Genomic DNA, 54990 nt, shown 5'->3' with positions numbered 1-54990 from the left:
AGCAATTTCATTCGACGAGAACGCATACGATATAAGCGGAATGCAGGCAAATCACGCTCACGCAATGTGAACAAACGCCCATCGCGAATGGTAAATGCGACCGTTGAAATATCGGCGTAATCGTCGTCATCTAAGCAGTAAAAGAAGGAATGAAGGTGTAAACCATCTTCATCTTCGAAAAAGCGAGCAGAAGCTTCTAAGTCTTCTAACTCGTGCTCTTCTGCGAGTGTTTGGTCTAAGCCGAGTTTTAATACGCTACGTTCATCATCGCTTGGATCGATTAAATCTATCCAAATCGCATCGTTTAATTGATCGCGAGAGGTTTCGTCAAGGCTGACGAGGCGAGCATGGTCTAATGCAAAAGCACGAATCATTTTTCATTTCTCCGAGTTAGGAGGTGATGAACAAAATGAACAAGGGGAAAGATACTAAACGAAAGTTACCGACCATATCGGCAACCTGAGGTTGGACAAGGCGGGTAATCAATAAAAATCTGAAAAGTATCGACTATGACTGTCCAAAATGTAATCCTCAAGTAAAAATAGCGGTGCGAATACTACCTATCTTGTACGAAAGAGTCAAGTTTTGTGGCGTTTTATTCAACAAAATTTGAGGATTGTCATACTTCCCGTTTATTCATTTTGGGGGAGATTTCTTTTTTATGATTTCAGCGTATAATGAACTCTCACTATTTCAACACTTTATTAACAAAAGAGGATTTTAATATGGGTGGAATTAGCATTTGGCAATTACTGATCGTGGTCGCAATCATTGTGTTACTTTTCGGTACGAAAAAATTACGCACTTTAGGTCAAGACTTGGGCGAATCCGTGAAAGGCTTCAAAAAAGCCATGGCAGATGAAAAGCCTCAAGATGCAGCTTTCGATAAAGTCGAAGCAAAATCAAGCAACGCTGAACAACAAAAAACAACCGAAAAAGAGCAGGCATAACCCGTGTTTGATATTGGTTTTTCCGAACTATTACTCGTGTTAATTGTGGGCTTAGTCGTGCTAGGCCCACAACGTTTGCCAATTGCGATCCGCACCGTGATGGGGTGGGTACGAACTATTCGTGGCTTGGCGGCAAACGTGCAAAACGAATTGGCTCAAGAACTTAAGCTACAAGAACTCAAAGACAGCATAAAAAAAGCAGAGGAATTAAATTTAAGTTCACTTTCACCAGAATTAAGCAAAACCGTTGAAGAACTTAAACAATCTGCCAATAAAATGCAGCAGGATTTGAACACCGCCAAAGGTGAAATTACTAAATTAACCGATGAACAAGTGGCAGAAATTCAGGCGAAAATCGAAACCGAGAGTAAGCTCAAAGACGTAGAACAAGCGGTCGAAAATGTGCAAGAAAACGCAAAAGAGCAAAACGCTGAAGAAAATCCACCGCTTACCGCCGAGGAAAAAACGGTGACAACTGCAGAAGATGCGGAACAAGCAGAGTTAGACGAAGCCCTACTTTCGGAGAAACTCTCGATTTATTATCCACCAGATGATGACGAGCCTGCACCGCAAGCACTTCAAAAAGACAAGGAGAAAGAGAATGCAAGAAGCTGATCAATCTCAACCGCTTATCGCTCATCTGATTGAACTGCGCAACCGCTTACTACGTAGTTTGGTGTTTGTATTAGTAGTTTTCTGTACGTTAGTGTATTGGGCGAATGACATCTACACCTTGTTGGCAACACCGCTGACCAGCAACTTGCCAGCAGGGGCAACGATGATCGCTACTAACGTGGCAACGCCATTCTTTACCCCGATTAAGCTCACAATTGTCACGGCGATTTTCCTTTCAGTACCTTATATTTTGTACCAAATTTGGGCATTCGTTGCCCCCGCATTATATAAACACGAAAAACGCCTGATCTACCCACTCTTAGTCTCAAGCACCTTGCTGTTCTACTGTGGCGTGGCATTTGCTTACTATGTGGTGTTCCCAATCGTGTTCGGTTTCTTAACCAGTACTACGCCTGAAGGCGTACAGATGGCAACCGACATCAGTAGCTACTTAGATTTCGTGCTCACTATTTTCTTAGCATTTGGTCTCTGTTTTGAAGTGCCTGTAGCGATTATTTTGCTCTGTTGGGCAGGCGTTACTACTCCTAAAGATTTGCGGGAAAAACGTCCATATATCATCGTTGCATCATTCATCATCGGGATGTTACTTACCCCGCCCGATATTTTCTCGCAAACACTCTTGGCTGTGCCAATGTGCTTGTTGTTTGAAATTGGCGTGATTTGTGCCAGATTCTACAAACCACGAGAAGAAGAAACCACGAGCGAAGAAAACGCTTAATCTTAGCCCGCGAAAGCGGGTTAATTTTTACTACTTGTTTGAATAATTTAGTTATTTCTTCGGTAATTACTTCTGCCAAATCTCCCCTACCCCTCTTTGCTAAAGAGGGGTTCAGATCACAGAAAATTAAATTACTGAGCCTACACTTCAACATCATTAGATTAGCCATATTATCTTACCTGCTAAAGGATATTCCCCTCTTTAGCAAAGAGGGGTAGGGGAGATTTGGCAGAAGTAATTAGCGAAGAAATTAAGTTACAAGAAAAGGACAAAAAATGACCCAATACCTCAACACCGTATTCCCGCAACGTCGTATGCGTCGCTTACGTAAACACGATTTCAGTCGTCGTTTAGTGGCAGAAAACCAACTTACCGCCAACGATTTAATCTATCCTGTTTTCGTCATTGAAGGCGAAAATCATCGTGAAGCAGTACCTTCAATGCCAGGCGTGGAACGCTTAACCATCGACCAACTTTTAATTGAAGCGGGCTTACTCGTGAAATATGGCGTGCCGATGATCGCACTTTTCCCTGTGGTAGGCGAAGCGAAAAAATCATTAATGACTGAAGAGGCTTACAATCCTGAAGGCTTGGCACAACGTGCGGTGCGTGCATTAAAAGCAACGTATCCAGAATTAGGCGTTATGACCGATGTGGCACTCGATCCATTTACCACTCACGGGCAAGACGGCATTATCGATGAAGAAGGCTATGTGTTAAACGACATCACCACCGAAATCCTCGTTAAGCAAGCCCTTTCACACGCTGAAGCGGGTGCTGATGTGGTTGCACCAAGCGATATGATGGACGGCCGTATTGGTGCTATTCGTGAAGCATTAGAGGCGAATGGCTTTATCAATACCCAAATTATGGCGTACTCCGCAAAATATGCTTCAAACTACTACGGACCGTTCCGCGATGCTGTAGGATCTGCGGGCAATCTTAAAGGCGGTAATAAATTTACTTACCAAGTTGATCCTGCTAATGCCAACGAAGGCTTACACGAAGTGGCGATGGACATTCAAGAAGGCGCAGATATGGTGATGGTCAAACCTGGAATGCCTTACTTGGATATGGTATGGCGCGTGAAAGAGACTTTCGGAGTGCCAACTTTTGCTTACCAAGTTTCGGGCGAATATGCGATGCATATGGCAGCAATTCAAAACGGCTGGTTGAAAGAACGCGAATGTATTATGGAAGGATTGCTCTGCTTTAAACGTGCAGGTGCAGACGGGATTTTGACCTACTTTGCTAAACAGGTAGCGGAGTGGTTATATCACGATAATCATAAATAAAAACAGAGGGCAAATGCCCTCTTTTTTATCTCACCGCCATTTGGAATAACACCACTTCTGCTTGACAGCTAAATTCAATCCACATCTGCATTAAAAAGCCATCTGCAAGCGGTTTGATTTCTGACTTCATTTGACAAGCCTCTGTTTCCACCGATTTTGCTTTTTGCGTGAAAAATTCGACCGCTTGTTTTGCTTGTGCTTCGCTATCATAAACAGCCTCAAAGGCAATTTGGCGATCAGCGTTGTCTAGCATTGAATCGTCTTTTAATTTACACATATTGTGGGCTTCGTCCGCTTTTTGCTGGAGCGTTTTTGACATTTTATATTCCTCATCAATAAAAACAAATACCATTATAGTACGCTCACATAAGAAATGAGGCAAAAGGTTAGAGAACAAATTAAAGAAACAATAACGTAGATAGGAAAATTTTAGACGTAAAAAAAGCACCTTATGGTGCTATCATTTATTTTCTATTGTAAGAAATGGAGCGGGAAACGAGGCTCGAACTCGCGACCCCGACCTTGGCAAGGTCGTGCTCTACCAACTGAGCTATTCCCGCATTTAAATTATTTTAAAATGGTGCCCGAGGCCAGACTTGAACTGGCACGCCCCGAAAGGCGAGGGATTTTAAATCCCTTGCGTCTACCGATTCCGCCACTCGGGCATATTTTAAAATGGAGCGGGAAACGAGGCTCGAACTCGCGACCCCGACCTTGGCAAGGTCGTGCTCTACCAACTGAGCTATTCCCGCATTTAAGTTGCTTTAAAATGGTGCCCGAGGCCAGACTTGAACTGGCACGCCCCGAAAGGCGAGGGATTTTAAATCCCTTGCGTCTACCGATTCCGCCACTCGGGCAACTTTTTATTACATCATTCAGTAAAACTGAATAACGATATGCATTATAGAGAATCTTAAAATTAAGTCAAACATATTTTTAAAAACATCTTTAACATTGCACAAATTAAGTTCAAAATAAGTATTTTTTAGACAAAAACACCCTTTTTACTCTCTAGCACCTCAAAAATTAGATTTCTTTTGTCGCAATTTCTAACACATCTGCAAAATTTGACGTCACAAATGTTGGATTTGCTTGCTCAATCGGCACATTATAGTTGTAGCCGTAAGTTAAACCGACCACATCACAACCTGCTCTTGTTGAGGCAATCACATCATTTTCAGAATCACCCACAAAAAGCAATTCACTTGGCTGAATGCCGAATTTCTTGCAAATAAACCACATCGGGTCTGGATTTGGTTTGATTTTTGGTAATGATTGACCGCCTAAAGTTTCACTAAAGAGTGAATAAATCCCAAATGCACTTAACACAGGCTCAACCAAACGGGTTGGTTTATTGGTAATCACTACCAGCGTAAACCCTTTGGCTTTCAAGGCTTCCAGCGTTTCTTTAACATTAGGATAGAGCGTGCTCTCTTCACATACATAAGTGGCATAAAACTTATCAAAGCTCGCACGCATACTGGTCAATTGCATTGCATCAAACAGTTTACCCGTGTAATTTACCGCATTTTGAAAGAAAATATCTGCACCTTTCCCCACCCAGCTGAGCACTTTTTCCTGCGTTACCGTTGGCAAACCGTGCTCTAAGAACATCGAATTTACCACTAACGTTAAATCTGGCAAGGTGTTAATCAGCGTACCATCCAAGTCAAAACCAATCACTTTATATTTAAAAGCCATTTTTATCCCTTACAAATTAATAATGAATCACGTCCTCTGCCTGCTGAATGCGTTGCACCACTTTCTGCCCTTCCGCACTCAATAAAAATTGGTAGCTGCTCTCAGGCAACATTGCAGAAACTTTCTCAAAATCGCCCGCTTGTATCGCTGCTCGTACGCTAGAAGCACTAATCGCTTGCCCTTCACTCGCCTTACGTGGCACAACCACATACTCAATCCCCGCTTTCGGCAATTCTGTTTGCATAATCTGGTTGTAAAGGTTAGTTACGCGGCTAAACGGCTCTTCACCCACATAACGGCGTTGAATATCCAATGCTTTGGCTATCTGACTGAAAATCTGCAAATCAAGCAATGCATTGCTCTCAATCACCGCATTTTCATTCTCTTGGAAATAGCTTGGAAAGGTTACAGAACTAATCATATAAGACGCAGTTTCGTGGCAATAAACATTTGGTAAATGCACCACACCCGCTTCTACCAACTGCTTACGCACTGAAAATGGTACGAGGCTTTTATCTTCGCTCACCACAAACAGATGCACAACATCATTCTCACGTGAAGCCTTTTCAACCAAATACTGGTGCCCCAGCGTAAACGGATTGGCGTTCATCACAATCGCTGCAACTCGCTGCCTTGCTTGAACTTTAGGCACACAAGCGGTCAGATTTTCTAAATAATTTGCAAAACCCTTACGTTGGTTCTCCATAAACACCAATTTGTCTTCAATACGCACAATTTCATAAAAACCCAAACTCTGGAAAAACTTTGCGGAATTGCATTTAGTGTAAAGAAAAATATGCGAATTACCCCGTTCGTATTGCTTGTTAATCAAATGGGTCACAATCGCATTCATTAGCCCCTCACCTTGATGTGCTGAGGAAACTGCCAAACATCGCAAACTATTAGCAAAACAACTTCCCGTTGCGATAATTTCACCCTCTTCATCATACATCGCACAGGTGTAATCTAAATTCGGGTCGAGTTTAATCCCTTCCTCAGCCAACAATTTATCAATCGCCTGATAAGCCCGCTTATCAAACGCCATCACACGGTCAATTGGATAATCTGCCATCTATTTCTCCTTGTTTGATTATTCTACACGCCAGAAAATAAAATGCCAAAAGGGTTTTACAATGATAAAGCAGACTATCTCATTATAAAAAATCTGCATCCTAAGAAGTTGGATAATGCTTAGGATGCAGATTCTGAGGACTTAGATTATCTTAGAAAGTTTCTGCAATACGATCTAATTCTGCTTTTGCAGATTGTTGTGCTTTTTCAATCGCTTCAGAACCGTAACCAATGCCTTCCGCGTAAACAAATTCAATATCGGTAATACCGATAAAATTTAGTACCGTTTGCATATAAAGTTTTGGTAAATCAGCTAGACCATCTTTATAAATTCCTCCGTACGTTAAAATAACAACCGCTTTCTTACCTGTAATTAAACCTTCAGAACCATTTGCTGTATAACGGAAAGTAACGCCCGCACGGTTTAAATAATCAATATAAGTTTTTAATTGTGCAGGAATACCTAAGTTATACATTGGCACACCAAAAACAAGTACATCACTCTTATTTACTTCACCAATTAATTGATTTGATAATTCAAATGCTTTTTGTTGCTCGGCGGTTTTAGGTTCGCCACGTGTACCTGTTGCTGCATCTAAATCATAATAAGGAAGTGGATTTACACCAAAATCATGCTCAACAATATTCGCAGAAATTTTTGATTTTAAATAATCGATAAGTCGGCTAGATTGAGAACTATTTGCCAAAATACTTGATTTAATAACTAATACATTTTTCATCAGAAACTCCAAATAAATCATTATGAAAAAACACATACAGTTTAGGAAAAATAACGAGGAAGATAAAGATTCGAAAATTGAAAAAACTCTTTATAAAAACTAAAGAATAAGAAAAGATAAAGAAAAGGTTGATTATGGAATACCAAAATCAACCTCTAAAAGCTAACTCAATATGAGTTTAAATTATTCTGCAGCTTCAACTGAAACTTCAGGGCGATCTACAAGCTCAATGTATGCCATTGGAGCGTTGTCACCTGCACGGAAACCACATTTTAAGATACGAGTGTAACCACCCGCACGTTGTGCAAAACGTGGACCTAATTCATTGAATAATTTAGCAACTGTTTCAATGTTGCGTGTACGAGCAAAAGCTAAGCGACGATTTGCAACGCTGTCTTCTTTTGCTAAAGTAATTAATGGTTCAACTACACGACGTAACTCTTTAGCTTTAGGCAATGTTGTCTTGATGATTTCATGTTCAACTAAAGAACTTGCCATATTACGGAACATCGCTTGGCGATGGCTGCTGTTACGGTTTAATTGACGTCCACTCTTACGATGGCGCATAACCTATTCCTTCTTAGAAAATCTATTGACCCGAAATTAGTCTTCAGCAATGCTTGCTGGCGGCCAATTTTCAAGGCGCATACCCAGTGACAAGCCACGAGAAGCGAGAACATCTTTAATCTCTGTAAGAGATTTCTTACCAAGATTAGGGGTTTTTAATAACTCAACTTCTGTACGTTGTACTAAATCACCGATATAGTGAATTGTCTCTGTTTTCAAACAGTTAGCAGAACGAACTGTTAATTCAAGATCATCAACTGGACGGAGTAAAATCGGATCAAACTCTGGTTTTTCTTCTTTCACTTCTGGTTGACGAACATCACGTAAATCAACAAATGCGTCTAACTGCTCAGCTAAAATCGTTGCAGCACGACGAATGGCTTCTTCTGGATCGATAGTGCCATTTGTTTCCATCTCAATAACGAGTTTATCCAAGTCTGTACGTTGTTCAACACGTGCCGCTTCTACATTGTAAGCAATGCGATCAATTGGGCTAAAACGTGCATCTACAAGTAAACGACCGATAGGACGATCATCGTCTTGAGTGTGTACACGAGCTGATGCTGGTACATAACCACGACCACGTTGTACGCGAATACGCATATTAATAGATGCATTTTTATCTGTCAAATGACAGATAACATGGTTAGAATTTACAATTTCAACATCACCATCGTGTGTAATGTCGCCTGCAGTCACAGGGCCAATTCCAGATTTAGTCAGTGTCAAAACAATGTCATCTTTGTTTTGCACTTTTACCGCTAGACCTTTAAGGTTTAACAATACTTCAAGAATATCTTCTTGTACGCCTTCTTTGCTGCTGTATTCATGTAATACACCATCAATTTCAACTTCAGTGACGGCACAACCTGGCATTGACGAAAGTAAAATGCGACGGAGTGCGTTACCTAATGTATGGCCAAAACCACGTTCTAACGGCTCTAGGGTCACTTTTGCGTGAGTTAAACTAATTTGTTCAATATTCACTAAGTGCGGCTTTAAAAATTCTGTCACAGAACCCTGCATTTTATCCTCTCTTTGTTTATAAGCTTACTAATAATTAAATAATATATGTTAAGTAAATTAACTATTATTTAGAGTAAAGCTCAACGATCAGATGTTCATTGATGTCTGCTGATAAATCAGAGCGTTCAGGGGTACGTTTAAATACACCTTCCATTTTAGTTGCATCAACTTCTAACCAAGTTGGTTTTTCACGTTGAGTAGCTAATTCTAATGATGCTTTAATACGTGCTTGTTTTTTAGATTTTTCACGAACAGCAACTACATCATCAACAGAAACTTGGAATGAAGGAATATTTACTACACGACCGTTTACCACGATAGATTTATGGCTTACTAATTGACGTGCTTCAGCACGAGTAGCTGCAAAACCCATACGGTAAACTACGTTGTCTAAACGACCTTCTAATAATACTAATAAGTTCTCACCCGTATTACCTTTTAAGCGGTTAGCTTCTTTGTAATAGTTACGGAATTGACGCTCTAAAATACCATAGATACGGCGAACTTTTTGTTTTTCACGTAACTGACTACCATAGTCAGATAAACGTGGCTTACGAGCACCGTGTTGACCTGGTGCTACATCAAGTCTATTTCTACATTTTGATTCAATCGCACGAACGCCTGATTTTAAGAATAAATCAGTACCTTCACGACGGCTTAGCTTGAGCTTAGGACCCAAATATCTTGCCATTTTCTTTCTCCAATTATTCTAACGTCAATTATACACGACGTTTTTTCGGTGGACGACAACCGTTATGAGGAATCGGAGTCACATCTGTAATGTTCGTGATACGAAAACCTGCTGCATTTAAAGCACGGATTGTTGATTCACGACCTGGACCCGGACCTTTAACCATAACTTCCAAATTCTTTAAACCAAATTCTTTAACCATTTCTGCACAACGCTCTGCAGCAACTTGAGCAGCGAATGGAGTTGATTTACGAGAACCACGGAAACCTGAACCACCTGCAGTAGCCCATGCTAATGCATTACCTTGACGGTCAGTAATGGTTACGATTGTATTATTGAAAGATGCGTGGATATGAGCTACGCCATCTGCAATCTGTTTTTTAACGCGCTTACGTGCGCGAACTGGTGTTTTAGCCATTATTATCTACTCCGATTATTTTTTGATCGGTTTGCGTGGACCCTTACGAGTACGCGCATTAGTCTTAGTACGTTGACCACGTACTGGTAAACTACGACGATGACGTAAACCACGGTAGCAACCTAGGTCTAAAAGACGTTTGATGCTTAAAGTTACTTCACGACGTAAATCACCTTCGACAGTAAATTTACCAACTTCTTCACGCAGTTTTTCAATCTGCTCTTCAGACAATTCTCTGATCTTTACATCTTCAGCAATACCCGCTGCAGCACAAATAGCTTTAGCACGAGTTTTACCGATACCGTAAATTGCAGTTAATGCGATTACAGTGTGTTTTTGATCAGGAATGTTAATGCCTGCAATACGGGCCACTATGCACTCCTATTATTTAAAGTTTATTGATATGCTGATCTTGAAAAGCCCGTTTCAGGATACTCAAACAGCATATCAGGACGAATGAGCTGAGCAGTATACCTACTCAGCGGGTTCTTTGCAAGAAATATACGATTAACCTTGACGTTGTTTGTGTTTAGGATCGCTACAAATTACGCGAACAACACCTTCACGTTTAACAACTTTACAGTTACGGCACATTCTTTTAACTGAAGCACGAACTTTCATTGCTTATCCTTTTTTAAGGGCTATTGCCCTAAGCCTTTCAAATTGGCTTTCTTCAACACAGAATCATATTGTAAAGACATCATATGACTTTGAACCTGTGCGATGAAATCCATAATAACTACCACTACGATTAATAATGAAGTACCGCCTAATTGGAATGGAACTTTCCATAATGATGTAATGATATAAGGAACCAAACAAACAAAGGTAATATACAACGCACCAATTAAGGTTAAACGAGTCATTACTCTATCAATATAACGCGATGTTTGTTCGCCTGGTCTATAACCTGGTACAAACGCACCTGATTTCTTAAGATTATCCGCTGTATCTCGTGGATTATACTGCATTCCTGTATAAAAGAAAGCAAAGAAAATTACAGCCATCGTAAATAATACAATGTATAACGGCTGCCCTGGCTGTAGTAATTGAGATAAATCAAATAACCATTCAAAACCTTCGCTACTTTGACCAAACCACTGCGTAATACTTGCAGGGAATAAAATGATACTAGAGGCAAAGATTGCAGGGATTACACCTGCCATATTTACTTTTAATGGTAAATGAGATGATCTTGCAGGTGCCATCATTCTACCTTGTTGGCGACTTGCATAGTTTACCACAATTCTTCTTTGTCCACGTTCAACAAAGACAACGAAATATGTTACTGCAAATGCGATAATTGCTATTAGTAGTAAGACAAGAAATGAAATCTCGCCTTGTCTTGCTTCTTCAATTGTTTGACCGATTGTTGCTGGAAGACCCGCAACGATACCTGCAAAGATAATTAAAGAAATACCATTACCAATACCACGCTCTGTAATTTGCTCACCTAGCCACATTAAGAACATTGTTCCTGTTACTAAACTAATTACGGCTGTGATATAGAATAACATGTTCGGATTAGGTACTAATCCTGACAACATATTAGGAAGGGCAATTGAGATACCAATAGACTGAATAAATGCTAATAACAAAGTTGCATAGCGTGTATATTTGCTAATTTTACGACGCCCAGCTTCGCCTTCTTTTTTCAATTCAGCTAAAGGTGGGTGAATTGCTGTCAATAATTGGATAATAATTGACGCAGAGATGTAAGGCATAATACCTAATGCAAATATAGAAGCTCTGCTTAATGCACCACCAGAGAACATATTAAACATATCAATGATGGTGCCTTGTTGTTGTCGAACTAACTCAGATAAAACAGAAGCATCAATGCCAGGAACAGGTATAAAAGAACCGATACGGAATACGATTAACGCACCTAAAACAAATAACAATCTTGATTTAAGCTCGCCAGTTCCTTTTTGTGTACTACCTTGGTACCCTGGTTGCTTTGCCATTTATTATTCCTCGATAGAACCACCAGCAGCTTCGATAGCAGCTTTAGCACCTTTAGTTACACCTAAGCCTTTAACTTTAACCGCTTTTTCAATTTTACCTGCTAAGATTACTTTTGCAGATAAGATATCTTTAGTGATTACGTTAGCCGCTTTTAACGCTTCTAAAGTTACAACTTCGCCATCTACTTTCGCTAAGTCGTTTAAACGAATTTCAGCAACGCGGAATGATTTTAATGAAGTAAAACCAAATTTTGGTAAACGACGGTATAAAGGCATTTGACCACCCTCGAAACCACGACGAACACCGCCGCCTGTACGAGATTTTTGACCTTTGTGACCACGACCACCAGTTTTACCTAAACCAGAACCAATACCACGACCTAAACGTTTAGCACTGTGCTTAGCACCTTCAGCTGGAGAAAGAGTATTTAAATGCATTCTATTACTCCTCCACTTTAACCATATAGTAAACTTGATTGATCATACCGCGTACTGCTGGAGTATCTTCAAGTTCTACGGTGTGACGAATATGACGAAGACCTAAGCCTTTTAACGTTGCTTTATGTTTCGGTAAACGAGCGATAGAGCTACGAGTTTGAGTTACTTTAATTTTTGCCATATTCAATTACCCCAAAATTTCTTCAACTGTTTTGCCACGTTTTGCAGCAACCATTTCAGGTGATTTCATGTTCTCAAGTGCATCAATTGTTGCACGAACAACGTTAATTGGGTTAGTTGAACCATACGCTTTAGAAAGAACGTTACGAACACCCGCAACTTCTAACACTGCACGCATTGCACCGCCTGCGATGATACCAGTACCTTCGCTTGCTGGTTGCATGAATACGCGTGAACCTGTGTGTGAACCTTTAACGGGGTGTTGTAATGTACCTTCGTTTAAAGCTACATTGATCATATTGCGACGAGCTTTTTCCATCGCCTTTTGGATCGCTGCTGGAACTTCACGTGCTTTACCGTAACCAAAACCTACACGACCATTACCATCGCCCACTACTGTTAAAGCAGTGAAACTCATGATACGACCACCTTTAACGGTTTTTGATACACGGTTAACCGCGATTAGCTTCTCTTGCAGTTCACCAGCTTGTTTTTCGATGTTTGACATCTCAAATTCCTCTATTAGAACTGTAGACCAGCTTCACGAGCAGCGTCTGCTAATGCTTGCACACGACCGTGGTATTTGAAACCTGAACGATCAAATGCAACCGCTTGAACACCTTTAGCTAAAGCACGTTCTGCAACTAATTTACCAACTACTGCAGCTGCGTCTTTATTACCAGTGTATTTAACTTGCTCTTTAATTTCTTTTTCAACAGTTGAAGCTGCTGCTAAAACTTCTGAGCCATTAGGTGCAATTACCTGCGCATAAATATGGCGAGGTGTGCGATGCACAACTAAACGTGTTGCACCTTGCTCTCTCATTAAATGACGTGCACGGGTTGCACGACGGATACGAGCTACTTTCTTATCCATAGTGTTACCTTACTTTACTTTTTCTTCGCTTCTTTAGTACGTACAACTTCATCAGCGTAACGTACACCTTTGCCTTTATAAGGCTCTGGACGGCGATATGCACGAATATCTGCTGCTACTTGGCCAATTAACTGTTTGTCTGCACTTTTGAGAACGATCTCAGTTTGTGATGGACATTCACCAGTTACACCAGCTGGCAACGCGTGTTCAATTGGGTGTGAGAAACCTAAACTTAAAGCAACTGAGTTACCTTTCATTTGTGCTCTATAACCAACACCAACTAATTGCAATTTCTTCGTAAAGCCTTCAGTAACACCGATAACCATAGCATTAACTAATGCACGAGCTGTACCTGCCTGTGCATCTGCACCTGCAAGACCTTCGCGTGGTGCGAATGTTAATGTATCAGCTTCGTATTTTACTTCAACTGCATTATGAATTTCGCGAGATAACTCGCCGTTTTTACCTTTAACTGTTAATAGCTGACCGTTCAAAGTAACTTGAACACCGGCAGGAACATTAACAGGTGCTTTTGCAACACGAGACATTTTTCCTACCTCTCTATTATGCTACGTAACAGATGATTTCACCGCCGAGACCTGCTTGACGTGCAGCACGGTCGGTCATAACACCTTTCGATGTAGAAACAACTGCGATACCTAAACCACCCATTACTTTTGGTAATTCGTCTTTACGTTTGTAAATACGAAGACCAGGACGGCTTACGCGTTGGATACTTTCTACTACTGGTTTGTTTTGGAAATATTTTAAAGTGATTTCCAACTCAGGTTTTGAACCTTCAACAACTTTGAAGCTCTCAACATAACCTTCTTCAGCTAAAACGCTTGCAATAGCGACTTTTAACTTAGATGAAGGCATACTGATTGCAACTTTATTCGCAGCTTGACCGTTACGAATACGGGTCAGCATATCTGCGATTGGATCTTGCATGCTCATGTATTTACTCCCATGATTCCAAATTAAAAGAGGTTATTACCAGCTTGCTTTCTTAAGGCCAGGAATTTCACCGCGCATAGCAGCTTCACGAACCTTAATACGGCTTAAACCAAACTTACGAAGTACACCGTGTGGACGACCAGTTTGGCGGCAACGATTACGCTGACGGATTGGGCTTGAATCACGTGGAAGTGTTTGTAACTTCAACACTGCTGCCCAGCGCTCTTCATCTGAAGCAGATTCAGATGAGATAATTTTCTTTAATTCTTCACGTTTTGCGTAGAATTTATCAGCTAATTTCGCACGTTTTACATCACGTGCAATCATTGATTGTTTTGCCACGATAACCTACCTTATTTACGGAATGGGAAATTGAAAGCCGCTAATAAAGCTTGACCTTCTTCGTCATTTTTCGCAGTTGTAGTGATTGTAATATCTAAACCACGTACACGATCTACTTTATCGTAGTCGATTTCTGGGAAAATGATTTGTTCACGAACACCCATACTGTAATTACCACGACCATCGAAAGACTTCGCATTTAAACCACGGAAGTCACGGATACGTGGAACAGCGATAGAAATCAATCTTTCAAAGAACTCCCACATGCGTTCACCGCGAAGAGTTACTTTACATCCGATTGGATATCCCTGACGGATTTTAAAGCCAGCAACTGATTTACGAGCTTTAGTAATTAAAGGTTTTTGACCGCTGATTGCTGTTAGATCTGCTACTGCATTATCTAAAAGTTTTTTGTCGGTCAATGCTTCACCCACACCCATATTCAGGGTAATCTTTTCGATTCGTGGGACTTGCATGACAGATGAGTAGTTGAATTTTGCTTTTAATTCATTCACTACTGTATCTCTGTAGTAATCATGCAGTTTCGCCATCGCATTACTCCAGTTTTAATTAAATAATTTCATTATTAGATTTGAAGAAACGTACTTTTTTACCATCTTCGAATCTAAAACCTACACGGTCAGCTTTGTTTGTTTTCGGGTTGAAGATTGCAACGTTTGAACCATCGATTGCAGCTTCTTTTTTCACTAAACCACCAGCTTTACCTAAAGCAGGAACTGGTTTTTCGTGTTTAGTGATGATGTTGATACCTTCAACAACAACTTTACCATTTGGTAACACTTGAGTTACCTTACCACGTTTGCCCTTATCTTTACCAGCAAGAACAATTACTTCATCATTTTGACGGATTTTAGCAGCCATTACATTCCCCTTACAGTACTTCTGGAGCTAAAGAAATGATCTTCATGAATTTTTCAGAACGAAGTTCACGAGTCACAGGTCCAAAAATACGAGTACCGATTGGTTGCTCAGTGTTATTATTTAAAATTACACAAGCATTGCCATCGAAACGAATAACTGAGCCATCTGGGCGACGAACACCCTTCTTGGTGCGCACAACAACTGCTTTTAACACATCACCTTTTTTCACTTTACCGCGTGGAATTGCTTCTTTTACAGTAACTTTGATGATATCGCCAATAGCAGCGTAACGACGGTGCGATCCACCTAGAACCTTGATACACATTACGCTACGAGCCCCTGAGTTATCAGCAACATCCAGCATAGTCTGTTCTTGGATCATATTAGTGCTCCGTTAAATAAAAAAAACACCCTTTCGGGACGACACTACCATATAAAAAGTGATAGCCCGATAATTATACATACTTAGAATACAAAATACAACTTTATTTATGATGTAAAACAACAAACCTAAGTCACTTTCATCATACTTTTTGCTAAAAAAACCTATTTAAGCTTAAGATTACCATTAAAATTCTTTATAATAAGCGACATTTTTCTATCTCATATATTCAAGGTATTATTTTGGTCTTTTCTAGTCTTATTTTTATCTTTCTTTTTCTACCTATCGTATTAGGCTTGTATTATCTGACCAAATCACTTTATATACGTAACTGGATTCTCGTTTCTTCATCTATTTTATTCTATGCTTGGGGAGAACCTATTTGGGTAATTTTACTACTACTATCCGCAACAGTTGACTATTTTAATGGTAAATTTATTGAAAACCATCGAGGTCAACCTATTGCTAAGCTAGGACTTATTATTACCTTTATAGTTAATCTTGGTCTATTGGGCTTTTTTAAATATAGTGGCTTCGTTATTGAAAATATCAACCAACTTTTTAAGCTTAATATTACAGCACCTACTTTTGCACTCCCTGTAGGAATCTCTTTCTATGTGTTTATGTCTCTTTCTTATACCCTAGACGTTTGGTATAACAAGGTCAAGGCACAACAATCTTATGCTGCATTCTTAGTTTATATTGCTAACTTCCATCATCTTGTAGCAGGCCCAATCATTCGTTATGGACACATCGCGAAAGAAATTACAGAGCGCTATTTTCGCTGGGAGGATTTTCACTACGGCGTTAATCGCTTTAGCAAAGGATTATTCAAAAAAGTTTGCATTGCAAATACCGCTGGAGCATTAGCTATCCCACTATTAAATGGTGAAATCAGCTCACTCAGCATCGTGGGAGCATGGCTTAGCATTATTCTATTTAGCTTACAAATTTATTTCGATTTTTCTGGCTATTCAGACATGGCTATTGGTTTAGGAAAAATGTTTGGTTTCCATTATCATGAAAACTTCAAACATCCTTACACAGCAAAATCTATTTCAGATTTTTGGCGTCGCTGGCATATTTCATTATCAAGTTTTTTTAAAGATTATGTTTATATCCCTTTAGGTGGTAATAAACATAACCAAATTCGTAATATTTTGATTGTTTGGAGCCTAACAGGTTTATGGCATGGAGCTAGCTGGAATTTTATTATCTGGGGGGCATACTTCGGATTATTGCTACTCATTGAAAAGTTTCTTCTTCATAAGATTTTGGATAAACTTCCATCTATCTTTCAACACACCTACGCTCTCTTTTTTATTGTAATTGGCTGGGCGATTTTCTATTTTACCGATTTAACCCAATTAAATGCTCATCTTCAAGTGATGTTCGGCCTCACTTCCGCAGAGCTATATGATTATCGAGATAGCTCACTTGTAATGTCGAATCTTTACTGGTTTGGAATCACATTACTACTTTGTATGCCTGTACGTGCATTTTTCCAAGAAAAATTGACCGCTTGGAACTCAACACTTGCGATATTCAGCGAGTTTATCCAAACACTTCTTTTTATGGGTTGTTCCATCGTGCTACTTGTTGGCAGTACTTATAATCCATTTATCTATTTTAGATTCTAACTGAGGCAATATGAAAAAACTTCTCTGGATTGCAAATAGCTCACTATTTTGTGTAATACTTATTATTGGAGGTATTGCGTTTTGGACATTACCTAAACAAACTATTTCTAGTGATGAAAACCGAAAATTAATGGACTTTCCGCTAGCTAATCAAGAAACCATTTTTTCAGGAAAATTCGAGAAAGCTTTTGAGGAATATTATAACGATCATTTTCCTTTGAGAGAGAATTGGTTAACACTTGCAAATCATTTAAACACATTCAAAGGTAGTCAAGAGCAAGAAATTCGCGTTATTACGCTCAATAATCAACATAATGATGAAATATCTTTAGATCAGGAAATGATAACTGAAGAAACCTCGTCGGCATCCAATATAGATGTTTCAGATTCCGCTTTAGAACGAAACGTTGATACTGAAAAGTCAGAGGAAGCCCATGAACCTTTGACGGCTGATACTACATCAAATACAGAAACAGTCGAGGTAGAATCAGCTAAAAATACAGAGAAACATATTCCATCTGATATAAATGAAGAGTTCAATCGTATTAAAGGGGTGATTGTCGTTAATGGACGGGTTTTACAGATTTTTGCAGGCTCAAAGCAAACTATTACTCCTTACGTCAACATGTTGACGACCTACCGTAAAAAGTTAGCTAATGACATAAAAATGTATACCATGATGATCCCATCTGGTAGCGATTTTTACTTACCTTATCAAGTTAATAAAGGGGTATTAAAAGAGAAAGAGAATATTGAACTATTTAATAGTTTATTGCCTAAAAATATCGTTTCTGTACCAGTGTATGAAGAAATGGAACCGCACAAGAACGAATATATTCAGTTTAGAACAGACCACCATTGGACTGGGCTTGGGGCTTACTATGCTTACGTTGCTTTTGCCAAAAAAGCTGGATTTCAACCGCTTGCATTATCCGACATGCAATATGAAGCCAAAAAAACCTCTTTTTTAGGCAGCCTTTATAACTATACCAAAGATAATGAATTAAAAAAGGACCCTGATCTTTTAGAATATTATAAAGTTCCGACTCAATCTGTCGTAAAAATTTATGGAGATACTCCAACACCAATAACAGGGCAAGTCTATGCTGAAAAAAATAATAACTATGTGCTCTTTATTGGTGGAGATAATCCTTTAGTCCATTTTCATACGGAAACAAGCGAAAGAAAAAGCCTGTTGGTTGTCAAAGATTCATTTGGAAATGCATTAATTCCTTATCTTACCGCCCATTACAAAGATATTTATGTTGTAGATTATCGTTACTTTAAAGGAAACATACTACGCTTAATGAAACGTCACGACATCAAAGAATTACTCTATGCTCATAATACTTTCGCAGCCAATACTAAAACTACAACAAAACTTGGTTTACAAATGTTAAATAAGGAACATAAACAATGAATAAACAATACCTAAAAATATGCCTAACACTAGCGGCATCTCTTATTATAGTAAGCTGTTCTAATAACACACAAAAAAATCAAACATCATCCACGATAACCATGCAAACCAAACAACATTGGCCTCAAAATATTAATTTTGCAGCCAATAAAATTGATTTTGCTAACTCAAAAACACTAGGTTCTCTCGGGCAAAAATGGAAAAGAAACAATAGCACAATCAATATTGTGCATTTTGGAGACTCTCACATCCAACCTGGCTGGCAAGTGGGTCCATTACGCGATACATTTCAATCCATCCGAGGAAACGCAGGTCGAGGGATGATTTTTCCTTATACAATAGCTAAAACTTACTCACAAGAAGACTACTCTAGTCGATTCACTGGCCAATGGAAAACAGCCAATAGTATTCAACAATATCCTAAGATTGCATTAGGTATTTCTGGTTTTGTGGCAAGAACAACAGATCCCTCAACTCAAGTGAGTTTCTATTTCAAAAAGATTATTTCCCACGATACCATTAATGCCACACTCTTATTTAAAACGGATGGCGATTATCGCCTAACACTAAATAGCGGCTCACAAAGCCAAAGCATCAATGTTTCAGCACAAAGCAATACACAAGCAGTCAATTTTAGTTTAAATAATCCAGGGCAGGAGATCACTCTCACTATTCAAGCAATTAACCCAAACTCTACCTTTGAATTCCACGGTTTAAATCTAACCTCTCCTCAAAACTCTGGCGTGATTTATCATAATCTAGGAGTAGGAGGTGCAGCTTATTCTGCACTCATTCAGCAAAGATTATTTGAACAACAATTCCCTTTACTAGATGCAGATCTAGTTATTTTAGACTGGGGAACAAATGATGTGATTTATACTAATCAAATTGACGAAAATTTAGAAACCACTATTCGTCAAACTATTCGTAAAGTAAGAACACTTAAACCTAATGCTGCAATTTTATTAACTAGCGTACAAGAAGCTCGTTATCGAGGAAAAAATGTAACAATATCTGAAAAATACGCTCAAATGGTAAAACGCATTGCAAAAGATGAGGGAACCTTGTTCTATGATTGGTATACCATTTCAGGCGAACACGGATCTGTTGCCAATTGGCATAGTTTAGGCTTTGCATCGAAAGATGGCATTCATTTAAATGGCAAAGGCTATCGTATTAGAGCCAAACTACTAGGCGATGCGATCTTAAAAGCATTAGAAAATAACAAAAACTAATCATAATATTTTTTCTAAAAGCACTTATTCCTGAATAAGTGCTTTTATTTTTACCAAGGGATAACAAACCCTCTCTAGAAAGAATTAAAAAATGAAAAAGCCAACGGCATAACCATTGGCTTTCTCTTGAACCTGAAGATAGGTTAAAAGTTAAAATCAAAATTATTTGATTTCTACTTGTGCACCAGCTTCTTCTAATTCTTTTTTAAGAGCTTCAGCTTCTGCTTTAGAGATGCCTTCTTTTAAGTTAGCTGGAGCAGATTCTACTAAGTCTTTAGCTTCTTTTAAGCCTAAACCAGTTGCACCACGTACTGCTTTGATTACAGCAACTTTGTTTGCACCTGCGTTAGCAAGAACTACGTCGAATTCAGTTTTTTCTTCTGCCGCTGCTGCACCTGCTGCTGGAGCTGCTGCTACTGCTGCCGCTGCTGAAACACCGAATTTTTCTTCCATCGCTGTGATTAATTCAACGATTTCTGATACTGATTTAGAAGCGATAGCTTCAATGATTTGTTCGTTAGTTAATGACATAACAATCAATTCCTAAAGTAAATAAGTTAAACGATTTGAGAAAACGACGAAAAATTAAGCCGCTTCTGCTTGTAATTTGTCGCGTAATGCCGCAAGAGTGCGAGCAAGTTTGCCTGCCGCAGCTTCTTTCATTGTGCCCATTAAACGTGCAATTGCTTCTTCGTAAGTTGGTAATGTTGCTAAGAATTCAACATCTTGTGTTTTACCTTCAAAGGCTGCACCTTTAATTTCGAACTCTTTGTTTGCTTTTGCAAACTCAGTGAACAAACGTGCTGCAGCACCTGGGTGTTCATTTGAGAAAGCAATAAGAGTTGGACCAGTAAACGCATCTTTTAAGCATTCGAATTCAGTGCCTTCTACCGCACGACGTAATAAAGTATTACGTACTACGCGCATAGTTACACCTGCTTCACGTGCATTTTTACGTAACTCAGTCATTTTCTCAACTGTGACGCCACGAGAATCCGCAACAACAGCTGAAAGGGCACCTTTGGCAGCTTCATTTACTTCAGCAACAATTGCTTGTTTGTCTTGAAGATTTAATGCCATTGGTTTTAGCTCCTGATACACTCTACTATTTACATAGCAGAATTACAAAAAACCTCAAAAATTTCACCGCTTACGCGTTTCTTCTTGAGCCTAAGGTGTCCAGAAGCAGAGAAATTCTGTCTGTTCACCATCTATGTAGGATAATTAAGTGCCAAGCACTCCTACAGTCTTCGATGGGGCTTGATGAGGCAAGCACCATCAGTTTTTACATATTACCGTGTAAAATGAGGACAAAATTATAGTCTGAGCTTGTTTATTTGTAAAGCAATAATCTAAAAAATGATCAAAATTTTCAGACAAAAAAAACGCCACGCTGGATTCCATGTGGCGTATAGAAATGCTTATCTATTTATAGGTAACCATAAATACCTGCAAAAAGGTAACCAAATACACAAGCAGTAAATACCCCGATTAACCCTGGCAATATAAAACTATGGTTAATCACAAATTTACCGATATGTGTTGTGCCTGAACGGTCGAATTGAATTGCTGCTAAGTCACTTGGATAAGTAGGTAAAATATAATAGCCGTAACACGCACTCGCAAACGCTAAAATAACACCAGGTTCAACGCCTATATTTAACGCAAGTGGAACAAACGCCACCAACGCCGCTGCTTGCGAGTTTACAAATTTAGAAATCAATAATAACATTACCGCATAAGTCCAAGGATGAGCACGTACGATATCACCTAATGCAGATTTCATCATTGGCGTATGCACCGCAAACATTGTTTCAGCCATCCAAGAGATACCAAACACCGCAACAAGGGCAATCATACCTGAACGGAAAATCTCATTTTTACTGATTTTACTCGCATCCATTTTGGTGAAAATTACAATCAATGCACCTGCAAGCAACATAAAGATCTGAATCACATTCACCATACCAAGTGGTGAAGATTTTTTCATCGTATCTTTTAACACGATAGTCGCATTTTCAATACTTTCCACTTTATCTTTTGCAGTAACAACTACTTTGCCATCTTCAACCACAATAGTTTGTTTCACGTTACCTTTTTCATCTAATACCTGCACGCTATCAAAAGTGGTTTTTGCTTTCGCTTTGTTATCTTTCACATCAAGTAACACTGTGCCATCTTTCGCTTGCGCGACAATTTTACCCTCTTTTACGTTGATGCTTTGAACTGGTTTATTATCAACCACAATCTCTACCACTTGAGCTGGCACGGTTTTATCAAAAGAAGGACGTAATTCTTTGAAATAACCTAATACCGCCACAACCATAATCGCACCGAAGAAAATCCACATCGCATTCCAGCTTGATTGCGGTAATTTTTTATCTAAAAGTGAAGCAGAATCACCATACACATATTTTTTGAACTCTGGATTTTTGATTTTTTCTTGGAACACAGGGTCTTTATCTAAATCTTTACCACGGAACCAACTGAAAATACCTATCGCTAACACACCGCAAAGGGTTGAAGGCACAGTAATTTTCAATAAATCTAAATAACCATCAAAACCTGCGAGAGGTGTTTTTGAATTCACTAAAAACGCTGTCAAAGTCACCACTGCAACCGATACCGGTGAAGCAATAATCCCTAACTGAGACGCAATTGAACTTGCCGCCATCGGACGCTCTGGGCGAATATCGTTTTTAATCGCAATGTCGTAAATAATCGGCAACATCGTATAAACCACGTGCCCTGTACCGCAAAGAATGGTTAACGTACAGGTTACAAAGGGTGCAAGAATACTCACATATTTCGGGTTTTTACGCAGCATTTTTTCCGCAATTTGCAACATTACATCCAAACCACCGCTGGCTTGAAGGGTTGCAGAGGTTACCACCACCGCAAGAATAGTAAGCATTACATCAATCGCAGGTTTACCTGGTTCAATCCCAAACCCAAATACCAACATGATTAAGCCAATCCCACCCAGCATTCCAAGTGCAATGCCTCCCTTTTTCGCTCCATAGAACAAACAGATCAACACAATCACAAGTTGAATTGCAAACTGCGTCCCTTCCCCTAAGTTCATTAGAAAATCCATAGATACCTCTATCTAGTTACAAATAAAAACGGAGCAAGTTTAGCATAAACTTCTCATAAAATTTGTGATCAAACTCAAACTATTTATTTAGGATCAAACTTATTACCAATTTTGAGAATTTTTTAACCGCTTGAAGAAGTCAAAAACAAAAAACCGTACAGGATTTCTCCCATACGGTTTTCTAAAATCAAACTAGTGATTTAAACTAGCAATTATAATGAAGCTTGATCAACAGCAACACCAGCACCCATTGTAGTAGAGATGCTTACTTTCTTGATGAACACACCTTTTGCTGTCGTTGGTTTTGCTTTAGTTAAAGCAGCCAATAATGCTTGAAGGTTTTCTTTTAATTGCTCTTCAGAGAAGTTCGCTTTACCGATTGTGGTATGGATGATACCGTTTTTATCATTGCGGTAACGAATCTGACCAGATTTCGCGTTTTTAACTGCTTCAGCAACGTTTGGCGTTACAGTACCTACTTTCGGGTTTGGCATTAAGCCACGTGGACCTAATACTTGACCTAATTGACCTACAACACGCATTGCATCTGGTGAAGCGATAACAACGTCGAAGTTCATTTCGCCTTTTTTCACTTGCTCTGCAAGGTCTTCCATACCTACTAAATCTGCACCTGCTGCTTTTGCTGCTTCTGCGTTCGCACCTTGTGTGAACACAGCAACGCGCGCTGTACGGCCTGTGCCGTGTGGTAACACAGTTGCACCACGTACGTTTTGATCTGATTTACGAGGATCGATACCTAGATTTACTGCAACGTCAACGCTTTCAACGAATTTTGCTGTCGCGAATTGTTTTAATACTGCGATTGCTTCGTTGATTTCATATGCTTTAGTAGAATCTACGCCAGCTTTGATTGCTTTCATTTTTTTAGTCAATTTAGCCATCGTATTATTCCTCCACCACTAAGCCCATTGAACGAGCAGTACCAGCGATTGATTTCATTTTCGTTTCGATAGTCGCGCCAGTCATATCTGCTGCTTTAGTTTCAGCGATTTGACGGATTTGATCTAAAGTTACTTTACCCACTTTATCTTTGTTCGGCTTACCTGAACCAGATTTGATACCTGCAGCTTTTTTCAATAATACTGCTGCTGGTGGAGTTTTAGTGACGAAAGTAAATGAACGGTCTGCATATACAGTGATAACTACTGGGATTGGTAAACCTTTTTCTAAGCTCTCAGTACGAGCGTTAAATGCTTTACAGAATTCCATGATGTTCACACCTTGTTGACCTAATGCAGGACCAACTGGTGGTGATGGGTTAGCCATACCCGCTGCAACTTGCAACTTAACGTATGCTTGGACTTTTTTTGCCATTTTTAAGTTTCCTCTAAGTGGGTGATAACGCAAGTTTAACTTGCTCCCCTATAATAAAAAGCACGATGTGCTACACAAAAATACGAGCCATATAAAATGGCTCGTAATTGATGGTGAATTTTACTGAAATTGTGATCGTTTTTCAAGCAGTTTTCGCTTTTTACAAATTTCTAATAAATTTCCACCGCTAAATAATCTATTACCCGTGTTGTTTTTCCACTTGGTTGAACTCAAGCTCAACAGGGGTTGCACGTCCGAAGATTGATACAGACACTTTAATACGTCCTTTTTCGTAATCCACTTCTTCCACTGTACCAGTAAAGTCTGCGAATGGACCTTCCGTAACACGCACACTTTCGCCTGGGAAGTATTCATTACGATGACGTGGTTTTTCTGCCGTTTCTTGTACGCGGTTAAGAATGCGGTCTGCTTCTTTTCTTGAAATTGGTGCGGGTTTATCTGCAGTACCGCCAATAAAACCCATCACACGTGGCACGCTACGAACCAACTGCCAAGTGTAATCGTTCATTTCCATTTCCACTAATACATAACCAGGGAAGAATTTACGTTCTGTTTTACGGCGTTTGCCGCCCACATTTTCAATGATTTCTTCAGTTGGCACTAACACTTCACCAAACTGATCTTCCATTTTATGTAATTTGATGTATTCACGTAAGGTTACCGCAACACGATTTTCAAATCCTGAAAATGCTTGGAGTACATACCAACGTTTTTTACTTACTTCTGTTGTTGTTTCTACTTCACTCATTTTGCTTAGCCTTATAGATTAGTAATGAAATTAATTAATGCCACGATAATAGTATCAAAGCCCCATAATACCAGTGAAACTACGATACACATTGCGATCACGATGAACGTAGTTTGCGTTGCTTCTGGGCGAGTTGGCCAAATAATTTTGCGTAATTCGGTGCGAGATTCTTTCATAAAACCAATCGCTTTTTGACCTTGGTTAGTTATTGCTGCAACAGCAACCGCACCAACCACTAAAACCACTAATAATAACACGCGAACAACCAGTGCAAAGTGTGAGGCAAAATAAGTATTACCAATCGCCGCCACCGCTAAAAGCACAATCGCCACAACCCATAATGTCGTATTTAAGCCCTTGCTTTTTACCCCTGCTTTTTCAATCTGTTCAGGAGCTTTTGTTTTTTTCTCAGTAGCCATATGAACCCTAAAATTTGTGTAGAAAATAGACGTCTAATTTTTTAAAGCGAGAGATTGTAGCATTTTTCTTAATTTTTAACACGATCTTTTGTAAAAAATGTATACACTCTCTGAAAAAGGTTAAGCAAGAACATAACCGCCATTTACCGATTTCACCACACCTAACAATTCCAAGTTTAGAAGTTCAACCAACAACATCGACACATCCATCTCTACCGCTTTGGCAATATCATCAATCGCTATCGGCTCAAAGCTAATCTGTTCGAAAATCTGCTGCTGGCAAGCGGTCATTTCTGGCAAAGCCTTTGCAACTGGCACGGCTGCCGATTTTGAAAAACGTGGCACAGAATCCACCGCTTGCGTTTGAGCTTCAAACAGCTCTGCTTGCATAGGCTCTCTTTGCAACTGATATTGTACTGCTTGCAAAATGTCTTCAATGCTTTCCGTCAATAATGCCCCTTCTTTAATGAGCTTATGGCAACCCGCAGAATAAGGATTTTGCACTGCATTTGGTAGAGCAAACACCTCCCGACCTTGTTCCAAAGCATAACGGGCAGTAATGAGCGATCCGCTGTTAATTGTTGCTTCCACCACTAATGTGCCTAACGAAAGTCCACTGATAATGCGATTTCGTCGCGGGAAATTCTCGGCAATCGGTGGCTGGTTAGGGAAAAATTCCGACATCAATGCCCCACCAGTCTCGATTATCTGCTCTGCTAATTTTTTGTGTCGTGCTGGGTAAACCTGTGCCAAGCCAGAGCCAAGTACAGCAATTGTGGTGCCCTTTTCTGCCACCGCTCGCTGATGACAAAAGCCGTCAATACCAATCGCCAAGCCGCTTGTGACCGCAAAGCCATTTTTAACTAATTCCGAGGCAAAATAGCCTGCCCAGTATTCGCCATAATGGGAAAAATCACGGCTTCCCACCATCGCAATTTGCGGTAAGCTCAAACTTTCTACCGAACCTTTCACGAATAATACGGGCGGAGCGGTGCTGATTTGACGCAGCAAAAAGGGATAATCATCATCAAACAAGGTCAGAATGCGGTTGCCTCCCTGCTCTGCCCACGAAAGTGCCGCATTAATCCACGCCTGATCCGGCTGAAACCAACGCTGGATTTGCTTTTCGTTCCAACCAATTTGCCGAAGTTGCTGTTTGTCGAATTGGCAAAATTGGTCGAAATCGATTTCCGCCAACAGGCGAGCGATTTTTTGAGCGCCGATTTGTGGCACTTGCAATAATTTGAGCAGAGAAACTAGATGCATTCTGAAATAAAGCCTAAAAAAAGAAAATTTCCCTAATCATAAGAAAAAGACTAAAATAGCCAAACTAAATCTTTTAAAATTTTCGAGCGAGATCACAAAAATGGCAGTATTAGAGGTCGTTTTATACCCAGATGAGCGACTTGCGACGGTGTGCGAACCCGTGGCAAAAGTCGATGCAGAATTAAACCAATTTATCGACGATATGTTTGAGACGATGTACGAACACGAAGGCATCGGGCTTGCCGCACCGCAAGTAGGCGTATTAAATCGTGTAATTACCATTGACATTGAAGGCGATAAAACCAACCAAGTGGTGTTAATCAACCCAGAAATTTTGGAAAGCGAAGGCGAAACGGGCATTGAGGAAGGCTGTTTGTCTATTCCAGGACACCGTGCGTTAGTGCCACGCAAAGAAAAAGTGAAGGTGAAAGCATTAAACCGCCAAGGTGAAGAGGTGATTTACGATGCCGATGGCTTGTTTGCGATTTGCATTCAACACGAAATCGATCACCTCAACGGCGTGCTGTTCGTGGATCACATTTCCGCCCTCAAACGCCAACGTATTAAAGAAAAAATGCAAAAGCTGAAAAAACAAATTGCGAGAGCGAAGTAAGTTTTTTGAGACAATTCCTAAGCTTGTCGAAGGATAAGTCGAAAATGGAAAGCAAATCAGCAACAAATTTTAACCATTTCTGCTGTTGAAATTTTAGGCGTAAATAAAAACCACCATTTAGGTGGTTTTTTTCGGTGCTTAAAAGTTAAGATTTCTTTTCCTTCTAAAGATAATCTGCATTGCAAATATGCAAACGCTGATTGCTTGGCTCAGGCTGTTCGCCTAATAATAAATTACGTAAGATTTCGAAGGCTTTAATCCATCCACATCTTGTAAAAACCAATTGTGCTCTGCCATGCAACACTCTTCTCTTTTTTTTTTCTGGCATCAACGTGTCGGATATATTCTTAAAAAGGAGCTTTATTCATAAAATAAGAGTAAAAATGAGGGAGCAATAAGTTTTCATTTTACTTTTTTCCATTTCAAGCGGTCAATTTTCGGCAAAAATTTGCAAATCCGCCCTGTTCAACCGATAATATCCCCAATTTTAATCAGCATAAGGAAAACCTATGATTATCGTAACTGGCGGCTTTGGTATGATCGGCAGCAATATCGTCAAAGCCTTAAATGAAATGGGTCGCAAAGATATTTTAGTGGTGGACAACCTAAAAAATGGAGAAAAATTCATCAATTTAGTAGATTTAGACATTGCAGATTATTGCGATAAAGAAGATTTTATTGCCTCAATTATCGCGGGCGACGATTTTGGCGACATTGATGCGGTATTCCACGAAGGAGCTTGTTCAGCTACTACCGAATGGGACGGCAAATACCTAATGCACAACAACTACGAATACTCCAAAGAGTTGTTGCATTTCTGCTTAGATCGCCAAATTCCGTTCTTCTATGCTTCAAGTGCTGCGACCTATGGCGGTCGTTTAGATAACTTTATCGAAAAACGCGAATTTGAAGGTCCGCTCAATGCGTATGGCTACTCAAAGTTCTTATTTGATGAATATGTGCGCAGAATCTTGCCTGAAGCGGATTCTCCTGTATGTGGTTTCAAATACTTCAACGTTTACGGCCCGCGCGAACAGCATAAAGGCTCAATGGCAAGCGTGGCATTCCACCTCAACAACCAAATGTTGAAAGGCGAGAACCCAAAACTTTTTGAAGGTTCAGAAGAATTTTTACGCGACTTCGTGTATGTAGAAGATGTCGCAAAAGTAAACATCTGGGCGTGGCAAAACAGCATTTCAGGCATTTACAACCTTGGCACGGGCAAGGCGGAATCATTCAAAGCAGTGGCGGAAGCGGTGATTAAATTCCACGGTAAAGGCAAAATTGAAACCATCCCGTTCCCAGACCACTTAAAATCACGCTACCAAACCTTCACTCAAGCAGATTTAACTGCCTTGCGTGCAGCGGGCTACACAGGCGAATTTAAGTCTGTAGCTGAAGGCACGGCAGCTTATATGGCGTGGTTAAATAAATAATAAAAAGAGCATGAATATAAAATTTCATGCTCTTTTTTCTCTTTATTTACTTTGTGTAGGTCTATTTCCTGATTTCATATATGAAATATACCATTTTATATTTTTAATATCTTCTTGAGATAATGTTCTTTCTACATATGCCTGTGTTCCAGATACTCTGACAATAACTGAATTTGCATTTTCTAATTTACTAATAAATTCGTCAGAAACACCATATATATTTCTTTCCATAACCATGCTTCCACCCATTATTTCTGTATTTGGCGTTGCTTGACCAGAAAATTTATAAATTTGTCCATCAATATTAAAAGCTATTTGATTGTTAAACAACCATCTACCACTTGCACTAAGCCAATCTGTACTTAAAGACCACGTCATTTTCCCTTCTTCAATTGACGTATTGATATAAAATCGCCCTGCTCCAGGTCCTCCGAACACGTTTTCTTGGTAATAAATTGGACTACTAAAATACCGATCTGTATTAGGTGTAAAGTTATCCTTATCAGCTTTATACGCTTTAAATTCAGATGATGCACACCCGACTAATACTGCTGTAATTAAAATTAAAAATAGCTTTTTCATATAAATTTCCTTAATAAACAATAAGACTAAATGCCTGTACTATGACAGAACCCTATTATTCAAAAAAAAAAGTCCCTTTTGTCAATATATATGCAAAAAAATTGTCGACTATGCATAATTTGTGCATAATCGACTAATTTAGTTGACTTATCTTAGCTTCGATATATCAAAGATTATTTCAAGCTACCGACCATATCTTCTGGGCGAACCCAAGCATCGAATTGTTCAGCGGTTAATAAGCCTAAGTTAATCGCTTCTTCTTTTAATGTTGTACCGTTTTTGTGAGCGGTTTTCGCAATTTTCGCTGCATTTTCGTAACCAATGTGGGTATTTAACGCCGTTACCAACATTAAAGATTGCTCTAATTGTTGTTTAATACGTGGATAGTTCGGTTCAATGCCTACGGCACAATGTTCATCGAATGATACGCACGCATCTGCTAATAATTGTGCAGATTGTAAGAAATTTGCGATCATTACTGGGTTATACACGTTTAATTGGAAGTGACCTTGTGAGCCCACGAATGAAATGGTGGTGTCGTTACCTAACACTTGTGCACAAACCATCGTCATCGCTTCGCATTGGGTTGGATTTACTTTACCCGGCATAATGGATGAGCCTGGTTCGTTTTCTGGAATTAAAATTTCACCGATACCAGAACGCGGACCTGACGCTAATAAGCGAATGTCGTTAGCGATTTTGAATAAACTCACCGCTAACTGTTTTAATGCTCCGTGGGTTTCCACGATTGCATCGTGTGCTGCTAATGCTTCGAATTTATTTTCTGCTGTTTCGAATGGTAAAGCGGTGAATTTTGCGATGTAATCTGCAACTAACACATCATAGCCTTTTGGTGTGTTCAAACCTGTGCCTACCGCTGTGCCACCTAATGCCAATTGACGTAAGTGTGGAAGCGTATTTTTCAGTGCGATTAAACCGAAGTGTAATTGTGCTGCATAAGCCGAGAACTCTTGACCTAATGTTAATGGGGTTGCATCCATTAAGTGAGTACGACCAATTTTCACCACATCTTTGAAGGCTTCAGATTTTGCTGCTAAGGTTTTTTGTAAGCGTTCTACCGCAGGAATGGTGGTTTCTACCACTTTTTTGTATGCTGCAATGTGCATTGCCGTTGGGAAAGTATCATTTGAAGATTGTGATTTGTTCACATCATCATTCGGGTGAATAATAGATTTTTCACCTAATTTACCGCCATGTAAAACGTGTGCGCGGTTTGCTACCACTTCATTCACGTTCATATTCGATTGTGTACCAGAACCTGTTTGCCAGATTACAAGCGGGAATTGATCGTCAAGTTTATTCGCTAGAATTTCATCACAGGCTTGTGCGATCAAATCGCGTTTTTCTGCAGACAACACGCCTAAATCGTGGTTAGCGAATGCTGCAGCTTTTTTCAAATAACCAAATGCTTCAATGATTTCGTGCGGCATTGAAGCTTCAGTCCCGATTTTGAAGTTATTGCGTGAACGTTCAGTTTGCGCCGCCCAGTATTTTTCTGCTGGTACTTGCACTTCGCCCATGGTGTCTTTTTCAATACGAAATTCCATAAAATACTCCGTGAGTTGTGAAAAGGGTTAAATAATACATTTGGGGTACATAGTACCGATTTCGTGCGGATTGAGCTATGGTTTTATGTTGATTTTATGATGTAGATCACATTTTTGACGAGTGATAGAAGGCAACACTCGTGGCATAATAAAAAACCGCCAGTAAAGGCGGTTCTATCAAAATCATCTCGTGCTATCAGCTGAGCAATGTTGTTGCTTGGCCATAGCACATTGCCTGATTACCTTAGTCCTATTATACCCTACTCCATTCAATTTCAAGCCTAACTTACTTCGCTCTCTTCGCACGCAACACGCGGCTAGCAAATAAGAATAAACCGAAGAGGAAGATGGCTAATCCAAGCACTTCCGCCGTGCCTTCCCAGTTTTCAAGATTTAAGGCAAGCGGTGCTTCAGAGCCACCTGAACTCACGGAAGCAGCGATCACAAACGCTAACACCACCCCCATCAAACTTTCGCCTACAATTAAGCCCGCAGAAAAGAGTGTGCCGAAACGTTCTGCTTTAGAAACCACGTCTTTATTACCCGTGCGTTTTGCATAGTTTGCGATATGACGGGTAATGCACCACGCTAAAAATGCCCCAATAATTACAGGCATATTGATTGATGGCGGTAAGTAGATACCGATACCCACGGCGATCACTGGCAAGCCAATTTTCTTGTCGCTGATTTTTTTCAAGAATGCATCAATCACAATCAACACGACACCTAAACCCACACCACTTAAAATGTAAGTCCATCCCAATTTATTCGAGAAAATCCCTTGTGAAATGGTGGTCATAATCGTTGCTTGTGGTGCAGATAACGCTTGTGCAGGATCCATATCAGGGCGAGGCAATGCACCGCTGAAACCGTAAGCGTGGTAGAGAATTTCAAGTACTGGGGCAATCACTAGCGCACCGACGAAACAGCCGATAATCAAGGCAACTTGTTGTCTCCACGGTGTCGCGTGAACGAGCAAGCCTGTTTTCAAATCTTGCAAGTTATCGTTTGAAATAGTCGCGGTCGTCAAAACGATAGATGCGGTGAAGAGCGTTAAAGCGGTCAAAAATTTCTGACCATCTACCGTTTCAAATAAACCTGCAGAGTTGCCGATAGTCACTAACACCAACGAAATCACGATCACTGAAATAATCCCGATACCTGAAATTGGGCTTGAAGATGATCCCACTAAGCCCGCCATATACCCCGAAGCTGCCGCGACGAAGAAGCCTATGAAGACTGCTAAGAAGGTACAAACCACCACCAATAACACCGCTAATTCTGGCGAAATTGGGGCGGCAGCGATGAAGTGATAAAGTGAAATCACAATCAAAGCAACCGTTGCGATTAAGATATAAATCATCGTTTTTGGCGAAAGGTCAATGTCAATGCGTTCCACCGATTCGCCCGCATTGCCTTTTAACATACGGAACGAATGCACCATCCCTTCAATCATCGGTTTCATCAAAATTAACAACGTCCAAATTGCTGCAATCCCAATGGTGCCCACGCCGATAAAACGCACTTTGGTTTTCCAAACCGTCATTGCTACATCCACCATATTCGCATCCGCTGCAATATCTGCGTGTGCGGTAAAATACGGCACGGCAACGCCCCAAGTAAGGACTACACCCAGCAACATCGCCAAACCGCCTACGATACCGATTAAGTAACCCGCACCGACTAACGCCAATGAGAAGCCCATCGGCAGTTGGAACATGGCTTTACCACTGCTTACCCACGCACTTGCACCATCAGCCACTATGCGTAAGCCATTAGTAAAAAAGGCGACCGTTGCTGCAAAAATCCCACCGTAAGCAATATCTTTCACGCCACTATCGCCCTCTCCGTGGTTGCCTGCTTTGAGAATTTCTGCCGCAGCCACGCCTTCAGGATAAGGTAAATCACTATTCACGACCATTGCACGACGAAGCGGAATGGTAAACAGCACGCCTAATGTACCACCAGCAGCACAAATCAACATTGTTTGCCAGAATGGAAAATCTTGCCAATAGCCCATCATCAACAAACCTGGTAACACAAAAATCACGGACGACAGCGTTCCCGCAGAAGACGCCTGTGTTTGTACCATATTGTTTTCAAGAATGCTGGAATCTTTAAAGAATTTCAGCACCGCCATGGAAATCACCGCCGCAGGAATGGAAGACGCAAAGGTCATCCCTACTTTCAGCCCTAGATAGACGTTTGATGCAGTAAACAGCACCGTTATTAACGCCCCCAACACCATCCCCCGCAGGGTTAGCTCTTTCAAATTATCATTATGCATAATGCGTTCCTTTATCAAAAATAAACGGGGTTACCTTCGCAGAAAATGCTAGGTTTTTCAAGCCTTGTTTAAAGAAAATATCCCAAATTTTAGTAATGAACAAATTTTATGCGGAAAAATGGAGGAAAAGCAGAGGAAAGTTTTTTCATTTGGAATATAACTATAAGCAATAAGAGTAACACAAACTTATGCTGATATTGGTATTGCATTTCGAGTTTTCAGCATTGAGCAGTAGCCTGATTTCATACCTGGAATAAAAGAGTAAAAGAATAAAAGAAAAACCCCTGTGTGCTCAGTTCAAGATCACATTGGGGCTTTATACTGAAAATTTTATTTTAGAGAAATTAAATTAATTTTTCCAATCTCCACAAGTCTGCAAAATCAGCCCTAGCTTTAATCAAGTGGGCTTTTGCACCGTCTACCAAAATTTCGACCGCTTGTGGGCGGGAATTATAGGTGGAAGACATAGTTGCCCCATATGCCCCTGCTGAACGCATAGCAATGAGATCGCCTTCGGCAATCGCTAATTCTCTGCCTTTGCCTAAGAAATCAGACGTTTCACAAATAGGGCCTACCACATCATAAACCGCTTTTTCGCGATCAAGCGATTGATTTACTTCGGTAATTTGCATATAGGCTTCGTAAAGGGCTGGGCGGATCATATCATTCATACCCGTATCCACAATCGCAAAATTGCGGTCTTCGTTTGATTTCAGATATTCCACTTTGGTCACTAAAATCCCTGCGTTTGCACTGATCGCACGCCCTGGCTCTAAAATAATTTCCAAGTTTGGGTAATTTTTTAATTTTACAAGCAACGCTTCAGTGTATTCGGTTGGATGTGGTGGTTCTTCACCGTTGTAAGGTACGCCTAAGCCACCACCTAAGTCTAGGTGATGTAGTTCGATGCCATCTTCTTTGAGCTGTTCCATCAACACGATTAAACGGTCGGTCGCATCTAAGAACGGCTGTAATTCGGTCAGTTGTGAGCCAATGTGGCAGTCCATTCCCGTAATTTTCACGTTCGGTAAGGTTTTCGCTAAGCGGTAAACTTCACGTGCTTGTTGTACGCTCACGCCAAATTTATTCTCTTTCAAGCCCGTGGAAATATAAGGGTGAGTTTTGGCATCCACGTCTGGATTAACACGCAGAGAAATTGGGGCGATTTTACCCATTTTGCCTGCCACTTCATTAATGCGGTGCAATTCAGGTATCGACTCCACATTGAAGCAACGAATACCCACGTCCAATGCACGCTCAATTTCACTGTGCGATTTTGCCACACCCGAAAAGACCACTTTTGAGGCTTCGCCGCCCGCAGCCAGTACACGCTCTAATTCACCCTGCGACACGATATCAAAGCCAGACCCGAGTTTTGCCATCACGTTTAACAGGGCAATGTTGGAATTTGATTTTACGGCAAAGCAGATTAAGTGCGGGTGCGAGCCAAAAGCGTTGTCAAAAGCGTGCCAATGGCGTTCAAGTGTTGCACGAGAATAGATATAAGCAGGTGTGCCGTGTTCGCTAATAATGTCAGCAATTGCCACATCTTCGGCAAAAAGTTGTTGATTTTTATATTCAAAATGGTTCATATAGTTTCCGTTGTGTTTGTAAAAATAAATTGGGAATCGACCGCTTATTATTAGTTTTGGCTTTGTTGAACAGGTACATTTTCTGGGAAATACAGTGCACCTTTTACCCCGCAAGCGGTTAAAACGCTAGCTAAAATGGCAAGAAGAAGACATTTTTTCATCATAAGTCCTAAGAAGATAATCCAAAAGATAGGGCGATTGTAAAGGAAATCACCCGAACTAAAAAGCCTATTGCTATAAAGAATCAGTTTTTACGCACTCTCCACACTAAAGGCTATCACATCACGGATATGCTCTGCACCCAATGCAATCATCACTAAGCGATCCACGCCCAATGCCACCCCAGAACAGTCAGGCATTCCCGCTTCCAGTGAGGCGAGGAAACGAGTATCTAACGCTTGCAGTGGCAACCCCATTTTTTCGCGTTCAACATTATCCGCATTAAAACGCCGAATTTGCTCTTTGGTATCATCTAATTCGTGAAAACCGTTGGCAAGCTCTAAGCCTTTATAATAAAACTCAAAACGTTCAGCTACTCGATGATCTTCACTACTCACTTGGGCGAGTGCAGCTTGGGTCGACGGAAAATGATAAACCGCAGTGGGACGTTCTTTGCCGATATTGGCTTCTACAATTTCGCTAAATAAAAATTGTAATAAAGTATCGCGATTCTCATCGTCATCGCATTGAAAACCGTGCTTGCGAGCTTTTTCGACTAATTGGGCTTTGGTTGCAGAAAGGGGATCTAACCCCACATAAGTTTGGAACACAAATTGATAGCTAAAAGACTCTGCAGGCTCGCAGTCCAAAATTTCTTGTAATAAATCATCCACTTCGTTAATTAAACGGTACATATCGAAATAGGGGCGATACCATTCCAACATCGTAAATTCAGGATTATGGCGTTTGCCTGCCTCTTCGTTACGAAAGACTTTACAGAGCTGATAAATCGCCCCAGAGCCTGCGACAAGCAAGCGTTTCATATGATATTCAGGGCTAGTCATTAAATAAAGGGGCTTTGTTTCTCGCTCAAAGGGCGGAAGAAATTGCGTTTGGAAGGTAGAAAGATGCACATCAGTTACCGAAAATTCACTCAGAACAGGCGTTTCTACTTCTAACACGCCACGATCTGCAAAGAACTGGCGGATATTTTTTATTATCTTCGCACGTTTGAGCAAGTTTTCAATCGGTGCGGTCGGTTGCCATTTTATTTGGCTTAAATCGGTTGGATTCATCGTTTCTCAGGTTATTTCTAAAATTGGTATTAGGGTAAAACAGCTCTTTTTATATTTCAAGCAGAAAGACAACCGCTTATAAAAATAAAACCACCCGAAGGTGGTGTGTCTTATTTTGTATTGTTTTGCTTTAATGCTTGCCAAATATAGTAAATATTCGCACCTGCAACCAACGTATTCAAAAATGCTACAGGGTACGTAGGCAACAACAGCCCATAAATCACAAAACCAATTGCGCCAAAAGTGTTGATAGTGCGAAGTTTTACCACGTCTTTCATAAAAAACGAGCTGGCAACTAGAATGGAAGCTACATAGCCCAAAATTTCGATCATATCCATTTTATTTCCTATTTGCTTGAGTAGAAATTCAAAGTGAGCGTATTCTACACGTTCTTTTTTGATTTGTCGGTAAGTATTTGAAAAGCAAAGGTTTGCGTAAAAAAAATTTACAAAAAAGCCCTGTAAATTTTCATTTACAAGGCTCTTCGTATTTTTAACCGCTTGTGCGGTTAGCATTATAGGCTTAATGTTAAGTACGCTACAACGACTGTGTAAACTGCTGATAATCCGTAGAAAATCACGCCACCTGCTGGGAGGTGTACTTTTAAGTCGTGTAAGCCGTGGTGAACACGATGCATACCTGCCCACATTGGGAAGATAGTTAATACTAAGATTGCAAATTTACCAATCCAAGTGTGTGCAAAAGCGATGATTGTTTTTGCTTCCACAATATTAAATGGTAACAATAATGCGAAGATTAAAATTACCACAGGGAAGAAAAACGCACTCACAGAGCCACCTGCACTAAAGAGTAACCATACGGGCGGTTCGTTTGATTTTACCGCTTTGTTAATAACGTCTTGTTTGCTCATATTTCACTCCTATAACGCAAGGGCTAATACGATGATGCTAATTACGGCGGTAATACCCCACATAATTTTCGCACCCGTTGCCACAGGTAATTTTTCACCTTTTACCATAATACCCAAGACTTGTGGGGTCATAATGAAGAGCGTTGCTGCGTGTAATAACATTGCGGCTAAGCTCACAAGGTTTAAGATGATCACAATTGGATTTTTTAAGAAATCTACGAAGCTAGTATCAAATGTACCATTACCTAATGAAATGACACCATAAAGTAACACTAAACAGAACCAAACCGTTGGGATCGCCGTTGCTTCACGCACCATATAGAATTTATAAAAACCAACCTTCGTCCACCAAGTAGGTTTTACTTCACGCACATAGGCTTTACGTTTTGTTGTCATAACTTCCCCTTAACCTTTTGGTTTTAACATTGAGATAACATAGTCTTTCGCACTTTCTAATTTGCTTTGGTTAATCGCAGAAGCAGGGCCTACGTGTTTTGGACAGACTTCTGAGCAGTAACCAACGAAAGTACAGCTCCAAACACCGTTTTGTGAGCTTAATAGCTTCATACGTTGTTCACGGCCGTTATCACGGTTATCAAGGTTATAACGATGTGCCAAAGTTAAGGCTGCAGGGCCGATAAACTCTGGGTTTAAACCAAATTGTGGACACGCTGCATAACACAAACCACAGTTGATACACATTGAGAAGTGACGATATTTCTCAAGCTGTGCAGGGGTTTGTTTGGTACGTTGTCCCTCTGGCGTTTTATTATCAATAATGTAAGGTTGAATTGCTTCAAGGCTATCAATAAAGTGGCTTAAATCCACCACTAAGTCGCGTTCAATCGGGAAGTTTTGAAGTGGTTCAATACGCATATAACCGCTGTAGTCACGTAAGAATGTTTTACACGCTAATTTTGGTTTGCCATTTACCATCATACCGCAAGAACCGCAGATCGCCATACGGCAAGACCAACGGTAAGATAGCTCTGGTTGTAACTCATCTTTGATGAAGTTTAACGCATCTAAAAGTGAAGTTTGACCATCATACGGTACTTCATATTTTTCTAAATGTGGTTCGCTATCCACTTCTGGGTTGTAACGAAGCACTTCAATCGTCATTTTTTCCATAGCTATCCCCTATTTTTGTTCTGCCGCTTTTTTCGCTGCTTCTTGTGCTGCACCTTCTGCACCGTACACTCGTTTTGCAGGTTGAGATTTGGTGATTTTCACATCACTGTATTTGATGGTTGGTTTGCCATCTGCATTGTAGAATGCTTGCGTGTGTTTTAAGTAGTTCACATCATCACGTTCTGTGAAGTCTAAACGTTGGTGTGCACCACGAGATTCTTTACGTTCAACCGCTGAACACGCAATAGATTGTGCTACGTCTAAAATGAAGCCAAGTTCGATTTTGTAGAGTAAGTCAGTGTTGAATACGCTTGATTTATCTTTCACGCTGATGCGTTTATAACGTTCTTTAAGCTCTTCAATTTTGTTTACTGCACCTTCCATACCTTCTTGTGTACGGTAGATACCACAACCTTCTTCCATCGCATCACCCATTTGGTTACGAATGTCTGAGTAAGATTCGTTACCTTCTTGGTTCGCTAATGCGGTTAAGCGTGCAACTACATCTTTCGCTTGTGCATCGATTTGTGCTTGGTTTGCAGGACTTGCTTCTAACGCACGGCGTGCCGCATTTTCACCCGCCACTTTACCGAATACCACAAGTTCAGCTAATGAGTTAGAACCTAAGCGGTTTGCACCATGTAAGCCTGAAGAAGCACATTCACCCACTGCATATAAACCTTTGATTGAGGTTTCAGCGTGCATATCCACTTCAATACCACCCATGGTGTAGTGAACCACTGGGCGCACTGGGATTGGTTGAGTCACTGGATCCACACCTTCATACGCACGTGCTAATTCGCAGATGAACGGTAAACGTTCAGTTAAGTGTTTTTCACCTAAGTGACGTAAGTCTAAGTGAACCACATCCACGCCTTTCGCTGTTTTTAAGGTGTTACCTTTTTTCCATTCTTGCCAGAATGCTTGAGAAACTCGGTCACGAGGGCCTAATTCCATATATTTGTTTTCTGGTTTGCCGATAGGGGTTTCTGGTCCTAGACCGTAATCTTGTAAATAACGGTAGCCATCTTTATTGACCAAGATACCACCTTCACCACGACAACCTTCGGTCATTAAAATACCTGTATTTGGTAAGCCTGTTGGGTGATATTGTACGAATTCCATATCACGTAATGCCACACCGTGACGATATGCCATTGATAAGCCATCACCTGTTACGATACCACCATTAGTGTTGAAGCGATAAGTACGGCAACCACCACCTGTTGCGATAACCACTGCAGATGCATTAATTTGCACTAATGTACCTTCCATCATATTCATCGCCACACAACCGCGTGCTTCACCGTTGTCGGTTAAAATATCTAATACAAAGTGCTCGTCAAAACGCACGATGTTAGGGTATTTCATTGAGGTTTGGAACAGCGTATGTAAGATGTGGAAGCCTGTTTTATCGGCTGCAAACCAAGTACGTTCGATTTTCATCCCACCGAAACGACGCACATTTACTTCACCATCTTCACGACGGCTCCAAGGGCAACCCCAACGCTCTAATTGAGTCATCTCAATTGGAGAATGCTCTACAAAATATTCAACAATATCTTGCTCACATAACCAGTCGCCACCGCCTACAGTGTCGTTAAAGTGGTTATCGAATGAATCGTTATCTTTAATTACTGCTGCTGAGCCACCTTCTGCTGCCACAGTATGGCTACGCATTGGGTAAACTTTTGAGATTAAAGCGATTTTTAAGTTCGGATTTGCTTCTGCTGCTGCAATTGCGGCACGTAAACCACCGCCTCCTGCACCGACAATTGCGACATCAAAATTAACACTTTGCATATGCACTCCAAAAAATAATCATAGGTAAAAAGCGTGTTCATTCTGACACTTTAGAGGTACAAAAAAAAGGAATTTCACATTTTTTTAACAAAAAAATTTTGCTTTTGTGATCTACCTCAAAAAATTAACAATAGTGAGAATTATTCTTAATAACTAAGAGGTTAAATTTATATTATTTTTTCAATTCAACGCCAAACAAATCCATTTTTAAACCATATATTCTCAAAACCAGATAGAAATACATAAGTACAGAGCCATACTCCTATAAAAAAAACCGCTTACAGGTTTCTCTGCAAGCGATTCTTTTTAGGATAATCTCTCTAAATCAATCACTCTATCTCCACTCATAATCGTAGATTGCCGATGTGCAATAATAATTTTTGTCATATTTAATTTAGAAATTGCTTCATTGATTAGTTTTTCATTATTTTCATCTAAATAACTAGTAGCTTCATCCATAAATAAAACTCGTGGCTTTTTATATAATGCCCTTGCAATAAATAATCGCTGTTTTTAACCTCCAGATAAACTATTCCCAAGTTCACCTAAAAGTGTTTCGTAATTCATTAGCATTGCCATAATTTCATCGTGAATATTAGCAATTTTAGAGAACCGATCATATTGATATGATGAATCTTCTATTGCAACTTTCCCTCCATTTATATTCTTTAATGTTGAATGGAAAATTTTTTTCTTCAACCTCATGTATAAGGCAATGTCTACTAAATTTAATATATCTTCTAAAGTCACTTCATCTTTTTCTCTTAAAAGAACTCATAAAAAAACACTTGATAAATCCCTCTATTGACCCTCCTATAAAACCACCTGCTACAGATCTTAGTGAGACTCCTACTCTAATGCAAAATTAAAAATATTCTTTATAAAAAACTATCATTGACACAATTATTAAATAGCATAAGATTTGGATTACTTCGTTGTATTTTCTATCAGAAAATATCTTACTTAAAAATATAATATCAATTAATTTAACCATACATAATGGTACAAAAATAACAAAAAAATAAATAAAAATTTCCATTTAGCTTTAAAATTAAACATAAAATTAACTAAATATTAACAATTCTCATTTTTATAGTCAATTGAATACATTACCATTTTAAGAACTCCGATCACTTAAATGTACCAGATATTTTGTTCAATATACCTATAAAAAAACCGCTTGCAGATTCACTCTACAAGCGGTTATTTTTTCTTTATTTATCGCAATTATTTTTTCAATAAATCGCGAATTTCAGTAAGTAACTTCTCTTCAACCGTTGGCTCTGGTGTTTTTTCTGGCTCTGGCACTGGGGCTTTTTTAAGTGAGTTGATAATTTTCACCATCGCAAATACCGCAATTGCGATAATTAAGAAATCAAACACGTTTTGAATGAACGCACCGTATTTCAACATTACCGCTTCCGTACCTTCTTTTGCAGGTGCAATTTCGATTGCTAAATCTTTGAAATCCACGCCGCCGATGATCCAACCGATAGGTGGCATAATCACATCACTTACTAATGAAGAAACGATTTTACCAAACGCACCACCGATGATCACACCGACTGCCATGTCGACTACGTTGCCTTTTACCGCAAATTCACGAAACTCTTTTAAAATGCTCATTTTGTTTTCCTTAAAATAAAAAATCACCCACGATTGTGGACACGCGGGCGATTATACGCATTATCTCATTTTTAGATAGAAAATTTACATCTCTTTACTTTAGTCCCGAATCTAACAACTTTCCAAACTGTTCCACCTGAGCCCAATCGGTAAATTCATACTCTTTGCTAGCATCTGTTTCGCCTTTAGTCAGCTTCATAATGAACTGAATCATCACGCGATCAAAGAATTTATAACGTGGGTAAAGTAACGCACCAGCAATCACTTCCACATGGTTTGGCTGCCACACAATTTTAGCGAGGAATTTTCGCACGTAAGTGTTACTCTCTGCTGTTCTGCGGTTCGGTTTACGAGCGGTTAAATTTACACTGAAAAATGCAGATTTCTTCTGATTTAACACCACTTGGTGTTCAGCCACAAACTGATACACCAGCGGATTAAAATGACCATAGCGAATCGATGCTCCAATCACAATCTGGTTGGCATTTGCTAATTTTTCAGCAAAATCGACCGCTTGATCTTGCAGGGAAATCACTTCCACTTCGTGGCTGATTTGCTCGGCAAGTTTGTCGGCAATCTTTTTGGTTTGACCATCGGTCGTAAAATATAAAATCAGGGTTTTCATTATTAATCTTTCCAAAAAACAGGGCTTAAAATCACAAGTAAAGTGAACACTTCCAACCGTCCACACACCATCGCAAAGGTCATTACCCATTTTGCACTATCTGGCACTTGAGTGAAGTTGGTACTCACGCTACCCAATGCAGGGCCTAAGTTATTCAGGCTTGCCAGAACAGCGTTAAAGGCATCAAACGATTCCATTCCGCACAAAATTGCCATCAGCCAACAAAGAATAAAGACAAAAATATAAGCAGAGAAAAACGCCCAAATTCCCTCTTCGATACGGTCAGAAAGCACTGATTTGCCAAGCTTAATCGGTTTTACTGCATTCGGGTGCACAAAGCGGTGAATTTCTCGATTCATTTGCAAATAGAGCAATAGCACACGAATAACCTTCAATCCTCCACCTGTTGAGCCTGCACAACCGCCAACAAAAGAGGCTAAAATAAGCAAGGTCGGTAAAAATGACGGCCATTGACTGAAATCTGTTACCCCAAAACCTGCAGTGGTGGAAATCGACACCGCTTCAAACAATACTTGATCAATGGTTGTCCCTGTTGTGTTGAAATATTGGTGGAATACCAGCACTATCACACAAATTAAAAACAGAGCAATTTGGATAAACATAAAGGAGCGAAATTCATAATCTCGCCAATAAAGGCGTTGCAACACTGTACTTTTACGTTTCTCTTTCGGGTCTTTCAACTGGCTAAACAAGGTAAAATGCAAAGCGAAGTTACACGACGAAATCAGTAAGAAAAAGACCGTGATATAGTTAATCGTGGTGCTATTAAAATAACCGATGCTCGCATCATGAGTTGAAAATCCACCAATCGAAATGGTCGCAAAGCTGTGTGAAATCGCATCAAAGGGGGTCATACCCGCCAACCAATACGCCATCCCACATAAAATCGTGAGCGAAAGATAAATTTGCCACAGCATTTTGGCTACTTCTGCAATCCTCGGTTGCATTCGCTCATCTTTGAGTGGGCCTGGCATTTCCGCTCGATAAAGCTTACCCAAACCCATCATTGGAATAATCGCAATTGCCAACACGATGATCCCCATTCCACCTAGCCATTGCAAAAATTGGCGGTAGAACAATATCGCTTTAGGGAGTTCGTCTAATCCCGTAATGACCGTTGCCCCCGTGGTTGTTAGCCCTGAAAAAGACTCAAAAATCGACTCGCTGAAATTCAAATCTGGGTGTTCCAGCAGGATGAACGGCACAGCCCCAAGACTGCCCAATACGATCCAGAATAGCACTACAATCAGGAACCCCTCGCGGGAGCGTAATTGATCTTTGTAATCTCGACAGAACCACCAAAGCGTTGCCCCTACTGCAAACGTAAGCGCAAAGGATTCTAAGAACTCACGTCCACCGCCATCGCCGTAAATCAAGGCGACCACCGCAGGCAACAGCATCGTGAGCGAAAAGCTCATTACTAACACGCCAACAATGCGAATAATCGTTAAAAACTGCACCTTATTACTCTTCTTTCTCTAACACTAACAGCCCCGCAAAACGTTGCGTAAGCGAGTCTTGAATTTGCTCAACTTGAGCAGGATTTACCGCCCAACGAAGTACGATTTTCTCACTAAATTGCTGTTCGAGTATCTCAATATCCCAATCTTGCAACAAGTGACTGATCGTATTAAATTGCTCATATTCACACTGCAAGCAGTAATTTTCTCGCAATACTTTACGAGCTGTTTCAAGCTTCAGCAGTGCCTGTTGCACACCATTACCATAAGCCTTAACTAGCCCACCTGTACCCAGTAAAATACCACCATAATAACGCACTACCACAGCAGTAATTTCACCCAAGCCAGAACCAAGCAAATAACTTAACATTGGCTTTCCTGCTGTGCCAGAAGGCTCGCCATCATCCGAAAAACCGTATTGTTGCGAGTCTGTAGGCATTCCTGCTACCGTTGCCCAACACCAATGACGAGCAGACGGATGCAAGGCTTTTATCTCCGCTAAAAATGCCTTGGATTGCTCCATCCCTTCCGTGTGGCGAAGGTAGGTTATAAATCGGCTTTTTTTGATCTCTTCCTCAAAAATCGCCTCCGATTTTGGGATAAAAAATTCCATTCTGTTCTCTTATTGCAACAAATTGGGCGTATTTTAGCAAAAAAATGAGCGATGAGAAAAAACGAGTTTTCTGCTAAAATTCCCGTATCATTCATTAATTTTATTCAATTATGTCAAAACTAAATATTATTTTCGCTGGCACGCCTGATTTTGCTGCCCAACATCTACAAGTGCTTCTTAATTCAGAACACAACGTCATCGCCGTTTACACCCAACCCGACAAACCTGCGGGCCGAGGCAAAAAACTGCAAGCCAGCCCCGTAAAACAGCTTGCCGAAACGTACAATATCCCTATTTATCAGCCGAAATCGTTGCGTAAAGAAGAGGTGCAAGCAGATCTTAAAGCCTTAAATGCGGATGTGATGGTGGTGGTTGCTTATGGTTTAATTCTGCCTGAAGCGGTGTTAAATGCACCTAAATATGGCTGTTTGAACGTGCACGGTTCGATCCTCCCACGTTGGCGAGGTGCAGCCCCTATTCAACGTGCGATTTGGGCAGGTGATAGCCAAACAGGCGTAACCATTATGCAGATGGACATCGGTTTAGACACAGGCGATATGTTGCACAAAGTGTATACCGATATTTTACCGACTGAAACCTCAGCTTCACTTTATCAAAAGCTTGCCGAGCTTGCCCCGCCAGCGTTGCTCGAAGTGTTAAACGGATTAGAAAACCAACAATTTAAACCTGAAAAACAAGATGACAATTTGGCAAACTATGCGGAAAAGCTCACTAAAGAAGAAGCAAAATTAGACTGGAATTTGCCCGCTTGTCAGTTGGAACGCAATATCCGAGCCTTCAATCCAGCCCCAATTGCATTTTTAACGGTAAACGTAAATGGCAATGAAGAACGAGTAAAAATCTATCAAGCCAATGTGTTACCACACCAAGAAAAAGCACTTGGCACCGTGATTGCTTTTGATAAAACGGGCTTGCAAATTGCCACTCAAGATGGCGTATTAAACATCACCCAACTTCAACCACAGGGCAAAAAACCGATGTCGGTGCAAGATTTCTTAAACGGACGAGCAGATTGGTTTGTGGTGGGTGAACGGTTGGCTTAAGCTATAAACTCACCTGCGGATAAAACCACTCGGTCAATCTCACTGCTTGTTCAAGGGAAATAGTTTCCACGGTTACGGTTAGATTTCTGGCTTGCAGATCTTGGGTGAGAGCAAATACGTTCTTGCGATTTGCAAAAAGTTGCGGATTTTTAACCGCTTGCAACACGCCATCTTGCCATAAAAGTAGGGCGTCGGTCGGTTGTAATTGGGCAAGCAAGGTGGAGAGTTCTTGCTTGTCGTATTGGGCTTTGGATAGTGTATAAAGCATTTATCTCCTCACTGTTAAAACGTCAGCACTTTTTCGGCTTGATGTAACACTTCAAACAGTCTGTTCTTGCTCACTTTCTGAGCTTCTTTAAGCACAATCTCTACATTATCTAATCCTCGTTCGACAAGGCTTTCTTTGCAGATAAAACATTCCGTCAAATCGTAAAACTCAATCAGTTTGAAAGTAGCAATATGGTCTTTTTGAAGCAACAATCCAGGCTGTTGGTGGGCAATCAAATTGAATACACCATCGTTCAGAAAACAGATCGCAAGCTCTTCTTCCTCGCAAAAAGCACTGGCTGCAAGCAAGGCATCCAACCCTTCACGGCTAATGCTTGTGCCAAAAGGTGGTTGGGTAAATAAAATCGCTAATTTATATTTCATTTTAAAAGGTCAGTAATCTATCGGCTTTGAGCACGGCTTGGCTAAATTCGCCCAAACCTGCCAGAATAAAAGGCTTGGCAAGGTTCTCTTTAACAATGCCACGGCGTTGTGCGGCAGAGATGCAGAGATGCAACGACAAGCGGTGGTTTTCTGCCAATTTTTTCCAATGTTCCACTAAGTTCACTTCATCGCTTGCGGGATTGACCAACACATTCGCATTGCTTACACCGTTTTGGAAAAAGAAAATCTGGCGTATTTCGTGTCCACTAGCTAATAATTGCTCTGCAAATTGATAGGCTAAATACGCCGCTTGTGAGCCATACACTTCGCCTTTAACTGCTAAAACATACTGCATTATTCGCCCCCTTTCTCTTCTGCACCTTGCTTAATTTGACGGATGTAAAGGTAAACCGTGTGGCGGGAAATATCCAACCGCTCTGCGACTTGGTTGATTGCCTCTTTAATATCAAAAATCCCTTTTTCAAACAGCGATACCACGATTTGACGATTTTTATTGTTGTTGGCAACCGTGCGATCGCTCATCACCTCTTCAATAGTACGGTCGATGGTTTGAGCAACCAGATCTTCGACTGAGCTAGCGAAATTAACGGAAGTATCGTTTTCCTCGTGCGGTGGGAAGAAGGCGTTTAAGAATTGCGAGGTCGGCACATCCAAGTTCATATTGATGCAAATAAATCCTATCACGTGCTGTTTGCGGTTTCGAATAGCGATAGTGACCGATTTCATCAATACGCCCCCACCTTTACCACGTGTAAAATACGGTTTGGAGACGCTGTCGGTTTGCATATTATGTAACGAGCGTAGCGCTTTGTCGGTTAATGGCGAGCCGATTCTGCGGTCGGTGTTGTGTCCATTTACCACATAAATGGCGGAATGTTCGAGAAATTCGAGCGAATGCAACACGATTTCGCAATGTTCGCCCAAGAGTGCAGCAATGCCGTCAATCACAGGGAAGTAAGAGGCGAGAATAGCGTGATCTTCATCGGTGTAGGGGGTAAAAGTGCTCATTTGATTGTAGGGCGGGGGTATCCCACCGATTAACTGTTGATATGCAAATAAAAATGGTGGGCTAAAGCCCACCCTACACATTACCTAATTATTTAGCTGGTTTAAAATCCAACAATTCAATCTCAAATTTTAAGGTTGAATTCGCTGGGATTTTACCTGCCGAACGATCACCATAACCTAATGCAGGTGGAACGACGATTTCCATTTTGCCACCTTTTTTCAACATTGGGATTGCTTCGATCCAACCTGGAATCAGTTGATTTAATTGGAATTCCACAGGTGCATTACGGTCGTATGAGCTGTCAAATACCGTGCCATCAGGTAATGTGCCTTTATAGTGCACTTTGACCATATCTGTTTTACTTGGGCTTGCCCCTTCGCCTGCTTTTTCAATTTTATATAATAAGCCTGAATCTGTTTTTTTCACACCAGATTGTTTTGCGTATTCCGCACGGAATTTATCACCTGCTTCGATGGTTGCTTTTGATTTTTCCGCTTGAATTTTTTGCTCTTGTGAAGAGAGGTAGCTATCTAATGCTTTCAATTGATTTTGTAAATCTTCATCGGTCAATTTACCTGTTTTTTTCAAGGTATCTTGCACACCTGCTAAGATTTTATCTTGGTTATAAGTGAAAATCGCTTTTTGAGATTCCACAATCCCTTCGATATTTTTACCCATCAACACGCCCACTGCGTATGATGAATCATCCACGAATTTCTTATCCGCTTTTTGTTCTGCCATCACAGAACTAGTCGCCAATGTTGCGATTAATGTTGCAACGAGAGTTAATTTTTTATTTAACATCCTATATTCCTCATAAAAGATTGGTAAGATATAGCTCAATAGAGTAAAGTGTATTTCTTTTTTAGACAACCTTTTTTATTAAAAATGCCCTCAGATCTTGAATTATTTAACAGAATTGAAGAACTTGAAACCAAAGTTGCCTTTCAAGAAGCAACGATCGAAGAATTAAATCAAGCTTTGATCGATCAACAATTCACCCTCGATAAACTCCAGACCCAGGTTCGCCACTTGGCGGAAAAATTCAAAGGCATCTCGGCAAGCAACGTAGCCTCGCGTGAAGAAGAAACGCCACCGCCGCACTACTAATCTCAATTTTATGCTGTATCTACAAAAACTTCTCTTGATTCGCCGATTTTTCTCCACATTTGCATTCTTTTCAATGCAAACGGTCTTTTTTATCTACCTTCAGAAAAAGGGACTAAGCAACAGCGAAATCGCTTTTTCGCTCTCGTTGCTCTTTTTCTGCAACCAAGCACTTGCCATTTTTGCAGGCATTTGGGGCGACCGCTTTGGGCTTGCCAAAATGATGTTGCTTGGTTGCTTTTTAGATGTGCTTGCTTACATCTTTTTCCTCTCGGCTGATCACCATTTTTTATTGCTGCTTGCCACCACCTGTTTTGGCTTGGGGAGTTGCTTGTTCGGCACGAACGCCAAAGCCTGTTTACTCGCGATTGCTGGCAATGAATATGCTGAGAAAACACGTCTGCAAGGCAAATATCTCAAAGTCACATCAATGTCCTCAATGGGTGCCCCGCTTTTGGTGATTCCGTTTATTAAGTACGATCACATCAATGCTCTTATTTGGGCGTGCTTTGCAATTGAAGCGATTTTATTTGTGCTGATGATTAAGCCGTTTTCACAAATACAAGCGGTACAAAAATTGGTGAAATTTCGCTTTTCGCAAATCCGTGACATTATGACCAAAGATTTTCTCTTTGTGCATTTGATGCTCTTTATTCCGCTCTCAATTGCAACTTCGTTTTTCGTGATTTTCCCGTTTTTGTTCGATAATAAACTCGGCTTGCCTGAACATTCACCGATTGCGTTGTTTGTGAATGGTTTATTAACTGTGCTTTTGCAAAGCACTTTTTCACGCAAAATTAACCTCACGCCAAAACAAACCGCTTGGGTTGCCCCCATTTTGGCGGTCGGGATTGTTGCCCCGTGGTTTCTGACTTTACATTATTTATCAATTTACACTGCTTATCTTTACTTAATAATTTTCACCGTCATTGAGGTTTATGCTCTCACAGCAATGGCAAATTTGCTGGTGAAATTCGACAACGGTACGCATCGAGGCTTTATTTTTGGTGCATCCCGCTTATTGCTCTCCATCGCAACCGTAGGCGTGATGAATTTAGTTCCGCATCTGTTTTTGGTGTAACGCAATGATAAATATATTACTGATTTCCGTCGGGGCGGTGGCTGGCGCCATCGCTCGCTGGCTACTCGGCATTTGGCTTAGTCCTATTTTTACTACCTTTGCTTTTGGCACGCTGATTGCCAACTGGGCAGGCTGTTTATTGATTGGCGTTGCGATGGGATTGACGCTGCACGATCAGCACAAATTGCTGATTATCACGGGTTTTCTCGGCAGTTTCACCACTTTTTCTAGCTTTTCTGCGGAATTAAGTGAGAAACTCTTAACAGGAAAATGGCTGGAATTTAGTTTAACGTTAGGATTGCATGTAGTCGGTGGAATTTTATTGACTGTGATGGGAATTATTCTTACTAGAATGGTGGTAAGCGGTTGATTTTATAGAGTAATTTGCAAATCTGAGATAAAACAAAACCGCTTGAAGGCGGTTTTATTGATGTAAATAACATTGGGCATGTTTGCCATGCCCAAACACACTTAGAGTAATACATTAGACAATGCTAAGCCAAATACTAAGCAGAATGCCATACTTAATAAGCCTGGAAGCATAAAGCTATGATTGAAAATGTATTTACCGATTTTGGTTGTACCTGTGGTATCAAAGTCAATTGATGCAATAATCGGGCCATAGTTAGGCACGAAGAAGTAGCCATTTACTGCTACAAACACACCGATTAATACAGGTGCAGGGATGCCTAATGCAATACCAAGTGGGAATAAGGTTGCCACTGTTGCCCCTTGACTGTTGACTAATACGGAAAGGACAAAAAGTGCGAAAGCAAATGCCCAAGGAGCAGTTTCAACTAAACCTTTCACTAAGTCTTTCACCTCAGTTATATGAGCTTGCATTAAGGTGTCACCTAACCACGCAATACCGAAGATCGCAATGACCGCACGCATACCTGCATGGAAAACGGAGCCTTTAGTAATTTCAGTACTATCTGGTTTACAAGTGAAGATAATTAATGCACCAATTGAAAGCATAATGATTTCGATAGTGTGTGCCATTCCCATTGGTTTGCCATCAAAAACTGGGCGAAGTGAAGGCACAGCCCCCATTAACACGACAAGCAATGCACCGAATAAGAAGAGTGAAACTGACACTTTTGCCGTTTTGCTCACTTCAATTTCCGTAGAACTTGCGGTTGAGTTAAAGGTATCTGCATATTTTGGATCTTTCAAACGGCGTTGATATTCTGGATCATCTTTGAGCTCTTTGCCCATTTTGTTCACAAATACGCACGCCAATAAAATACCTGCAAGAGTAGATGGAATCGTCACCATCAACACATCACCTAAGTGAATGCCCTGTGGCTCAAGGAATGCCACAACCGCCACAACGGCTGCTGCAATTGGGCTTGCAACAATGGCAAATTGAGAAGCAATTACCGCCATTGAAAGAGGGCGTTCTGGGCGAATGCCGCTATGACGACTTACTTCAGCAATCACAGGAAGAACCGAATATGCAACATGTCCCGTTCCAGCCAATACAGTAAACGTCCACGTAACCAGCGGTGCAATAAATGTAATATGTTTCGGATTACGTCGTAAAATGTTGGTTGCGATTTTGATCATATAATCCAAACCGCCTGCAGCTTGCATTGCAGCCGCAGCAGAAACTACCGCCATAATCATAAACATCACATCAATCGGCAAACCAGCTGGTTTTAAGCCAAAACCGAAGGAAAGAATGGCAAGCCCCAAGCCACCAAACACACCCAAACCAATCCCGCCCACGCGTGCACCTACTAAGATACAGAGCAACACAATGGCGAATTGCACGAGAAACATTGTAGACATTTGAAAAACTCCGTTGTAATTTAGAGAAAAATCCTCATAATTTGAGGTTATAACTGATTAAAAATCGCTAAATAATATAGCATAAAAAAATTTAATCTTAATGATTAGATTTTAATTAAAATCAAAAAATAGGAAAAAATATGCAGTTTTCAAAAATGCACGGTTTGGGTAACGATTTTATGGTGATCGATGGCGTCACACAAAACGTGTTTCTCACCCCCGACATCATCCGCCAACTTTCCGACCGTCATCGTGGCATCGGCTTCGACCAACTTCTATTAGTTGAACCCCCTTACGACCCTGAATTAGACTTTCACTATCGCATTTTTAACGCCGATGGCAGCGAAGTTTCCCAATGTGGCAACGGTGCACGCTGTTTTGCCCGTTTCGTGACATTAAAAGGCTTAACTAACAAGCCTAATATTCACGTCAGTACTGCTAAAGGCAAAATGGTCTTAAGCCTGAAAGAAGATGGCAAAGTGCGTGTAAATATGGGTGAACCGATTTGGGAACCCGCCCAAGTGCCGTTTACTGCCAACAAATTCGAGAAAAACTACATTCTCCGTACCCATCTACAAACTGTGCTCTGCGGCGTTGTGTCGATGGGCAATCCACACTGTGTATTGCAAGTCGAAAATATTGATACTGCCCCTGTGTTACAACTCGGCCCACTACTTGAAAACCACGAACGCTTCCCAGAACGAGCTAACATTGGCTTTATGCAAGTGCTCAATCGCAATCATATCAAACTCCGTGTTTTCGAACGTGGTGCGGGCGAAACACAAGCCTGTGGCAGCGGTGCGTGTGGTGCGGTTGCCGTCGGCATTATGCAAGGCATATTAGATAGCAAAGTGCAGGTGGATTTACCCGGTGGCTCACTTTGGATTGAATGGGAGGGCGTTGGTCACCCGCTTTATATGACAGGTGATGCAACGCATATTTATGATGGGTTTATCAAACTCTAATTAAGGAAATTCTATGTTTAAAAAATCGTTTATTTTCGCATTACCATTCATAGTAACCGCTTGCTCTTCCAACAATCAAACAGAAGAGGCATTTCCAGGTCAATTTGCTGATGCAGATTATGTCCTTTCTGACCAAGATGCACAAAAATGGGTGGCAGAAAGCGAACAGGCTCGTCAATGTATTTATCCAAATTTGACCCGTATTCAACAAAATCATTTTTCAAAAGAAGATAGCTATATCCATGCCCAATATGTTTTCTTCTACCCGCTTGAAAAAGTCATTGGCGAGCAGTATGTAAATATTTTGCAGGCAGACGAAAAATCCATGGGCTATGCACAATATCAATTCAAAAAATTTAAAGATAAGCCCACCGAGATCCAACCTCTAACAGCCCAGCAATGCGAAACACTGCGAGCACAAGCCCGCGATGATTTAGCGGTCGTTAAAGGGCAATACAAAAGTGGCATGGTGGAAGAAACGAAAACCGCAAGCGACGACAAGAAAAACAGCGATGGCGTTGCCACCAACCAAAATAAATTCTTCTTTGATATTATCAAATGGGGATCGGCGTTGTTGCTCTAATCAGCGAACAGCGAATATCACAAGCGGTGAAATTTGTAAAAGAAATTGCAAATTTCACCGCTTGTTGTTTCAAAAGGGGGCTAAAAATCTTTCTCTACTGACACAAACCACTCGCCACTTTTTCTAGAATAAAATTCTGGAATATTGCTATCAATTTTGCGGTAGCGATAATTTAGCTTCGGTACAAAACCTTGCCATTGTAGTTTGTTATGCCAAATGGTGGCGTTAAAACTGTATTCTTTATCTTGGCGTTTTTTCATTGGGAAATAGAAATTTTCCGCTTGGAAATCACGTTTTACATAACGCACGCTCACGCGGCTCACAAAATCCTTCATTTCCCACACTGAACCGATATTCACCCCACGGCGAAGCGAAGATTCCGCTTTATCTTTGCTACGATCAACACTGTCTTCCATGCCACCAAACAGCAACCAATTCGGCTTGGCTTGGTAGCTTAACGAAAATGAAACACCATTTAAGTAACCATTATGACGGCGAGCCACGCTTTCTTGTGCATAGCGTTTTTGCGTATGCGAAAAAGATCCTGAAATTGCCCAGTAAGCGGTCAATTCTTGACGAAAATCTGCAACTGCACCGTAATTTTTGCTATAACGTGGTGAACCGAGCCAGTTCTGTTCAAAAAATGGGGAAAATCCGACCGCTTGCAATGCCGAACGGTAACGATAACCAAGCGAAGCATAAAGTGATTTTTCGCTATAATCTTGCTTATCCCAATAATGCACGCCACTAAAGCGACCATTTGTGGTAACAAAATGGTTGCCGCCCACATTCAATTCACGGTTCACGCCCACACCATAACGGAAGCCGTGGGCTTTTTGTGGCAGCGATTCCGCATCTTTTTTAAACCGCAAGTCGCCTAACACAATATCTTGCTGAGAAGAAGCATTGTTCACGTTATCGGTTTGGGTATATTGCAGCTCCATATCAGGCTGCCAACTTTGCCGCTCTATCATCGCCTGAATATAATGTTCGGTAAGTTGCTGCATTTGTGGTGAAAGTTCGGGCTTAGCACGTTCCAACTCCGCTTTTGCTTGGCGATATTGTTTATTCTCAAACAGCATCATCCCCAAATCAAACCGCGGATAAGCTAACTCTGGCTTCTCGGCTAAAATCTGCTGATAAAGCGAAATTGCCTGTGGATATTCTTTTTCCGCCCGCAACATCGCCCCCATTGCGTAACGATAAAGCGTTTCATCATAATCCGCCTGCTGTTGATACAACGGCAGAATCTGCTTCAACAAATGCCATTGCTGTTTTAATACACCATAGTTAATCAACTTCTCTAGCTTGGTTTTGGTGCTGTCTGCATCAGAAAGGGCAAACGAAGGGGCAGGCGGATTTTCTGTTTGTAGTTGCGTTTTTATTTGTGGTTCAGTCTGTTTGGGCAAAGTATTGTTTTCAAAGAAAACAGGTTGAGGTGCGTGAAAGGTTTCCGCTTGAACTGCAAGCGGTAGAAAAATAAGAAAGTTTGCGAGTTTTTTCATAGTAAATTTATTCATAAGTAAACATTGTTTTACAATGCAAGACATTCTATCTATAATGATTTGTACTGCATTGTTAGACAACGGAGATAATTATAGCAATGACACAAAATGCATCTTTTAGCTTTCGTTTATCAGAAAATTTAAAACAAGAGGCTTTTAATGTAATTGAAAATTACGGTTTCACCCCTTCGCAAGTGTTTAATTTATTCTTAACAGAAATTGCGAATACAAAAACGATTCCAGTAAACCTTTCTTATTTGAAACCAAATGCTGAAACATTACGCGCTATGCAAGAAGCTGAAAATGGTGATGTTGATATCATTAGTGAAGCAAATTTCGAAGCCAACATTATGGAAAATCTATTAAAATCAGTGAAATAATGGGAATGGAATCAGTTAAAACATTAAAAGTAACTGCAACTAAAACATTTCAACGAGATATTAAAAAGCTCACAGCTAAGCAACAATTCTCAGTAGAAATGACCGAGGTTTTGTATCTTTTACAAAGAAATCGACCGCTTCCAAGAAAATATTTAGACCACGCACTACAAGGCGAAATGCAAGGTTATCGTAACTGCCATATTTTTAGCGATCTTGTGCTGATTTACCAAATTATTGATGACAAAGAATTAAAGCTCATTCGTATCGGTTCACATTCGGAAATTTTCTAATAGTTAAATGCCGTTTAAATCTACTTTAAACAGCATTTTCTTGTAGATACTGTCTCCCA

General features: G+C 40.4%; 71 protein-coding genes and 4 tRNA genes (1 of these 75 only partly in view). 17 read left to right on the top strand and 58 right to left on the bottom strand.

Annotated features, from left to right (window positions below):
• Positions 1-374, bottom strand: the beginning of a protein-coding gene (corA, locus tag B0185_RS05800; protein WP_005706134.1) for a magnesium/cobalt transporter CorA. Its footprint begins 580 nt before the window's first position; the window shows 374 of its 954 coding nt (coding positions 1-374); its start codon is at positions 372-374; its stop codon lies beyond the left edge, outside the window.
• Positions 375-725: 351 nt separating this feature from the next.
• Between corA and tatA the strand changes: the two genes are divergently transcribed.
• From tatA to hemB, 4 genes are all read left to right on the top strand, one after another.
• A complete protein-coding gene (gene tatA, locus B0185_RS05795; RefSeq protein ID WP_005706144.1) occupies positions 726-950 on the top strand; it encodes a Sec-independent protein translocase subunit TatA in 225 nt (74 codons plus the stop codon).
• 3 nt (positions 951-953) lie between these two features.
• Positions 954-1565: a Sec-independent protein translocase protein TatB gene (gene tatB, locus B0185_RS05790; protein WP_005706105.1), complete on the top strand. Its 612-nt coding sequence runs from the start codon at positions 954-956 to the stop codon at positions 1563-1565.
• Positions 1552-2304: a twin-arginine translocase subunit TatC gene (tatC, locus tag B0185_RS05785; RefSeq protein ID WP_005706112.1), complete on the top strand. Its 753-nt coding sequence runs from the start codon at positions 1552-1554 to the stop codon at positions 2302-2304. The genes tatB and tatC overlap by 14 nt, the downstream gene beginning before the upstream one ends.
• A gap of 275 nt (positions 2305-2579) precedes the next feature.
• Complete coding sequence (gene hemB / locus B0185_RS05780) at positions 2580-3599, top strand: porphobilinogen synthase (RefSeq protein WP_005706464.1); 1020 nt, start codon at positions 2580-2582, stop codon at positions 3597-3599.
• 25 nt (positions 3600-3624) lie between these two features.
• Here the strand turns inward: hemB and B0185_RS05775 are convergent, their stop codons facing one another.
• From B0185_RS05775 to rplN, 25 genes are all read right to left on the bottom strand, one after another.
• A complete protein-coding gene (locus tag B0185_RS05775) occupies positions 3625-3918 on the bottom strand; it encodes a YfcZ/YiiS family protein (RefSeq protein WP_005706465.1) in 294 nt (97 codons plus the stop codon).
• Between the two features lie 165 nt (positions 3919-4083).
• Positions 4084-4159 (bottom strand) — tRNA-Gly (locus B0185_RS05770).
• A gap of 18 nt (positions 4160-4177) precedes the next feature.
• Positions 4178-4264, bottom strand: a tRNA-Leu gene (locus B0185_RS05765).
• Positions 4265-4275: 11 nt separating this feature from the next.
• Positions 4276-4351, bottom strand: a tRNA-Gly gene (locus B0185_RS05760).
• Between the two features lie 18 nt (positions 4352-4369).
• Positions 4370-4456 (bottom strand) — tRNA-Leu (locus B0185_RS05755).
• A 169-nt stretch (positions 4457-4625) separates the two neighbouring features.
• On the bottom strand, positions 4626-5300 hold the full coding sequence (locus B0185_RS05750; RefSeq protein ID WP_005705944.1) for a phosphoglycolate phosphatase: 675 nt from the start codon (positions 5298-5300) through the stop codon (positions 4626-4628).
• Between the two features lie 16 nt (positions 5301-5316).
• On the bottom strand, positions 5317-6372 hold the full coding sequence (citC, locus tag B0185_RS05745) for a [citrate (pro-3S)-lyase] ligase (RefSeq protein WP_005705998.1): 1056 nt from the start codon (positions 6370-6372) through the stop codon (positions 5317-5319).
• Positions 6373-6523: 151 nt separating this feature from the next.
• Positions 6524-7111, bottom strand: a complete 588-nt coding sequence (locus B0185_RS05740; protein ID WP_005706004.1) for an FMN-dependent NADH-azoreductase — start codon at positions 7109-7111, stop codon at positions 6524-6526.
• Positions 7112-7294: 183 nt separating this feature from the next.
• Complete coding sequence (gene rplQ, locus B0185_RS05735; protein WP_005705993.1) at positions 7295-7678, bottom strand: 50S ribosomal protein L17; 384 nt, start codon at positions 7676-7678, stop codon at positions 7295-7297.
• A gap of 36 nt (positions 7679-7714) precedes the next feature.
• Positions 7715-8704, bottom strand: coding sequence for a DNA-directed RNA polymerase subunit alpha (locus B0185_RS05730; protein WP_005705977.1), 990 nt, complete (start codon positions 8702-8704; stop codon positions 7715-7717).
• A gap of 64 nt (positions 8705-8768) precedes the next feature.
• Positions 8769-9395: a 30S ribosomal protein S4 gene (gene rpsD, locus B0185_RS05725; RefSeq protein WP_005705947.1), complete on the bottom strand. Its 627-nt coding sequence runs from the start codon at positions 9393-9395 to the stop codon at positions 8769-8771.
• A gap of 28 nt (positions 9396-9423) precedes the next feature.
• Positions 9424-9813 (bottom strand): 30S ribosomal protein S11, encoded by a 390-nt coding sequence (rpsK, locus tag B0185_RS05720; RefSeq protein WP_005705959.1) that lies wholly within the window; start codon positions 9811-9813, stop codon positions 9424-9426.
• Between the two features lie 15 nt (positions 9814-9828).
• A complete protein-coding gene (gene rpsM, locus B0185_RS05715; RefSeq protein WP_005705966.1) occupies positions 9829-10185 on the bottom strand; it encodes a 30S ribosomal protein S13 in 357 nt (118 codons plus the stop codon).
• A 135-nt stretch (positions 10186-10320) separates the two neighbouring features.
• Positions 10321-10434 (bottom strand): 50S ribosomal protein L36, encoded by a 114-nt coding sequence (gene rpmJ, locus B0185_RS05710; RefSeq protein WP_005705974.1) that lies wholly within the window; start codon positions 10432-10434, stop codon positions 10321-10323.
• Positions 10435-10454: 20 nt separating this feature from the next.
• On the bottom strand, positions 10455-11780 hold the full coding sequence (gene secY, locus B0185_RS05705; protein WP_005705999.1) for a preprotein translocase subunit SecY: 1326 nt from the start codon (positions 11778-11780) through the stop codon (positions 10455-10457).
• Positions 11781-11783: 3 nt separating this feature from the next.
• Complete coding sequence (gene rplO, locus B0185_RS05700) at positions 11784-12218, bottom strand: 50S ribosomal protein L15 (protein ID WP_005705964.1); 435 nt, start codon at positions 12216-12218, stop codon at positions 11784-11786.
• A gap of 4 nt (positions 12219-12222) precedes the next feature.
• Entirely contained in the window at positions 12223-12399 is a 177-nt protein-coding gene (gene rpmD / locus B0185_RS05695; RefSeq protein WP_005705941.1) for a 50S ribosomal protein L30, read from the bottom strand.
• Positions 12400-12405: 6 nt separating this feature from the next.
• On the bottom strand, positions 12406-12906 hold the full coding sequence (gene rpsE / locus B0185_RS05690; protein ID WP_005705945.1) for a 30S ribosomal protein S5: 501 nt from the start codon (positions 12904-12906) through the stop codon (positions 12406-12408).
• A gap of 14 nt (positions 12907-12920) precedes the next feature.
• Positions 12921-13274 (bottom strand): 50S ribosomal protein L18, encoded by a 354-nt coding sequence (gene rplR / locus B0185_RS05685; RefSeq protein WP_005706001.1) that lies wholly within the window; start codon positions 13272-13274, stop codon positions 12921-12923.
• 14 nt (positions 13275-13288) lie between these two features.
• A complete protein-coding gene (gene rplF / locus B0185_RS05680) occupies positions 13289-13822 on the bottom strand; it encodes a 50S ribosomal protein L6 (protein WP_005705968.1) in 534 nt (177 codons plus the stop codon).
• A 16-nt stretch (positions 13823-13838) separates the two neighbouring features.
• Positions 13839-14231 carry a 30S ribosomal protein S8 gene (rpsH, locus tag B0185_RS05675; RefSeq protein ID WP_005705955.1) on the bottom strand — a complete coding sequence of 131 codons (393 nt, stop codon included), beginning with the start codon at positions 14229-14231 and terminating at the stop codon, positions 13839-13841.
• 36 nt (positions 14232-14267) lie between these two features.
• Complete coding sequence (gene rpsN, locus B0185_RS05670; protein ID WP_005705950.1) at positions 14268-14573, bottom strand: 30S ribosomal protein S14; 306 nt, start codon at positions 14571-14573, stop codon at positions 14268-14270.
• A gap of 11 nt (positions 14574-14584) precedes the next feature.
• The gene (gene rplE, locus B0185_RS05665; RefSeq protein WP_005705961.1) at positions 14585-15124 is read right to left on the bottom strand and encodes a 50S ribosomal protein L5; all 540 of its coding nucleotides are present in this window, start codon (positions 15122-15124) and stop codon (positions 14585-14587) included.
• A 19-nt stretch (positions 15125-15143) separates the two neighbouring features.
• Positions 15144-15455, bottom strand: coding sequence for a 50S ribosomal protein L24 (gene rplX / locus B0185_RS05660; protein ID WP_005705990.1), 312 nt, complete (start codon positions 15453-15455; stop codon positions 15144-15146).
• A 10-nt stretch (positions 15456-15465) separates the two neighbouring features.
• Positions 15466-15837, bottom strand: coding sequence for a 50S ribosomal protein L14 (gene rplN / locus B0185_RS05655; protein WP_005619403.1), 372 nt, complete (start codon positions 15835-15837; stop codon positions 15466-15468).
• A 242-nt stretch (positions 15838-16079) separates the two neighbouring features.
• Between rplN and B0185_RS05650 the strand changes: the two genes are divergently transcribed.
• From B0185_RS05650 to B0185_RS05640, 3 genes are read left to right on the top strand one after another with little or no spacing between them, the layout of a single operon-like run.
• Positions 16080-17477 (top strand): MBOAT family O-acyltransferase, encoded by a 1398-nt coding sequence (locus B0185_RS05650; protein ID WP_005705969.1) that lies wholly within the window; start codon positions 16080-16082, stop codon positions 17475-17477.
• Positions 17478-17487: 10 nt separating this feature from the next.
• Entirely contained in the window at positions 17488-18897 is a 1410-nt protein-coding gene (locus B0185_RS05645) for a DHHW family protein (RefSeq protein WP_005705962.1), read from the top strand.
• Positions 18894-20132 carry a GDSL-type esterase/lipase family protein gene (locus B0185_RS05640; RefSeq protein ID WP_078208095.1) on the top strand — a complete coding sequence of 413 codons (1239 nt, stop codon included), beginning with the start codon at positions 18894-18896 and terminating at the stop codon, positions 20130-20132. The genes B0185_RS05645 and B0185_RS05640 overlap by 4 nt, the downstream gene beginning before the upstream one ends.
• A gap of 162 nt (positions 20133-20294) precedes the next feature.
• On the opposite strand, the gene rplL is transcribed toward B0185_RS05640, so the two are convergent.
• The 8 genes from rplL to dprA form a co-directional block, all read right to left on the bottom strand.
• Positions 20295-20663: a 50S ribosomal protein L7/L12 gene (gene rplL / locus B0185_RS05635; RefSeq protein ID WP_005705940.1), complete on the bottom strand. Its 369-nt coding sequence runs from the start codon at positions 20661-20663 to the stop codon at positions 20295-20297.
• Between the two features lie 54 nt (positions 20664-20717).
• Complete coding sequence (gene rplJ / locus B0185_RS05630) at positions 20718-21212, bottom strand: 50S ribosomal protein L10 (protein WP_005705978.1); 495 nt, start codon at positions 21210-21212, stop codon at positions 20718-20720.
• A gap of 349 nt (positions 21213-21561) precedes the next feature.
• A complete protein-coding gene (locus tag B0185_RS05625; protein WP_039863082.1) occupies positions 21562-23229 on the bottom strand; it encodes an anaerobic C4-dicarboxylate transporter in 1668 nt (555 codons plus the stop codon).
• 212 nt (positions 23230-23441) lie between these two features.
• Complete coding sequence (gene rplA, locus B0185_RS05620) at positions 23442-24131, bottom strand: 50S ribosomal protein L1 (RefSeq protein WP_005705958.1); 690 nt, start codon at positions 24129-24131, stop codon at positions 23442-23444.
• Between the two features lie 4 nt (positions 24132-24135).
• A complete protein-coding gene (gene rplK, locus B0185_RS05615) occupies positions 24136-24564 on the bottom strand; it encodes a 50S ribosomal protein L11 (protein WP_005542594.1) in 429 nt (142 codons plus the stop codon).
• Positions 24565-24763: 199 nt separating this feature from the next.
• A complete protein-coding gene (gene nusG / locus B0185_RS05610) occupies positions 24764-25333 on the bottom strand; it encodes a transcription termination/antitermination protein NusG (protein ID WP_005705963.1) in 570 nt (189 codons plus the stop codon).
• 11 nt (positions 25334-25344) lie between these two features.
• The gene (secE, locus tag B0185_RS05605; protein WP_005705960.1) at positions 25345-25752 is read right to left on the bottom strand and encodes a preprotein translocase subunit SecE; all 408 of its coding nucleotides are present in this window, start codon (positions 25750-25752) and stop codon (positions 25345-25347) included.
• 120 nt (positions 25753-25872) lie between these two features.
• Positions 25873-27018 carry a DNA-processing protein DprA gene (gene dprA / locus B0185_RS05600; RefSeq protein WP_005705992.1) on the bottom strand — a complete coding sequence of 382 codons (1146 nt, stop codon included), beginning with the start codon at positions 27016-27018 and terminating at the stop codon, positions 25873-25875.
• A 100-nt stretch (positions 27019-27118) separates the two neighbouring features.
• On the opposite strand from dprA, the gene def reads away from it, so the two are divergent.
• Positions 27119-27631 (top strand): peptide deformylase, encoded by a 513-nt coding sequence (gene def, locus B0185_RS05595; protein ID WP_005705982.1) that lies wholly within the window; start codon positions 27119-27121, stop codon positions 27629-27631.
• A gap of 509 nt (positions 27632-28140) precedes the next feature.
• Complete coding sequence (gene rfaD, locus B0185_RS05590; RefSeq protein WP_005705937.1) at positions 28141-29067, top strand: ADP-glyceromanno-heptose 6-epimerase; 927 nt, start codon at positions 28141-28143, stop codon at positions 29065-29067.
• A 42-nt stretch (positions 29068-29109) separates the two neighbouring features.
• Here rfaD and B0185_RS05585 read toward each other — a convergent pair whose 3' ends face one another.
• The 17 genes from B0185_RS05585 to B0185_RS05505 form a co-directional block, all read right to left on the bottom strand.
• Positions 29110-29649, bottom strand: a complete 540-nt coding sequence (locus tag B0185_RS05585; protein WP_005705984.1) for a hypothetical protein — start codon at positions 29647-29649, stop codon at positions 29110-29112.
• 173 nt (positions 29650-29822) lie between these two features.
• Positions 29823-31217, bottom strand: coding sequence for a class II fumarate hydratase (gene fumC, locus B0185_RS05580; protein WP_005705943.1), 1395 nt, complete (start codon positions 31215-31217; stop codon positions 29823-29825).
• Positions 31218-31503: 286 nt separating this feature from the next.
• Entirely contained in the window at positions 31504-33504 is a 2001-nt protein-coding gene (locus B0185_RS05575) for an OPT family oligopeptide transporter (protein ID WP_005705967.1), read from the bottom strand.
• Positions 33505-33848: 344 nt separating this feature from the next.
• Positions 33849-35096, bottom strand: a complete 1248-nt coding sequence (gene lysA / locus B0185_RS05570) for a diaminopimelate decarboxylase (protein WP_005705956.1) — start codon at positions 35094-35096, stop codon at positions 33849-33851.
• A gap of 50 nt (positions 35097-35146) precedes the next feature.
• Positions 35147-35257, bottom strand: coding sequence for an LPS translocon maturation chaperone LptM (gene lptM, locus B0185_RS05565; protein WP_172461629.1), 111 nt, complete (start codon positions 35255-35257; stop codon positions 35147-35149).
• A 90-nt stretch (positions 35258-35347) separates the two neighbouring features.
• The gene (gene epmA, locus B0185_RS05560; RefSeq protein ID WP_005706006.1) at positions 35348-36331 is read right to left on the bottom strand and encodes an elongation factor P--(R)-beta-lysine ligase; all 984 of its coding nucleotides are present in this window, start codon (positions 36329-36331) and stop codon (positions 35348-35350) included.
• 110 nt (positions 36332-36441) lie between these two features.
• Complete coding sequence (locus tag B0185_RS05555) at positions 36442-36669, bottom strand: YgjV family protein (RefSeq protein ID WP_039863086.1); 228 nt, start codon at positions 36667-36669, stop codon at positions 36442-36444.
• A gap of 176 nt (positions 36670-36845) precedes the next feature.
• Entirely contained in the window at positions 36846-37202 is a 357-nt protein-coding gene (frdD, locus tag B0185_RS05550) for a fumarate reductase subunit FrdD (RefSeq protein ID WP_005705995.1), read from the bottom strand.
• Positions 37203-37211: 9 nt separating this feature from the next.
• Positions 37212-37598: a fumarate reductase subunit FrdC gene (frdC, locus tag B0185_RS05545; RefSeq protein WP_005705970.1), complete on the bottom strand. Its 387-nt coding sequence runs from the start codon at positions 37596-37598 to the stop codon at positions 37212-37214.
• A 9-nt stretch (positions 37599-37607) separates the two neighbouring features.
• Positions 37608-38333, bottom strand: a complete 726-nt coding sequence (locus B0185_RS05540) for a succinate dehydrogenase/fumarate reductase iron-sulfur subunit (RefSeq protein ID WP_005705986.1) — start codon at positions 38331-38333, stop codon at positions 37608-37610.
• 9 nt (positions 38334-38342) lie between these two features.
• The gene (gene frdA / locus B0185_RS05535) at positions 38343-40136 is read right to left on the bottom strand and encodes a fumarate reductase (quinol) flavoprotein subunit (RefSeq protein ID WP_005705975.1); all 1794 of its coding nucleotides are present in this window, start codon (positions 40134-40136) and stop codon (positions 38343-38345) included.
• Between the two features lie 306 nt (positions 40137-40442).
• A complete protein-coding gene (locus tag B0185_RS10340; protein WP_005705981.1) occupies positions 40443-40595 on the bottom strand; it encodes a P-loop NTPase family protein in 153 nt (50 codons plus the stop codon).
• A 54-nt stretch (positions 40596-40649) separates the two neighbouring features.
• Positions 40650-40886, bottom strand: coding sequence for a hypothetical protein (locus B0185_RS10335; RefSeq protein WP_078208094.1), 237 nt, complete (start codon positions 40884-40886; stop codon positions 40650-40652).
• 477 nt (positions 40887-41363) lie between these two features.
• A complete protein-coding gene (gene mscL / locus B0185_RS05520) occupies positions 41364-41762 on the bottom strand; it encodes a large-conductance mechanosensitive channel protein MscL (RefSeq protein WP_005705971.1) in 399 nt (132 codons plus the stop codon).
• Between the two features lie 94 nt (positions 41763-41856).
• Positions 41857-42387: a menaquinone-dependent protoporphyrinogen IX dehydrogenase gene (gene hemG, locus B0185_RS05515; protein WP_005706003.1), complete on the bottom strand. Its 531-nt coding sequence runs from the start codon at positions 42385-42387 to the stop codon at positions 41857-41859.
• 2 nt (positions 42388-42389) lie between these two features.
• On the bottom strand, positions 42390-43868 hold the full coding sequence (locus B0185_RS05510) for a TrkH family potassium uptake protein (RefSeq protein ID WP_005705954.1): 1479 nt from the start codon (positions 43866-43868) through the stop codon (positions 42390-42392).
• A gap of 4 nt (positions 43869-43872) precedes the next feature.
• Entirely contained in the window at positions 43873-44481 is a 609-nt protein-coding gene (locus B0185_RS05505) for a YigZ family protein (protein ID WP_005705953.1), read from the bottom strand.
• Positions 44482-44591: 110 nt separating this feature from the next.
• Between B0185_RS05505 and fmt the strand changes: the two genes are divergently transcribed.
• Positions 44592-45545, top strand: coding sequence for a methionyl-tRNA formyltransferase (fmt, locus tag B0185_RS05500; RefSeq protein WP_005705979.1), 954 nt, complete (start codon positions 44592-44594; stop codon positions 45543-45545).
• Between the two features lies 1 nt (position 45546).
• On the opposite strand, the gene tusB is transcribed toward fmt, so the two are convergent.
• The 5 genes from tusB to fkpA form a co-directional block, all read right to left on the bottom strand.
• Positions 45547-45813 carry a sulfurtransferase complex subunit TusB gene (tusB, locus tag B0185_RS05495; RefSeq protein WP_005705973.1) on the bottom strand — a complete coding sequence of 89 codons (267 nt, stop codon included), beginning with the start codon at positions 45811-45813 and terminating at the stop codon, positions 45547-45549.
• 14 nt (positions 45814-45827) lie between these two features.
• Positions 45828-46196 carry a sulfurtransferase complex subunit TusC gene (gene tusC / locus B0185_RS05490; RefSeq protein ID WP_005705946.1) on the bottom strand — a complete coding sequence of 123 codons (369 nt, stop codon included), beginning with the start codon at positions 46194-46196 and terminating at the stop codon, positions 45828-45830.
• Between the two features lies 1 nt (position 46197).
• The gene (tusD, locus tag B0185_RS05485; protein WP_005705949.1) at positions 46198-46551 is read right to left on the bottom strand and encodes a sulfurtransferase complex subunit TusD; all 354 of its coding nucleotides are present in this window, start codon (positions 46549-46551) and stop codon (positions 46198-46200) included.
• Positions 46551-47225, bottom strand: coding sequence for a helix-turn-helix transcriptional regulator (locus B0185_RS05480; RefSeq protein ID WP_039863085.1), 675 nt, complete (start codon positions 47223-47225; stop codon positions 46551-46553). Before B0185_RS05480 ends, tusD begins: the two co-directional genes overlap by 1 nt.
• Positions 47226-47313: 88 nt before the next feature.
• Positions 47314-48030, bottom strand: coding sequence for an FKBP-type peptidyl-prolyl cis-trans isomerase (gene fkpA, locus B0185_RS05475; RefSeq protein WP_005705994.1), 717 nt, complete (start codon positions 48028-48030; stop codon positions 47314-47316).
• 84 nt (positions 48031-48114) lie between these two features.
• Between fkpA and B0185_RS05470 the strand changes: the two genes are divergently transcribed.
• Genes B0185_RS05470 through B0185_RS05460 form a run of 3 tightly spaced genes read left to right on the top strand, consistent with a single transcriptional unit; the run spans position 48115 to position 49784 of the window.
• Positions 48115-48336 (top strand): SlyX family protein, encoded by a 222-nt coding sequence (locus B0185_RS05470; protein WP_005705991.1) that lies wholly within the window; start codon positions 48115-48117, stop codon positions 48334-48336.
• Positions 48337-48349: 13 nt separating this feature from the next.
• Entirely contained in the window at positions 48350-49414 is a 1065-nt protein-coding gene (locus B0185_RS05465) for an MFS transporter (RefSeq protein WP_039863088.1), read from the top strand.
• Positions 49415-49418: 4 nt separating this feature from the next.
• Positions 49419-49784: a fluoride efflux transporter FluC gene (locus B0185_RS05460; RefSeq protein WP_005705952.1), complete on the top strand. Its 366-nt coding sequence runs from the start codon at positions 49419-49421 to the stop codon at positions 49782-49784.
• Between the two features lie 101 nt (positions 49785-49885).
• Here the strand turns inward: B0185_RS05460 and B0185_RS05455 are convergent, their stop codons facing one another.
• Positions 49886-51208 carry an anaerobic C4-dicarboxylate transporter gene (locus tag B0185_RS05455; protein ID WP_005705951.1) on the bottom strand — a complete coding sequence of 441 codons (1323 nt, stop codon included), beginning with the start codon at positions 51206-51208 and terminating at the stop codon, positions 49886-49888.
• Positions 51209-51348: 140 nt separating this feature from the next.
• Here B0185_RS05455 and dapF point away from each other — a divergent pair, with 140 nt between their 5' ends.
• Both dapF and B0185_RS05445 read left to right on the top strand, forming a co-directional pair.
• Entirely contained in the window at positions 51349-52173 is an 825-nt protein-coding gene (dapF, locus tag B0185_RS05450) for a diaminopimelate epimerase (protein WP_005705939.1), read from the top strand.
• A gap of 13 nt (positions 52174-52186) precedes the next feature.
• A complete protein-coding gene (locus tag B0185_RS05445; protein ID WP_005705985.1) occupies positions 52187-52756 on the top strand; it encodes a DUF5358 domain-containing protein in 570 nt (189 codons plus the stop codon).
• A gap of 80 nt (positions 52757-52836) precedes the next feature.
• Here the strand turns inward: B0185_RS05445 and B0185_RS05440 are convergent, their stop codons facing one another.
• Positions 52837-54276: a surface lipoprotein assembly modifier gene (locus tag B0185_RS05440; RefSeq protein WP_425279940.1), complete on the bottom strand. Its 1440-nt coding sequence runs from the start codon at positions 54274-54276 to the stop codon at positions 52837-52839.
• An 83-nt stretch (positions 54277-54359) separates the two neighbouring features.
• Here B0185_RS05440 and B0185_RS05435 point away from each other — a divergent pair, with 83 nt between their 5' ends.
• The gene (locus B0185_RS05435; protein WP_005706005.1) at positions 54360-54641 is read left to right on the top strand and encodes a type II toxin-antitoxin system RelB/DinJ family antitoxin; all 282 of its coding nucleotides are present in this window, start codon (positions 54360-54362) and stop codon (positions 54639-54641) included.
• A gap of 5 nt (positions 54642-54646) precedes the next feature.
• Positions 54647-54931, top strand: a complete 285-nt coding sequence (locus B0185_RS05430; protein WP_039863090.1) for a type II toxin-antitoxin system RelE/ParE family toxin — start codon at positions 54647-54649, stop codon at positions 54929-54931.
• Positions 54932-54990: the final 59 nt, after the last annotated feature.

This window comes from Haemophilus parahaemolyticus, from assembly GCF_002015035.1.
Taxonomy (GTDB): domain Bacteria; phylum Pseudomonadota; class Gammaproteobacteria; order Enterobacterales; family Pasteurellaceae; genus Haemophilus_A; species Haemophilus_A parahaemolyticus.
The sequence above is the reverse complement of the archived record's forward strand: the minus strand, read 5'-3'. Positions and strand labels throughout refer to the sequence as shown.

Excerpts from the sequence above, each read along its gene's own strand:
- tatA (WP_005706144.1), top strand. The coding sequence starts at position 726 with ATGGGTGGAATTAGCATTTGGCAATTACTGATCGTGGTCGCAATCATT.
- tatC (WP_005706112.1), top strand. The coding sequence starts at position 1,552 with ATGCAAGAAGCTGATCAATCTCAACCGCTTATCGCTCATCTGATTGAA.
- hemB (WP_005706464.1), top strand. The coding sequence starts at position 2,580 with ATGACCCAATACCTCAACACCGTATTCCCGCAACGTCGTATGCGTCGC.
- B0185_RS05775 (WP_005706465.1), bottom strand. The coding sequence starts at position 3,918 with ATGTCAAAAACGCTCCAGCAAAAAGCGGACGAAGCCCACAATATGTGT.
- B0185_RS05750 (WP_005705944.1), bottom strand. The coding sequence starts at position 5,300 with ATGGCTTTTAAATATAAAGTGATTGGTTTTGACTTGGATGGTACGCTG.
- citC (WP_005705998.1), bottom strand. The coding sequence starts at position 6,372 with ATGGCAGATTATCCAATTGACCGTGTGATGGCGTTTGATAAGCGGGCT.
- B0185_RS05740 (WP_005706004.1), bottom strand. The coding sequence starts at position 7,111 with ATGAAAAATGTATTAGTTATTAAATCAAGTATTTTGGCAAATAGTTCT.
- rplQ (WP_005705993.1), bottom strand. The coding sequence starts at position 7,678 with ATGCGCCATCGTAAGAGTGGACGTCAATTAAACCGTAACAGCAGCCAT.
- B0185_RS05730 (WP_005705977.1), bottom strand. The coding sequence starts at position 8,704 with ATGCAGGGTTCTGTGACAGAATTTTTAAAGCCGCACTTAGTGAATATT.
- rpsD (WP_005705947.1), bottom strand. The coding sequence starts at position 9,395 with ATGGCAAGATATTTGGGTCCTAAGCTCAAGCTAAGCCGTCGTGAAGGT.
- rpsK (WP_005705959.1), bottom strand. The coding sequence starts at position 9,813 with ATGGCTAAAACACCAGTTCGCGCACGTAAGCGCGTTAAAAAACAGATT.
- rpmJ (WP_005705974.1), bottom strand. The coding sequence starts at position 10,434 with ATGAAAGTTCGTGCTTCAGTTAAAAGAATGTGCCGTAACTGTAAAGTT.
- secY (WP_005705999.1), bottom strand. The coding sequence starts at position 11,780 with ATGGCAAAGCAACCAGGGTACCAAGGTAGTACACAAAAAGGAACTGGC.
- rplO (WP_005705964.1), bottom strand. The coding sequence starts at position 12,218 with ATGCATTTAAATACTCTTTCTCCAGCTGAAGGTGCTAAGCACAGTGCT.
- rpmD (WP_005705941.1), bottom strand. The coding sequence starts at position 12,399 with ATGGCAAAAATTAAAGTAACTCAAACTCGTAGCTCTATCGCTCGTTTA.
- rpsE (WP_005705945.1), bottom strand. The coding sequence starts at position 12,906 with ATGTCAAACATCGAAAAACAAGCTGGTGAACTGCAAGAGAAGCTAATC.
- rplR (WP_005706001.1), bottom strand. The coding sequence starts at position 13,274 with ATGGATAAGAAAGTAGCTCGTATCCGTCGTGCAACCCGTGCACGTCAT.
- rplF (WP_005705968.1), bottom strand. The coding sequence starts at position 13,822 with ATGTCTCGTGTTGCAAAAGCACCTGTTAATGTTCCTGCCGGTGTTCAA.
- rpsH (WP_005705955.1), bottom strand. The coding sequence starts at position 14,231 with ATGAGCATGCAAGATCCAATCGCAGATATGCTGACCCGTATTCGTAAC.
- rplE (WP_005705961.1), bottom strand. The coding sequence starts at position 15,124 with ATGGCGAAACTGCATGATTACTACAGAGATACAGTAGTGAATGAATTA.
- rplX (WP_005705990.1), bottom strand. The coding sequence starts at position 15,455 with ATGGCTGCTAAAATCCGTCAAAATGATGAAGTAATTGTTCTTGCTGGT.
- rplN (WP_005619403.1), bottom strand. The coding sequence starts at position 15,837 with ATGATCCAAGAACAGACTATGCTGGATGTTGCTGATAACTCAGGGGCT.
- B0185_RS05645 (WP_005705962.1), top strand. The coding sequence starts at position 17,488 with ATGAAAAAACTTCTCTGGATTGCAAATAGCTCACTATTTTGTGTAATA.
- B0185_RS05640 (WP_078208095.1), top strand. The coding sequence starts at position 18,894 with ATGAATAAACAATACCTAAAAATATGCCTAACACTAGCGGCATCTCTT.
- rplL (WP_005705940.1), bottom strand. The coding sequence starts at position 20,663 with ATGTCATTAACTAACGAACAAATCATTGAAGCTATCGCTTCTAAATCA.
- rplJ (WP_005705978.1), bottom strand. The coding sequence starts at position 21,212 with ATGGCATTAAATCTTCAAGACAAACAAGCAATTGTTGCTGAAGTAAAT.
- B0185_RS05625 (WP_039863082.1), bottom strand. The coding sequence starts at position 23,229 with ATGGATTTTCTAATGAACTTAGGGGAAGGGACGCAGTTTGCAATTCAA.
- rplA (WP_005705958.1), bottom strand. The coding sequence starts at position 24,131 with ATGGCTAAATTGACTAAAAAAATGAAAGCAATCAAAGCTGGCGTAGAT.
- rplK (WP_005542594.1), bottom strand. The coding sequence starts at position 24,564 with ATGGCAAAAAAAGTCCAAGCATACGTTAAGTTGCAAGTTGCAGCGGGT.
- nusG (WP_005705963.1), bottom strand. The coding sequence starts at position 25,333 with ATGAGTGAAGTAGAAACAACAACAGAAGTAAGTAAAAAACGTTGGTAT.
- secE (WP_005705960.1), bottom strand. The coding sequence starts at position 25,752 with ATGGCTACTGAGAAAAAAACAAAAGCTCCTGAACAGATTGAAAAAGCA.
- dprA (WP_005705992.1), bottom strand. The coding sequence starts at position 27,018 with ATGCATCTAGTTTCTCTGCTCAAATTATTGCAAGTGCCACAAATCGGC.
- def (WP_005705982.1), top strand. The coding sequence starts at position 27,119 with ATGGCAGTATTAGAGGTCGTTTTATACCCAGATGAGCGACTTGCGACG.
- rfaD (WP_005705937.1), top strand. The coding sequence starts at position 28,141 with ATGATTATCGTAACTGGCGGCTTTGGTATGATCGGCAGCAATATCGTC.
- B0185_RS05585 (WP_005705984.1), bottom strand. The coding sequence starts at position 29,649 with ATGAAAAAGCTATTTTTAATTTTAATTACAGCAGTATTAGTCGGGTGT.
- fumC (WP_005705943.1), bottom strand. The coding sequence starts at position 31,217 with ATGGAATTTCGTATTGAAAAAGACACCATGGGCGAAGTGCAAGTACCA.
- B0185_RS05575 (WP_005705967.1), bottom strand. The coding sequence starts at position 33,504 with ATGCATAATGATAATTTGAAAGAGCTAACCCTGCGGGGGATGGTGTTG.
- lysA (WP_005705956.1), bottom strand. The coding sequence starts at position 35,096 with ATGAACCATTTTGAATATAAAAATCAACAACTTTTTGCCGAAGATGTG.
- lptM (WP_172461629.1), bottom strand. The coding sequence starts at position 35,257 with ATGAAAAAATGTCTTCTTCTTGCCATTTTAGCTAGCGTTTTAACCGCT.
- epmA (WP_005706006.1), bottom strand. The coding sequence starts at position 36,331 with ATGAATCCAACCGATTTAAGCCAAATAAAATGGCAACCGACCGCACCG.
- B0185_RS05555 (WP_039863086.1), bottom strand. The coding sequence starts at position 36,669 with ATGGATATGATCGAAATTTTGGGCTATGTAGCTTCCATTCTAGTTGCC.
- frdD (WP_005705995.1), bottom strand. The coding sequence starts at position 37,202 with ATGAGCAAACAAGACGTTATTAACAAAGCGGTAAAATCAAACGAACCG.
- frdC (WP_005705970.1), bottom strand. The coding sequence starts at position 37,598 with ATGACAACAAAACGTAAAGCCTATGTGCGTGAAGTAAAACCTACTTGG.
- B0185_RS05540 (WP_005705986.1), bottom strand. The coding sequence starts at position 38,333 with ATGGAAAAAATGACGATTGAAGTGCTTCGTTACAACCCAGAAGTGGAT.
- frdA (WP_005705975.1), bottom strand. The coding sequence starts at position 40,136 with ATGCAAAGTGTTAATTTTGATGTCGCAATTGTCGGTGCAGGAGGCGGT.
- B0185_RS10340 (WP_005705981.1), bottom strand. The coding sequence starts at position 40,595 with ATGGATGAAGCTACTAGTTATTTAGATGAAAATAATGAAAAACTAATC.
- mscL (WP_005705971.1), bottom strand. The coding sequence starts at position 41,762 with ATGAGCATTTTAAAAGAGTTTCGTGAATTTGCGGTAAAAGGCAACGTA.
- hemG (WP_005706003.1), bottom strand. The coding sequence starts at position 42,387 with ATGAAAACCCTGATTTTATATTTTACGACCGATGGTCAAACCAAAAAG.
- B0185_RS05505 (WP_005705953.1), bottom strand. The coding sequence starts at position 44,481 with ATGGAATTTTTTATCCCAAAATCGGAGGCGATTTTTGAGGAAGAGATC.
- fmt (WP_005705979.1), top strand. The coding sequence starts at position 44,592 with ATGTCAAAACTAAATATTATTTTCGCTGGCACGCCTGATTTTGCTGCC.
- tusB (WP_005705973.1), bottom strand. The coding sequence starts at position 45,813 with ATGCTTTATACACTATCCAAAGCCCAATACGACAAGCAAGAACTCTCC.
- tusC (WP_005705946.1), bottom strand. The coding sequence starts at position 46,196 with ATGAAATATAAATTAGCGATTTTATTTACCCAACCACCTTTTGGCACA.
- tusD (WP_005705949.1), bottom strand. The coding sequence starts at position 46,551 with ATGCAGTATGTTTTAGCAGTTAAAGGCGAAGTGTATGGCTCACAAGCG.
- B0185_RS05480 (WP_039863085.1), bottom strand. The coding sequence starts at position 47,225 with ATGAGCACTTTTACCCCCTACACCGATGAAGATCACGCTATTCTCGCC.
- fkpA (WP_005705994.1), bottom strand. The coding sequence starts at position 48,030 with ATGTTAAATAAAAAATTAACTCTCGTTGCAACATTAATCGCAACATTG.
- B0185_RS05470 (WP_005705991.1), top strand. The coding sequence starts at position 48,115 with ATGCCCTCAGATCTTGAATTATTTAACAGAATTGAAGAACTTGAAACC.
- B0185_RS05460 (WP_005705952.1), top strand. The coding sequence starts at position 49,419 with ATGATAAATATATTACTGATTTCCGTCGGGGCGGTGGCTGGCGCCATC.
- B0185_RS05455 (WP_005705951.1), bottom strand. The coding sequence starts at position 51,208 with ATGTCTACAATGTTTCTCGTGCAATTCGCCATTGTGTTGCTCTGTATC.
- dapF (WP_005705939.1), top strand. The coding sequence starts at position 51,349 with ATGCAGTTTTCAAAAATGCACGGTTTGGGTAACGATTTTATGGTGATC.
- B0185_RS05445 (WP_005705985.1), top strand. The coding sequence starts at position 52,187 with ATGTTTAAAAAATCGTTTATTTTCGCATTACCATTCATAGTAACCGCT.
- B0185_RS05440 (WP_425279940.1), bottom strand. The coding sequence starts at position 54,276 with ATGAATAAATTTACTATGAAAAAACTCGCAAACTTTCTTATTTTTCTA.
- B0185_RS05435 (WP_005706005.1), top strand. The coding sequence starts at position 54,360 with ATGACACAAAATGCATCTTTTAGCTTTCGTTTATCAGAAAATTTAAAA.
- B0185_RS05430 (WP_039863090.1), top strand. The coding sequence starts at position 54,647 with ATGGAATCAGTTAAAACATTAAAAGTAACTGCAACTAAAACATTTCAA.